Annotated in this window: 74 protein-coding genes and 1 pseudogene (1 of these 75 running past the window's edge); 29 read left to right on the top strand and 46 right to left on the bottom strand. The window is 45.8% G+C overall.

Annotated elements, in window-relative coordinates; genetic code table 11:
• Window positions 1-119, bottom strand: a pseudogene (locus BW42_RS16120) (IS3 family transposase); it reaches 1,044 nt to the left of the window's first position.
• Window positions 120-726: 607 nt separating this feature from the next.
• Between BW42_RS16120 and BW42_RS04085 the strand changes: the two are divergent.
• The 4 genes from BW42_RS04085 to BW42_RS04070 are packed head-to-tail and all read left to right on the top strand — an operon-like array spanning window position 727 to window position 5,423.
• Window positions 727-1,422 (top strand): ABC transporter ATP-binding protein, encoded by a 696-nt coding sequence (locus tag BW42_RS04085; RefSeq protein ID WP_035407805.1) that lies wholly within the window; start codon window positions 727-729, stop codon window positions 1,420-1,422.
• A 26-nt stretch (window positions 1,423-1,448) separates the two neighbouring features.
• Window positions 1,449-2,222, top strand: a complete 774-nt coding sequence (locus BW42_RS04080) for a hypothetical protein (protein WP_035407802.1) — start codon at window positions 1,449-1,451, stop codon at window positions 2,220-2,222.
• A gap of 19 nt (window positions 2,223-2,241) precedes the next feature.
• The gene (locus BW42_RS04075) at window positions 2,242-4,878 is read left to right on the top strand and encodes an ABC transporter permease (protein WP_035407799.1); all 2,637 of its coding nucleotides are present in this window, start codon (window positions 2,242-2,244) and stop codon (window positions 4,876-4,878) included.
• A gap of 17 nt (window positions 4,879-4,895) precedes the next feature.
• Window positions 4,896-5,423: an HAD-IIIA family hydrolase gene (locus BW42_RS04070; RefSeq protein WP_035407795.1), complete on the top strand. Its 528-nt coding sequence runs from the start codon at window positions 4,896-4,898 to the stop codon at window positions 5,421-5,423.
• A gap of 203 nt (window positions 5,424-5,626) precedes the next feature.
• Here the strand turns inward: BW42_RS04070 and BW42_RS16630 are convergent, their stop codons facing one another.
• On the bottom strand, window positions 5,627-5,749 hold the full coding sequence (locus BW42_RS16630) for a hypothetical protein (RefSeq protein ID WP_255344362.1): 123 nt from the start codon (window positions 5,747-5,749) through the stop codon (window positions 5,627-5,629).
• Between the two features lie 159 nt (window positions 5,750-5,908).
• On the opposite strand from BW42_RS16630, the gene BW42_RS04065 reads away from it, so the two are divergent.
• Together BW42_RS04065 and BW42_RS04060 are read left to right on the top strand one after the other, a co-directional pair.
• Window positions 5,909-7,165, top strand: coding sequence for a hypothetical protein (locus BW42_RS04065; RefSeq protein WP_197026212.1), 1,257 nt, complete (start codon window positions 5,909-5,911; stop codon window positions 7,163-7,165).
• 31 nt (window positions 7,166-7,196) lie between these two features.
• Window positions 7,197-8,450 carry a hypothetical protein gene (locus BW42_RS04060; protein WP_035407788.1) on the top strand — a complete coding sequence of 418 codons (1,254 nt, stop codon included), beginning with the start codon at window positions 7,197-7,199 and terminating at the stop codon, window positions 8,448-8,450.
• A 1-nt stretch (window position 8,451) separates the two neighbouring features.
• Here BW42_RS04060 and BW42_RS04055 read toward each other — a convergent pair whose 3' ends face one another.
• Window positions 8,452-8,982 (bottom strand): hypothetical protein, encoded by a 531-nt coding sequence (locus BW42_RS04055; RefSeq protein WP_052019009.1) that lies wholly within the window; start codon window positions 8,980-8,982, stop codon window positions 8,452-8,454.
• A complete protein-coding gene (locus BW42_RS04050) occupies window positions 8,979-9,566 on the bottom strand; it encodes a TetR/AcrR family transcriptional regulator (protein ID WP_035407786.1) in 588 nt (195 codons plus the stop codon). The genes BW42_RS04055 and BW42_RS04050 overlap by 4 nt, the downstream gene beginning before the upstream one ends.
• A gap of 155 nt (window positions 9,567-9,721) precedes the next feature.
• Between BW42_RS04050 and BW42_RS04045 the strand changes: the two genes are divergently transcribed.
• On the top strand, window positions 9,722-10,438 hold the full coding sequence (locus BW42_RS04045; protein WP_035407782.1) for an ABC transporter ATP-binding protein: 717 nt from the start codon (window positions 9,722-9,724) through the stop codon (window positions 10,436-10,438).
• Window positions 10,438-11,466 carry an ABC transporter permease gene (locus BW42_RS04040; protein WP_035407779.1) on the top strand — a complete coding sequence of 343 codons (1,029 nt, stop codon included), beginning with the start codon at window positions 10,438-10,440 and terminating at the stop codon, window positions 11,464-11,466. Before BW42_RS04045 ends, BW42_RS04040 begins: the two co-directional genes overlap by 1 nt.
• On the opposite strand, the gene BW42_RS04035 is transcribed toward BW42_RS04040, so the two are convergent.
• Window positions 11,467-12,171: a hypothetical protein gene (locus BW42_RS04035; protein ID WP_035407774.1), complete on the bottom strand. Its 705-nt coding sequence runs from the start codon at window positions 12,169-12,171 to the stop codon at window positions 11,467-11,469.
• An 82-nt stretch (window positions 12,172-12,253) separates the two neighbouring features.
• Between BW42_RS04035 and BW42_RS04030 the strand changes: the two genes are divergently transcribed.
• The 3 genes from BW42_RS04030 to BW42_RS04025 all read left to right on the top strand — a co-directional run bounded on the left by BW42_RS04030 (window position 12,254) and on the right by BW42_RS04025 (window position 13,066).
• Entirely contained in the window at window positions 12,254-12,598 is a 345-nt protein-coding gene (locus BW42_RS04030) for a DUF2200 domain-containing protein (RefSeq protein WP_035407771.1), read from the top strand.
• 12 nt (window positions 12,599-12,610) lie between these two features.
• Window positions 12,611-12,781: a hypothetical protein gene (locus BW42_RS16260; RefSeq protein WP_023468416.1), complete on the top strand. Its 171-nt coding sequence runs from the start codon at window positions 12,611-12,613 to the stop codon at window positions 12,779-12,781.
• A 75-nt stretch (window positions 12,782-12,856) separates the two neighbouring features.
• Window positions 12,857-13,066 carry a hypothetical protein gene (locus BW42_RS04025; RefSeq protein ID WP_035407768.1) on the top strand — a complete coding sequence of 70 codons (210 nt, stop codon included), beginning with the start codon at window positions 12,857-12,859 and terminating at the stop codon, window positions 13,064-13,066.
• Window positions 13,067-13,126: 60 nt separating this feature from the next.
• On the opposite strand, the gene BW42_RS04020 is transcribed toward BW42_RS04025, so the two are convergent.
• From BW42_RS04020 to BW42_RS04000, 5 genes are all read right to left on the bottom strand, one after another.
• A complete protein-coding gene (locus tag BW42_RS04020) occupies window positions 13,127-13,669 on the bottom strand; it encodes an NADPH-dependent FMN reductase (protein ID WP_035407765.1) in 543 nt (180 codons plus the stop codon).
• A gap of 54 nt (window positions 13,670-13,723) precedes the next feature.
• Entirely contained in the window at window positions 13,724-14,707 is a 984-nt protein-coding gene (locus BW42_RS04015) for a ring-cleaving dioxygenase (protein ID WP_035407762.1), read from the bottom strand.
• Window positions 14,708-14,765: 58 nt separating this feature from the next.
• Window positions 14,766-15,200, bottom strand: a complete 435-nt coding sequence (locus tag BW42_RS04010) for a MarR family winged helix-turn-helix transcriptional regulator (RefSeq protein WP_035407758.1) — start codon at window positions 15,198-15,200, stop codon at window positions 14,766-14,768.
• Between the two features lie 139 nt (window positions 15,201-15,339).
• Window positions 15,340-15,636, bottom strand: coding sequence for a hypothetical protein (locus BW42_RS04005; protein WP_035407754.1), 297 nt, complete (start codon window positions 15,634-15,636; stop codon window positions 15,340-15,342).
• Between the two features lie 79 nt (window positions 15,637-15,715).
• Window positions 15,716-16,141 carry an Lrp/AsnC family transcriptional regulator gene (locus tag BW42_RS04000; RefSeq protein WP_035407751.1) on the bottom strand — a complete coding sequence of 142 codons (426 nt, stop codon included), beginning with the start codon at window positions 16,139-16,141 and terminating at the stop codon, window positions 15,716-15,718.
• 136 nt (window positions 16,142-16,277) lie between these two features.
• Between BW42_RS04000 and BW42_RS16115 the strand changes: the two genes are divergently transcribed.
• Complete coding sequence (locus BW42_RS16115; RefSeq protein ID WP_081780359.1) at window positions 16,278-16,436, top strand: DUF1272 domain-containing protein; 159 nt, start codon at window positions 16,278-16,280, stop codon at window positions 16,434-16,436.
• 35 nt (window positions 16,437-16,471) lie between these two features.
• Here BW42_RS16115 and BW42_RS03995 read toward each other — a convergent pair whose 3' ends face one another.
• The 3 genes from BW42_RS03995 to BW42_RS16515 are packed head-to-tail and all read right to left on the bottom strand — an operon-like array spanning window position 16,472 to window position 17,474.
• A complete protein-coding gene (locus tag BW42_RS03995) occupies window positions 16,472-16,936 on the bottom strand; it encodes a DUF4188 domain-containing protein (protein WP_035407748.1) in 465 nt (154 codons plus the stop codon).
• Window position 16,937: 1 nt separating this feature from the next.
• A complete protein-coding gene (locus BW42_RS16520; protein WP_255344365.1) occupies window positions 16,938-17,129 on the bottom strand; it encodes a hypothetical protein in 192 nt (63 codons plus the stop codon).
• A gap of 3 nt (window positions 17,130-17,132) precedes the next feature.
• Complete coding sequence (locus BW42_RS16515; protein WP_231496848.1) at window positions 17,133-17,474, bottom strand: PadR family transcriptional regulator; 342 nt, start codon at window positions 17,472-17,474, stop codon at window positions 17,133-17,135.
• Between the two features lie 148 nt (window positions 17,475-17,622).
• On the opposite strand from BW42_RS16515, the gene BW42_RS03985 reads away from it, so the two are divergent.
• Complete coding sequence (locus BW42_RS03985) at window positions 17,623-17,895, top strand: hypothetical protein (protein ID WP_035407745.1); 273 nt, start codon at window positions 17,623-17,625, stop codon at window positions 17,893-17,895.
• An 8-nt stretch (window positions 17,896-17,903) separates the two neighbouring features.
• Here BW42_RS03985 and BW42_RS03980 read toward each other — a convergent pair whose 3' ends face one another.
• Window positions 17,904-18,458 carry a histidine phosphatase family protein gene (locus BW42_RS03980; RefSeq protein WP_035407743.1) on the bottom strand — a complete coding sequence of 185 codons (555 nt, stop codon included), beginning with the start codon at window positions 18,456-18,458 and terminating at the stop codon, window positions 17,904-17,906.
• Window positions 18,455-19,117 carry a Type 1 glutamine amidotransferase-like domain-containing protein gene (locus tag BW42_RS03975; RefSeq protein ID WP_035407741.1) on the bottom strand — a complete coding sequence of 221 codons (663 nt, stop codon included), beginning with the start codon at window positions 19,115-19,117 and terminating at the stop codon, window positions 18,455-18,457. Before BW42_RS03975 ends, BW42_RS03980 begins: the two co-directional genes overlap by 4 nt.
• Window positions 19,118-19,269: 152 nt before the next feature.
• Between BW42_RS03975 and BW42_RS03970 the strand changes: the two genes are divergently transcribed.
• The 4 genes from BW42_RS03970 to BW42_RS03955 all read left to right on the top strand — a co-directional run bounded on the left by BW42_RS03970 (window position 19,270) and on the right by BW42_RS03955 (window position 21,317).
• Window positions 19,270-19,977: a hypothetical protein gene (locus BW42_RS03970; RefSeq protein ID WP_035407738.1), complete on the top strand. Its 708-nt coding sequence runs from the start codon at window positions 19,270-19,272 to the stop codon at window positions 19,975-19,977.
• A gap of 10 nt (window positions 19,978-19,987) precedes the next feature.
• Window positions 19,988-20,692 (top strand): ABC transporter ATP-binding protein, encoded by a 705-nt coding sequence (locus BW42_RS03965; protein WP_023468433.1) that lies wholly within the window; start codon window positions 19,988-19,990, stop codon window positions 20,690-20,692.
• Between the two features lie 105 nt (window positions 20,693-20,797).
• Window positions 20,798-21,145, top strand: a complete 348-nt coding sequence (locus tag BW42_RS03960) for a hypothetical protein (RefSeq protein ID WP_035407735.1) — start codon at window positions 20,798-20,800, stop codon at window positions 21,143-21,145.
• The gene (locus tag BW42_RS03955) at window positions 21,126-21,317 is read left to right on the top strand and encodes a helix-turn-helix domain-containing protein (RefSeq protein ID WP_035407732.1); all 192 of its coding nucleotides are present in this window, start codon (window positions 21,126-21,128) and stop codon (window positions 21,315-21,317) included. Before BW42_RS03960 ends, BW42_RS03955 begins: the two co-directional genes overlap by 20 nt.
• A 1-nt stretch (window position 21,318) precedes the next feature.
• Here BW42_RS03955 and BW42_RS03950 read toward each other — a convergent pair whose 3' ends face one another.
• The 3 genes from BW42_RS03950 to BW42_RS03940 form a co-directional block, all read right to left on the bottom strand.
• A complete protein-coding gene (locus tag BW42_RS03950; protein WP_035407730.1) occupies window positions 21,319-21,729 on the bottom strand; it encodes an SRPBCC family protein in 411 nt (136 codons plus the stop codon).
• 86 nt (window positions 21,730-21,815) lie between these two features.
• Window positions 21,816-22,034: a hypothetical protein gene (locus tag BW42_RS03945; RefSeq protein WP_035407727.1), complete on the bottom strand. Its 219-nt coding sequence runs from the start codon at window positions 22,032-22,034 to the stop codon at window positions 21,816-21,818.
• Window positions 22,031-23,317, bottom strand: coding sequence for a nitrous oxide reductase family maturation protein NosD (locus BW42_RS03940; RefSeq protein ID WP_035407725.1), 1,287 nt, complete (start codon window positions 23,315-23,317; stop codon window positions 22,031-22,033). Before BW42_RS03940 ends, BW42_RS03945 begins: the two co-directional genes overlap by 4 nt.
• 116 nt (window positions 23,318-23,433) lie before the next feature.
• Between BW42_RS03940 and BW42_RS16255 the strand changes: the two genes are divergently transcribed.
• Window positions 23,434-23,580 (top strand): hypothetical protein, encoded by a 147-nt coding sequence (locus BW42_RS16255; protein ID WP_155960146.1) that lies wholly within the window; start codon window positions 23,434-23,436, stop codon window positions 23,578-23,580.
• Window positions 23,581-23,661: 81 nt separating this feature from the next.
• The gene (locus BW42_RS03935; RefSeq protein WP_035407722.1) at window positions 23,662-24,012 is read left to right on the top strand and encodes a hypothetical protein; all 351 of its coding nucleotides are present in this window, start codon (window positions 23,662-23,664) and stop codon (window positions 24,010-24,012) included.
• A 36-nt stretch (window positions 24,013-24,048) separates the two neighbouring features.
• Here BW42_RS03935 and BW42_RS03930 read toward each other — a convergent pair whose 3' ends face one another.
• Window positions 24,049-24,663, bottom strand: a complete 615-nt coding sequence (locus BW42_RS03930) for a histidine phosphatase family protein (RefSeq protein ID WP_023468438.1) — start codon at window positions 24,661-24,663, stop codon at window positions 24,049-24,051.
• Window positions 24,664-24,807: 144 nt separating this feature from the next.
• Here BW42_RS03930 and BW42_RS03925 point away from each other — a divergent pair, with 144 nt between their 5' ends.
• Complete coding sequence (locus BW42_RS03925) at window positions 24,808-25,695, top strand: alpha/beta hydrolase (RefSeq protein ID WP_035407719.1); 888 nt, start codon at window positions 24,808-24,810, stop codon at window positions 25,693-25,695.
• 70 nt (window positions 25,696-25,765) lie between these two features.
• Here BW42_RS03925 and BW42_RS03920 read toward each other — a convergent pair whose 3' ends face one another.
• From BW42_RS03920 to BW42_RS03860, 13 genes are all read right to left on the bottom strand, one after another.
• Window positions 25,766-27,166: an MFS transporter gene (locus tag BW42_RS03920; protein WP_035407717.1), complete on the bottom strand. Its 1,401-nt coding sequence runs from the start codon at window positions 27,164-27,166 to the stop codon at window positions 25,766-25,768.
• Window positions 27,167-27,370: 204 nt separating this feature from the next.
• Window positions 27,371-28,060 (bottom strand): hypothetical protein, encoded by a 690-nt coding sequence (locus BW42_RS03915; RefSeq protein WP_035407714.1) that lies wholly within the window; start codon window positions 28,058-28,060, stop codon window positions 27,371-27,373.
• Between the two features lie 20 nt (window positions 28,061-28,080).
• Complete coding sequence (locus BW42_RS03910; protein WP_035407711.1) at window positions 28,081-28,611, bottom strand: nucleotidyltransferase family protein; 531 nt, start codon at window positions 28,609-28,611, stop codon at window positions 28,081-28,083.
• 155 nt (window positions 28,612-28,766) lie between these two features.
• Window positions 28,767-29,690, bottom strand: a complete 924-nt coding sequence (locus BW42_RS03905) for a DMT family transporter (protein ID WP_035407709.1) — start codon at window positions 29,688-29,690, stop codon at window positions 28,767-28,769.
• A 105-nt stretch (window positions 29,691-29,795) separates the two neighbouring features.
• On the bottom strand, window positions 29,796-30,266 hold the full coding sequence (locus BW42_RS03900; protein WP_035407707.1) for a hypothetical protein: 471 nt from the start codon (window positions 30,264-30,266) through the stop codon (window positions 29,796-29,798).
• Window positions 30,267-30,297: 31 nt separating this feature from the next.
• Window positions 30,298-30,615, bottom strand: coding sequence for a hypothetical protein (locus BW42_RS03895; protein ID WP_035407705.1), 318 nt, complete (start codon window positions 30,613-30,615; stop codon window positions 30,298-30,300).
• 29 nt (window positions 30,616-30,644) lie between these two features.
• Complete coding sequence (locus BW42_RS03890) at window positions 30,645-33,089, bottom strand: ABC transporter permease (protein WP_035407703.1); 2,445 nt, start codon at window positions 33,087-33,089, stop codon at window positions 30,645-30,647.
• Entirely contained in the window at window positions 33,086-33,835 is a 750-nt protein-coding gene (locus BW42_RS03885; RefSeq protein ID WP_035407699.1) for an ABC transporter ATP-binding protein, read from the bottom strand. The genes BW42_RS03890 and BW42_RS03885 overlap by 4 nt, the downstream gene beginning before the upstream one ends.
• A gap of 97 nt (window positions 33,836-33,932) precedes the next feature.
• The gene (locus tag BW42_RS03880; RefSeq protein ID WP_035407695.1) at window positions 33,933-34,355 is read right to left on the bottom strand and encodes a cytidine deaminase; all 423 of its coding nucleotides are present in this window, start codon (window positions 34,353-34,355) and stop codon (window positions 33,933-33,935) included.
• 10 nt (window positions 34,356-34,365) lie between these two features.
• Window positions 34,366-35,136: an iron export ABC transporter permease subunit FetB gene (gene fetB / locus BW42_RS03875; protein ID WP_035407693.1), complete on the bottom strand. Its 771-nt coding sequence runs from the start codon at window positions 35,134-35,136 to the stop codon at window positions 34,366-34,368.
• Entirely contained in the window at window positions 35,133-35,834 is a 702-nt protein-coding gene (locus tag BW42_RS03870) for an ATP-binding cassette domain-containing protein (RefSeq protein WP_035407690.1), read from the bottom strand. Before BW42_RS03870 ends, fetB begins: the two co-directional genes overlap by 4 nt.
• A gap of 96 nt (window positions 35,835-35,930) precedes the next feature.
• Window positions 35,931-36,371 (bottom strand): NUDIX domain-containing protein, encoded by a 441-nt coding sequence (locus BW42_RS03865; protein WP_081780358.1) that lies wholly within the window; start codon window positions 36,369-36,371, stop codon window positions 35,931-35,933.
• Window positions 36,372-36,410: 39 nt separating this feature from the next.
• A complete protein-coding gene (locus tag BW42_RS03860; RefSeq protein WP_035407687.1) occupies window positions 36,411-38,036 on the bottom strand; it encodes a M3 family metallopeptidase in 1,626 nt (541 codons plus the stop codon).
• A gap of 159 nt (window positions 38,037-38,195) precedes the next feature.
• Here BW42_RS03860 and BW42_RS03855 point away from each other — a divergent pair, with 159 nt between their 5' ends.
• Complete coding sequence (locus tag BW42_RS03855) at window positions 38,196-38,402, top strand: helix-turn-helix transcriptional regulator (RefSeq protein ID WP_035407684.1); 207 nt, start codon at window positions 38,196-38,198, stop codon at window positions 38,400-38,402.
• On the top strand, window positions 38,399-39,097 hold the full coding sequence (locus BW42_RS03850; RefSeq protein WP_035407681.1) for a DUF3169 family protein: 699 nt from the start codon (window positions 38,399-38,401) through the stop codon (window positions 39,095-39,097). Before BW42_RS03855 ends, BW42_RS03850 begins: the two co-directional genes overlap by 4 nt.
• Before the next feature lie 44 nt (window positions 39,098-39,141).
• On the opposite strand, the gene BW42_RS16250 is transcribed toward BW42_RS03850, so the two are convergent.
• The gene (locus tag BW42_RS16250) at window positions 39,142-39,291 is read right to left on the bottom strand and encodes a hypothetical protein (protein ID WP_197026211.1); all 150 of its coding nucleotides are present in this window, start codon (window positions 39,289-39,291) and stop codon (window positions 39,142-39,144) included.
• Window positions 39,292-39,389: 98 nt separating this feature from the next.
• Here BW42_RS16250 and BW42_RS03845 point away from each other — a divergent pair, with 98 nt between their 5' ends.
• Both BW42_RS03845 and BW42_RS03840 read left to right on the top strand, forming a co-directional pair.
• Window positions 39,390-39,572: a hypothetical protein gene (locus tag BW42_RS03845; RefSeq protein WP_035407678.1), complete on the top strand. Its 183-nt coding sequence runs from the start codon at window positions 39,390-39,392 to the stop codon at window positions 39,570-39,572.
• Window positions 39,573-39,577: 5 nt separating this feature from the next.
• Complete coding sequence (locus BW42_RS03840) at window positions 39,578-40,441, top strand: NAD(P)-dependent oxidoreductase (RefSeq protein ID WP_035407675.1); 864 nt, start codon at window positions 39,578-39,580, stop codon at window positions 40,439-40,441.
• 48 nt (window positions 40,442-40,489) lie between these two features.
• Here the strand turns inward: BW42_RS03840 and BW42_RS03835 are convergent, their stop codons facing one another.
• Complete coding sequence (locus BW42_RS03835; RefSeq protein ID WP_052019008.1) at window positions 40,490-41,488, bottom strand: phosphotransferase; 999 nt, start codon at window positions 41,486-41,488, stop codon at window positions 40,490-40,492.
• Between the two features lie 77 nt (window positions 41,489-41,565).
• On the opposite strand from BW42_RS03835, the gene BW42_RS03830 reads away from it, so the two are divergent.
• On the top strand, window positions 41,566-41,967 hold the full coding sequence (locus tag BW42_RS03830; RefSeq protein ID WP_035407672.1) for a VOC family protein: 402 nt from the start codon (window positions 41,566-41,568) through the stop codon (window positions 41,965-41,967).
• A 202-nt stretch (window positions 41,968-42,169) separates the two neighbouring features.
• On the opposite strand, the gene BW42_RS03825 is transcribed toward BW42_RS03830, so the two are convergent.
• The 8 genes from BW42_RS03825 to BW42_RS03790 form a co-directional block, all read right to left on the bottom strand.
• Window positions 42,170-43,621 carry a 6-phospho-beta-glucosidase gene (locus BW42_RS03825; RefSeq protein ID WP_035407670.1) on the bottom strand — a complete coding sequence of 484 codons (1,452 nt, stop codon included), beginning with the start codon at window positions 43,619-43,621 and terminating at the stop codon, window positions 42,170-42,172.
• A gap of 14 nt (window positions 43,622-43,635) precedes the next feature.
• Window positions 43,636-45,474 (bottom strand): beta-glucoside-specific PTS transporter subunit IIABC, encoded by a 1,839-nt coding sequence (locus BW42_RS03820; RefSeq protein WP_035407667.1) that lies wholly within the window; start codon window positions 45,472-45,474, stop codon window positions 43,636-43,638.
• A 168-nt stretch (window positions 45,475-45,642) separates the two neighbouring features.
• The gene (gene licT, locus BW42_RS03815) at window positions 45,643-46,485 is read right to left on the bottom strand and encodes a BglG family transcription antiterminator LicT (RefSeq protein WP_035407664.1); all 843 of its coding nucleotides are present in this window, start codon (window positions 46,483-46,485) and stop codon (window positions 45,643-45,645) included.
• Window positions 46,486-46,661: 176 nt separating this feature from the next.
• The gene (locus tag BW42_RS03810) at window positions 46,662-47,015 is read right to left on the bottom strand and encodes a hypothetical protein (RefSeq protein ID WP_052019007.1); all 354 of its coding nucleotides are present in this window, start codon (window positions 47,013-47,015) and stop codon (window positions 46,662-46,664) included.
• Window positions 47,012-47,227: a helix-turn-helix transcriptional regulator gene (locus tag BW42_RS03805; protein ID WP_035407661.1), complete on the bottom strand. Its 216-nt coding sequence runs from the start codon at window positions 47,225-47,227 to the stop codon at window positions 47,012-47,014. The genes BW42_RS03810 and BW42_RS03805 overlap by 4 nt, the downstream gene beginning before the upstream one ends.
• A 63-nt stretch (window positions 47,228-47,290) precedes the next feature.
• A complete protein-coding gene (locus BW42_RS03800) occupies window positions 47,291-47,740 on the bottom strand; it encodes a GNAT family N-acetyltransferase (protein ID WP_231496846.1) in 450 nt (149 codons plus the stop codon).
• 16 nt (window positions 47,741-47,756) lie between these two features.
• Entirely contained in the window at window positions 47,757-48,101 is a 345-nt protein-coding gene (locus tag BW42_RS03795) for a DUF3147 family protein (RefSeq protein WP_035407658.1), read from the bottom strand.
• Window positions 48,082-48,486 (bottom strand): MarR family winged helix-turn-helix transcriptional regulator, encoded by a 405-nt coding sequence (locus tag BW42_RS03790; protein ID WP_035407655.1) that lies wholly within the window; start codon window positions 48,484-48,486, stop codon window positions 48,082-48,084. The genes BW42_RS03795 and BW42_RS03790 overlap by 20 nt, the downstream gene beginning before the upstream one ends.
• Window positions 48,487-48,560: 74 nt before the next feature.
• Between BW42_RS03790 and BW42_RS03785 the strand changes: the two genes are divergently transcribed.
• Entirely contained in the window at window positions 48,561-48,917 is a 357-nt protein-coding gene (locus BW42_RS03785) for a hypothetical protein (protein ID WP_035407652.1), read from the top strand.
• Window positions 48,918-48,932: 15 nt separating this feature from the next.
• Window positions 48,933-49,700, top strand: coding sequence for a nucleotidyltransferase domain-containing protein (locus tag BW42_RS03780; RefSeq protein ID WP_035407649.1), 768 nt, complete (start codon window positions 48,933-48,935; stop codon window positions 49,698-49,700).
• Here BW42_RS03780 and BW42_RS03775 read toward each other — a convergent pair.
• Entirely contained in the window at window positions 49,689-50,399 is a 711-nt protein-coding gene (locus BW42_RS03775; RefSeq protein ID WP_035407646.1) for a cyclopropane-fatty-acyl-phospholipid synthase family protein, read from the bottom strand. The genes BW42_RS03780 and BW42_RS03775 overlap by 12 nt on opposite strands.
• 183 nt (window positions 50,400-50,582) lie before the next feature.
• Here BW42_RS03775 and BW42_RS03770 point away from each other — a divergent pair, with 183 nt between their 5' ends.
• A complete protein-coding gene (locus tag BW42_RS03770) occupies window positions 50,583-51,218 on the top strand; it encodes a homing endonuclease associated repeat-containing protein (RefSeq protein WP_023468471.1) in 636 nt (211 codons plus the stop codon).
• A 48-nt stretch (window positions 51,219-51,266) separates the two neighbouring features.
• Here BW42_RS03770 and BW42_RS03765 read toward each other — a convergent pair whose 3' ends face one another.
• Genes BW42_RS03765 through BW42_RS03755 form a run of 3 tightly spaced genes read right to left on the bottom strand, consistent with a single transcriptional unit; the run spans window position 51,267 to window position 52,529 of the window.
• Window positions 51,267-51,668, bottom strand: coding sequence for a DUF4362 domain-containing protein (locus tag BW42_RS03765; protein ID WP_035407642.1), 402 nt, complete (start codon window positions 51,666-51,668; stop codon window positions 51,267-51,269).
• A gap of 17 nt (window positions 51,669-51,685) precedes the next feature.
• Entirely contained in the window at window positions 51,686-52,192 is a 507-nt protein-coding gene (locus BW42_RS03760) for an SRPBCC domain-containing protein (RefSeq protein ID WP_035407639.1), read from the bottom strand.
• Window positions 52,164-52,529, bottom strand: a complete 366-nt coding sequence (locus tag BW42_RS03755; RefSeq protein ID WP_052019006.1) for a metalloregulator ArsR/SmtB family transcription factor — start codon at window positions 52,527-52,529, stop codon at window positions 52,164-52,166. Before BW42_RS03755 ends, BW42_RS03760 begins: the two co-directional genes overlap by 29 nt.
• 136 nt (window positions 52,530-52,665) lie before the next feature.
• Here BW42_RS03755 and BW42_RS03750 point away from each other — a divergent pair, with 136 nt between their 5' ends.
• A complete protein-coding gene (locus tag BW42_RS03750; protein ID WP_035407637.1) occupies window positions 52,666-53,520 on the top strand; it encodes a LysR family transcriptional regulator in 855 nt (284 codons plus the stop codon).
• Window positions 53,521-53,731 lie beyond the last annotated feature (211 nt).

Genomic DNA, 53,731 nt, shown 5'->3' with positions numbered 1-53,731 from the left:
ACTTGTGATTTGTTTTTGATTCCGTACTTCTCCATGATCTCTTTCGTCGTTAACTCACCACTCAGTTTTTCTTTGACCACTGCCCATTTCACTTCGCTTGAATATACGTTTTTGCCCATGCAAAAACACCTCCGATATTAGTACTTTTTAAAAGTGTACCACTCCGAAGGTGTTTTATATTGTCTCAAAATTTTAGGTTAGCCCAGACCTCGTGTGAGTTCGCGCTCCTTTTTTATGTCATCATGCTCGAATCTCGTGCATCATCAACATAATTGGCATGATAGTTCCTTGATCCGGATGATTTTCAATCGTTACCTCATCGTCATGTGAAGCGATAATTCGTTTGACGATCGACGGACACGCCAAGTAAATCAAGGACAAGTCGAAGTAATTTCTTCGTCCACTGTCGTTCCTGAGAAGTAGAAGAATATTTTTAATGTCTTCGACTCCACTACTCTTTTCGTTCCTTATGCCTCTCATCGTCCTAAAAAGATGGTGGTATCGATTCACAGGAGCTTCAGCATGATTCTTCTACTAATGCATAGCCATTTCTTACGTCTTCGTTTCATTTTAAATATCTCCCTAGATTGGGTTTAATCCAATCTTAGAGAGAAGTTATAAGAAAAACATAAATGAGTAAGGATTTCGAAAATAAAAACACAATAGACAAAATTTTCTAAAAATAATACACTATATTTAACCAAATTATGTAAAAGGAGTGGTCACATGAATATTACCTTTCAAGATGTTTCGCACTCGTTCGAGCGAAGCGGTGTCCGGACCGATGTCTTGCATCAACTAAACGGACAATTTTTGCAATCGGAAGTAACGGCACTCGTCGGTCCGTCCGGGTCCGGAAAATCGACGTTCCTTAGTCTCCTTGGTTCGCTCGATCGTCCGTCGTCCGGTCAGATTCTCTATGACAGACAGGACATTACGTCTTGGAAGAACAAACGGTTATCACAATTTCGCTCGCAAGAGATTGGCTTCATCTTCCAGCAGTTTCATCTCCTACCGTCACTGACGGTGTCTGAAAACCTAAAGGTCGCCTTGTTAAAACAAAAGACATCGTTTAATCAAGACGAGCGAATCCTCGAGCTGCTCGATCGGGTCGGACTCGACGACAAACGAAATGCTTTACCTGCTCAACTATCCGGCGGGCAGCAACAACGGGTGGCAATCGCCCGCGCCTTGTTGCATCATCCGCAATGGATTCTTGCAGATGAGCCGACTGGTAATCTTGATTCCATGACCGGTGACGCGATTTTTGAACTGTTGCTAGAACTGCATCGTGAAGCCAAATGTGGCGTTTTATTTGTCACACACGACTTAGCACTCGCCGAACGCGCTGACCGAATTCTCTTCATGCAGGATGGTCGGATCGTCGAAGACCGCCGAAAACGCACGGTGCAAAGTGTCTAAGTACTGTTTATGAGGAGGTGTCTGCGATGCAAACGTTTCGAAGCAAACTGATTGCGAGTTTCATTGGCTCTATTGTCGTTTTTCTATTGTTGTCCGTATCGACGCAGTCTGCGTATGAAGCGTTTCGGAATGCGGACTTCTCGGAACAAGAGACGACGATTGTGCGAGATTGTAATCATGATGACTTATCAAAACTTATTTTCAAAAAAAATAGTTGTACACTCGATAACACAATCGACGAAAATTCTGAAGGTGAAATTTTAGGTATAAGTACAGGTAAAACGGAAAAAGTGGATGGAACAGCACGTGGAAAAGCCAATGCTACCAAGTCGCCAGGCTTTTTGGAATCAGCCGAAGAAAAGGCAGGCTCTAGTTTTTCGATCATCCTTCTCTTGTTGCTTCTTGTCGGAAGTTTCATCATTTATTTTGTAATCAAAAAACGAAAGCGACTCACAGGAAAACATACTTTAGACATTACGGAGACTATGGAAGATCAATCAAATCTTTCTTTCAAGAATAAAACTTCGTCTACAACAACTCAGTCTATGCCTACTCCTCCTATAGAATCATTACGCCTGATGCTATTTGATTTTAACCAACGATTACCACGTGCCCTCAAGCGGCAAAGTCATGAGTCGTTGACAGACTGGACGGAGCGCATTCATCTGGTGACGCCACTCTCTCCTTACTTCGTCACCCGCTACGCAGCGCAAGCAGAAGTAGAAGCACTCGATGCACAAGCGATTCACCATTTCGAACAAGATCTTGCACATTATTTAAAGACGCAAATCTCCCAATAACAAGCAAAGGAGACTACATATGCTTCGTTTCGTCATCAATCAATGGCGCCGGCAGCGCGGGAAATTCATCCTTACGCTCGTCGGTGCGCTCATCATCAGCGCCGGACTCAGTCTGATGTTCAACTTGACCGACTCCAGTCAGGGAACGGTCGAACAAACATTACAAAAGAAATGGTCGTCTGCGTATGACATCGTCGTACGACCGAAAGGCAGTCAGCTTGCAAGTGAGTCGAATGATTTACTCGAACCGAACTATTTAAATGGTATCAATGGTGGAATTTCCTTTGAACAATACCAACAAATCAAACAAATGAATGCGATTGATATTGCAGCTCCGGTTGCTGTTATGGGATATGTAAACTCTGTTACTTCGTTTAAAAATGTATTGAAGTTTCCAAGCGAACCCGGTATGTATCGTCTAACAGAAACGAATTTTATCGAAAATGGTTTTACGAGAGAACGTCAATCGCATAGCGTCATCCATATCTCTCAAGGTACGAAAGTAAATGTTCCGAAAAATGCTTCTTTTTTCAATGAACCCATTGAAACGTTTAAAAATGCAATTGCAAGAAACCCAGTATTGATTGTTGGAATCGACCCTGTCGAGGAAGCTCGACTTGTCGGATTAGATAAAAGTGTTCGCTTAAATAAAAAGTCTCGATATTTCAACAGCACAGATCAACATCAATCCGGTAATTATTCGGACGAACACATCATACCTGTCTTAATAAATCCAAACTCCTTTAATAGAGGAAGCTATGAATATACAATCGAAAAATTAGATGCCCCCTTTAAAACAGAGCAGGATCAACAGAAGCTGATTGATAGTCTAGTAAAAAAACAACCGAAGCGTTCAGTTCTTCGTTCAGCGTTAACTACGTATCCTGCAAAAAAAATACAGCATCTCGAAATTCCAGCATCTAAAGTGGAAGAAAACTACCTTCAAACACTTATAGAAAAGACAAATTCTACGTATGTTGATATGACAAGCGCTGAAGGAGCCCAACTACTATATAAATCTGGACCACTCTCGTTTAAGCCAGCCAATAGTCCATATCCAAGTCGCTGGAAGACTGCCTATGAAGTATCGGCTTCGCCAACTGAGATCAAAAATTGGACATATGGAAAACAGTTTTTCCCTAAAAAAGGTTTCCGTTCCCTTGAATCCGTCGGACGTAAGATCAAAAAACCAAAACCAGGTGAGTTGGATACCGTCTTCCCATACCTTGCATTCAATGTCGTCGGACTATACGATCCAAATAACATTAAGGTCTCAAAAGATCCACTGAATGAGTTACCCATGGAAACATATCGTCCCTCGTCTGCTGATCTTGTTTTAGATGCGAAGAGCGAACCTGTCAATCCTGCAAAATCAATTGATACATCTGGTAATCCCGTCGGATTGTTGACAAGTTCTCCAAACATCCTAACGACGATTGATAGTGCACGAGCAATCAATGGCGAACAATCGATTTCCTCAATTCGTCTGAAAGTGAAAGGTGCAACGACCGTCAGCGAAGAATCAGAACAACTGCTCCAAGATGTGAAACAACAAATCGAGCGAGAAACCGGTCTCATCGCTACAATCACAAAAGGTTCATCTCCTCAACCGGTTGTCACAAAAGTCGTCGATGAAGGTAAGACGCTCGGTTGGATCGAACAACCATGGATTCACATCGGTGCTGCGATGACAATCTTCCGCGAGACGAGCGTCGGTTTCTCAGGCGTCATCTTCGCGATGCTCGCTGTCGCGATTGTCTATGTCCTCGCGACAAGCTATGTCTCGATGCTCGCCCGCCGAAAAGAGTTTGCTGTCTTACTGGCACTCGGCTGGCGGACGAAGGATCTCTATAAAATCGTCTTGATTGAGGCGGCGATCCTCGCTGGATTCGTCTCGACGGTTGCCTTAATTGTCGAAGGGATCTTCTCATATGTTCGTAATGAAGCGATGAACGGCTGGAGTCTTCTTTGGATCGCGCTGTTCAGTCTCGTCATTTACCTGGCTGGTGCGACCTGGTCGGCGTGGACGATCCGTCGCATCTCACCTTATGAAGCGATTAAGACCGGTGAATACGCGAAAGCAGCTCGCGTCGGACTGAAACTTCGTTCGACCGTGACACTCGCACTGAAGGAACTGATCGGGAAATGGAAGCGCAATAGCCTGTCCGTCCTCTCGATTGCTTTACCGACTGCTCTCTTAACCTTCTTCCTGTTCGTGACATTCCATTTACAGGGTGTCCTTTACACGTCGTGGCTCGGACAATTCGTCGCCCTGCAAGTCGGTCCGATGCATTACGTGACGATGGGTGTTGCGATCACAATCGCCATTTTAACGACGGGAGAGATCATGTGGCAAAACGTCACCGATCGTCGCGCTTCACTCGCCGTCTTAAAAGCGCTCGGCTGGACGAACGGTGCAATCCGTCAATTGATCGTCCTCGAAGGCTTCCTGGTCGGTCTCATTTCCGGAGTCATTGGACTGATTGTCGCCTACACGACGATTTACGTTCTATACGATCTTGTTCCATGGAATGAACCGTTGTTGATTGGCGTATCGCTCGCCTTACCGATTCTGTTCGGTGTCATCGCGGCGTTCATCCCAGCACAACTGGCCGCTCGTGTTCAACCGTACCAAGAACTGAAAGATGCTTCGTAAACTAAGGAGTTGTACACATGAATTCTATTCAAGCAATATTTTTTGACCGAGACGGAACGATTGGTGGAGATAACACCGTCCACTATCCCGGAACGTTTACGTTATTCCCTCACGTCGCTTCACTAATGGAACGCTTACGTAACCAAGGTATGTTATTGATTGCGTTTACGAATCAGCCTGGTATTTCAAAAGGACTCGCGCGTGAAGAGGAGTTCCGGACAGAATTACAGGACTTCGGCTTTGATGACATACTGATTTGTCCGCATGCAGCGGAAGATCATTGTTCCTGTCGCAAACCATCACCAGATTTATTATGGCAAGCTCAAGTAAAACACGATCTCCGACTCGATCAATGTGTCGTCATTGGGGACCGATGGAGTGATATGATGGCAGCTGCTCGTGCCGGATGTATCAAAATCTTAGTCCGGACAGGTGCCGGAGAGAGCTCAATCCGCGATTACGCCGACCGATTAGAGCAAGCAAACGTCGACTATATCGCCGACGACTTGGCAGAGGCAATCGCTTGGCTCGACAAGCAAAACTGAATAAACGAAAAGGCGCAATTCCGTAAACGGAAGTCGCGCCTTTTGTTATTTCTTGGAACGTTTCGATTGAGAAGCTACGAAGATACTGTTCGCTAACACAAATAAGATTGCAAACCATGTCCAAAATGACATGCTACCGCCTCCTTTTGATGATGCGAGGGTACTTAAACTGTCTTCTTGTTCTTACCAAAAAGTTCCTGCAATCATTTGTTAGCGATTTTTCGTAATAGATAGAGTGCATAGATGATCGATGGGATCGCCATCGCCATAAGAATGAGATGGACACTCCCAAATAAAAGATTCATTGCTAGACTAAAATCTGACACTTTTGTTTCCTCCTACGTTTCAATGGTCCTTATATTTATTTTACTATAATAATACATTAATCTATATTATAAGCCTTACAATTATGTAATAATTTTCAATTCCGCTTCATCACAAGGAGATTCACGTTACACTGAACGTACGAAATAGAGGTGAATACGTTGCATGCTTTAACGAAACAGCTGACTGATTATATGCTCGAGAAATATCATTTAACTGATTATGTGCTCTATGAATCGTCCTACACGCAAAACAAAATGAACGACCAAACCGGTTACTCTTTCGAAACGTTCTGGATTCCGCGTGGTACATCGGTCATCGAGGAAGAGGATGGCACGATGCTTCCTGAAGGAACGGTGCAGATTGCGATAAATCCTGTCACGAAACGAACGACAACGTTATCCTTACACGGTCAGATCCTGGTTCATTCCGTACCGAACGACTTACGTGATATCAGCACTCGTATCGCTTGGCTCGAGTCAGAAACCAGCATGATCCATGGTACACATTTCATACTCGAAAAAGACGACGAAACTTTTTTCAGTTATGTGAGTTGTTACGACGGAGTCCGGCTGTCTCCCGGTTGCTTCATCCATCTGACGTTAACGGAAAATGGTCAACTCGACGAGTTGTTCATATACGGTCCTCATCCGCTTGATCACCGAGTGGAATCAAAATCTTTCACCTTAACACTTGAGGAAATTGAATCGCTAACCAAACAACAAATAAAATGGTTTTCCTACCCTAAAACAGGAAATCAATACGCGCATACCGTCGCTGAGGCGTTCGTGACACAAGAAGCGTCTATCCTTGTTCCAAGTAAACTAGATTTCACATCATCCATCGAAGTGAATGATGTGTTATCTTGGACAGGTTTATCGTCTAAGACGCATGAACGGTATCCGTTTCAATCTGGAGAAACCGTGACCGCGAATGACGTGATCACGCAGACCGAACATCCGGATTTTCGTCCGATTCCGCAGGAGACTGCGGACGCTTGTCGCGCAGTGATCAAAGACATCATACAAAACGAGTATTCTGCCGATTCCGGACAATGGATGCTTCGGCACATTTACCGACAAGATCCCTACCTTGCTGTCACGTTGTCACACGCGCATCCGACGTCCTATGTCGATCAGCATCGACGCATCACGATTCTCCTTGACGCAAAAACACTTCACTGGATTGACTTGGTCGACAATCAGGAACTCCAAACCGTGTTTGCTTCCGTTACCGCACCGGAGCTCGAAGATCATCAGCAAGACATCATTTTCAACGCACTACATCCGTACTTGTCTCTCACACCGCGTTATGTATTTGACGCTTCAAAAGGTCACTACGTTCTTTGTGGCTTGCTCAACTCGAATCATGTTTTCTTACCCGCAACAAATAAGGTCATTTTATTACGAGATCTTTAAAGTGAATTCATATAATAAAGGAGTGAACACATTGCATCCATTAACGAAAGATTTAATCTCCCATATCCAAGATAAATATCAACTGAACGATTATTTCCTACATGAATCCTTCTATCACCGCGAAAAAATTCATGGTGAAACTCAGTATTCGTTTGAGACATGTTGGTTCCCAATTCTGCACGGTCCATGGTCTGAAGACGAGAGTTATCCAGACGGTACGATTGAGATCCAAGTCGATACAGCTACACGACGAACGACATCAATCAACAAACATGGTGATGTCACGATTCATTCGGTTCCAGATGATTTACGTGATTCAGACATCCGGATTGATTGGCTTGAGCAAGAATTAGGAATGACATTCGACCAGCAATTCATGTTACTTACGCATCAAGATTCGCTGTATCAGTATGTCAGCTGTCATAACGGGATTCGCCTCTTCCCTGGTCTTATCATTTCGCTTGAGTTGACCGACGACGGAGCGCTTGATTTTTTCAGTGTGTATGGAACCCCCGAGCTGAGCAAGGATTATCCGACTGAATCGTTTTCACTGTCACCTGTACAAATCACACCAATCATTTCGCAACAGTTACAGTTCTTTTCAGCTCCTGGTGAGCAACAACGAATACAGGCGCATACAATCGAAGAAATCTTTGTTTCTCAAGATGGCTCGCATACGTATCCCTTTAGTGATCCAGACACTTCGTCCGTTGCCCTGAACGAGATCGTGACATGGGACAAGCCATCTATGTTCTCCTACACGCGCAAATTGATTAAGCGGAGAGACGCCGCCACGGCACTCGATGCCGAAGCTCAAACATCACATCCGGATTACCGACCATTGACCGATGAGACACTGACGACTTGTCAATCAATTGCTAAAGACGTCATCGCCGCGGAGTATCCTGAAGAGTCAGGAGCGTGGACGATTCAGGAAATCTATCGGGATTTTCCATTCATTAATGTGAAAGTACGCCGGACACACGACGACCCAACGCTTACTTACAAGCGTCGTTTAACGATTCTCCTGATTGAAGAAACTTACGAAGTCAGCTTACTTGTTGATAACGAGTCGATTATCGCGCTCTACTATGACTCGGCGCAACCGTTGCCTAATAGCGTGCCGGAAGAAGTCATACGTCACGCACTCACACCTTATGTGACATTAAAGCCCTATTATGTTTTCGACCAGACGCTCGATCAGTACGTTCTCTGTGGTTTGCTTGACTCGAATCATGCCTACTTACCGGCAACGAACGAAGTCGTTTTAATGCGCGACTTATGAGTTAGTTCAGCCATTGATCTATCCGATTGTTTACGTCTTGCGGGAGATTAAGTCGTCTCAGTTGTTCGAGTCGTTCTCGGTCCACTTCCTGATCAGCAAGACAGTGCTCAATCATCACGACTTTTTGTTCTCGTCCTGGGATTAATTGATAGATGACATACCAATCGACGAGTGACATAAATGGAGGTCCGGTCTCATTAATCGTTTGTTCAGCAAATGGATAGACGAAGATTCCCTCATCATGGCGAATCCGCAGTCCGCTCATCAGATCGAGATCAATATCATGAATGATGAATTCCTGAAACACTTGTGTCGCGTACAATGACGTCTCATCGTGTTCGACGACAGTTCCCATCTCCGATAACAATTGAATGGCTCGTTCAACGTCTTCTAGTGCGACGACGAGATCGATGTCGCGCGGAGTGACAGGCAGTCCATGATGTGCTAACAGCAATGAACCACCGATGCCGAAGCGAATTTGCGCTTGTTGTAATGCCTTGACGATATAGGCTAATACTTCCTGTAAGTTCATCGCCGGAACCCTGCCGCTCGAAACGGTCCTTCCATCGAAATCGTAAAGATGATCCGGGCAATCTCTTCCGGGGTCGTCTCATTCGGATGACTCAACCACGATTCAATGACACCGAGATGGGCAGCAGAAAGATAGGCGATGAGATAGTCTTCTGGAACGAGTCGTTCCCCCTGTTCGTGTAACCCTGAAAAAAGAATCTGTTGCATGTAATCACGGACGCGCTTCCGAAACATCCCGTCACTCGTCGGACTGAGCAAGATTCGCATCAGCGTCCGATTCTCATAGAGGAAGATCAAAAACGGAATGATTCGCCGGTACGGAGAGTCCTCCGTTTTGTTGATTAGGACAAAGGGAATCTCCCGTTCAAATGTCGCTTCGATCTTTTCAAAGATTTCATTCGTCATCCGTTCGAGCAATTCGTATTTATCGGCGTAATGGTGATAGAATGTCCCGCGATTGACTTCAGCGCGGTCCGTCAGTAACTTGATTGTCACGGCGTCAAAGCCGACTTCGTCGATCAGCTGAAGGAACGTCTCGCGTATTCTGCGGTCGGTTCGAATGATGCGTAAATCCTGTTTTTTCATCGAAATCGCCTCTTTCTTCAACAGTTTGTCAGGATATGTCGCTTAAGCAACAGATGGACTTCAATTGGTCATTGCTCCCAGTTTCTCTCCCTTTTATAATGAAATTAATCAACACGTTGTTCAATAATTATTTTATAAAAAGGAGGGAGAATACGATGGATTTACAACTACACGGTGTATCGAAATCGTTTCATCAACAGGACGTCCTCCAAAAAATTGATCTTTTGATTCCGTCTGGTGAGATTTGTGGCTTGCTTGGTCCGTCAGGTTCCGGTAAGACGACGTTGATTCGCTTGATGATCGGCGCGATTCAAGCAGATGCTGGGACGATTCAAGTCGGTAACACCTTGATGCCGAACTTTAAGATGTTATCAGAGATCGGTTTCATGCCACAAAACGATGCTTTGTACGAGGATTTATCTGGTCTTGCGAACCTACAGTTTTTCGGTTCCTTATACAACATGTCTCGTCAGAACTTAGCAAAACGAATCGAAGAAGTGTTGACGCTCGTCGATTTGACGAATGATCAAAAAAAGCTCGTCCGTCATTATTCCGGTGGGATGAAGAAACGATTGTCCCTTGCCATCTCAATCCTACATCGTCCAAGTATTCTATTTCTGGATGAGCCGACCGTCGGGATTGATCCCGTGTTACGCCGACAGATTTGGAATCAATTCCAAGCGATTCGTGCGAAAGGTACGACGATTGTCGTCTCGACCCACGTCATGGATGAAATCAATGAATGTGACCGGGCGGCATTGATCTATAACGGTCGAATCATCGCTTATGATCCGCTCGACCGTTTGCTTGCCCAGACGGAAAACGGAAAAGTTGAAGAACTATTCCTGCTCGCCGGAAAGGACGTGACGTGATGTGGCAACTCGCACGGCGGGTCATCCGTCAAACGTTGAACGATAAACGAAGCGTCGGACTGATTTTGCTTGCTCCATTGTTAATCTTCACCTTAATCTATTTCCTACTTGGAAACGATGACTACACACCTGTCGTCGCCATCAGTCAAGATGTACCGACTCCAGTCTCACAAGCGATCGAAAAACAGGATCTGTCGCTTAAAACGTATAACGGCAGTGATGCGGACGCCTATCTCAAAGATCATGAAACGGTCGACGTCGTCTTAGACATGGAAGACAGTCAGCTAGCGTTGAACCTCCGCGAACCTTCGACGAAAAGTTCCAAAGCACTACGCGAGATTCAAGCTGGACTTGCGTCACTGCAACCGACGATGCAACTCGAGACGAACTATCTGTACGGAGATGTTGATCAATCGACCTTTGATGCGCTTGGCTTCGTCTTTTTATCGCTGTTCTCATTCTTCTTCGTCTTTATCTTGTCAGCAATGGCACTCGTCAAGGAACGCAGTGGCGGCACGCTCGAGCGGTTGATGATGACACCGATTCGCCAAACCGACGTCATCTTCGGCTATACGCTCGGTTATAGCGTCTTCGCCTCGATCCAGGCGATTCTTGTCGTCCTGTACGCGACGACCGTTCTTGACTTACCGTCTGAAGGTTCGATCATCTGGGTCTTCCTGACGATGCTTGGACTTGCCGTCGTCGCGGTCTTGTTCGGGGCAACGATTTCGATCTTTGCCCAGTCTGAATTACAAGTCGTCCAGTTGATTCCTTTTACGATCATTCCGCAGATCTTCTTCTCCGGTTTGATTCCGCTCGATTTAATCCCGTACGGACTCGGTAACATCGGATATATCACACCGATTTTCTACGGAGCGAGTGCGATTAAAGAGGTACTCGTCTACGGTAACGGTTGGTCGAGCATCTGGCCGTACTGGCTCGGATTATTTCTCTACGGAGCCGCCTTATTCCTGTTGAACATGCTCGCTCTTAACAAGTATCGCGGACATCAAAAAAGACACGGCTGATTACACAAGCCGTGTCTGATTTTGCTTAAGCTGTTCAAGGAAAACAGTCCGTCGAGAAGGATCAAGTGTCTGTTCTGCCACGTCGGCATACCGAACGAGCTGATAGATCTCATACGGAACCGTGACCTCTAAACGTGTTAACCACTCCATCAGCGTCTCATGTGTCCGTCGCTGTTGCGCTGGAGCAAGTGACCGATTGAACGTGCGCACTGCTTCACGAATTTTTGAATCAAGAATACTGTCTTCTGATGAGGACTGGACTTCAGGCGTTAGCGTTAGCGATAGAGCGGTTCGTTTTGGTTGATGCCTTGGTGGAAATGACCACTGCATGCGGTTGAATCGTTGTCGACGATACAGATAGAAGATGATCACTAAAGCGACAATCCAAGGAGTCACACGAGCGATTTGATTGATCGCATCCGTCAAGAAACCTCGTCCAAGCTCAATCGGTTTTTTCTTTTTAGGTTCCTTCCGATATCCTTCGTGCCCGCTTTTTAAAGAATCCAGTTGTTTGATGATTTGCTCTTTTTTCGCATAGATGACCTTTTTAGTCGGTAAAATCGTACTCGGAACACGTACCCAGTTTCCTGTCGATTGATCAATCGGTGGATAGATCAATGCCTGATACGATAGTTTTACACCTACGACGCCTAAAAATAGTACTAGGCACGTCATGAAAGTCATTCCAATGATTCGACGTCTCATTTCATCCTGCACCTCCAAACCGACTTAAAATCCTTGACACAAGACCTTTTCCCATATGTTACCATGAAAGGAGGCGATTCAGATGAGTTACGAAAAAGTATTTCAAATGCCGATGCAGCAGCTGTATCAGGTATACCGTCAAAAAGTCGAGCGCAAGCAACGGACGCAAGACGAGCTTGATGACGTGCTGTTCTGGTTGACCGGACACACGCAATCAACTCTTGAACAAGCCATACAAACCCAAACTGTCGCAGCCTTTTTCGAGCACGCACCCGACCTGAACGAACGCCGATTTTTAGTCACTGGCGTCATCTGCGGGATTCGTGTGGAAAATCTAACGGATCCGCACATTCGTAACATCCGGATTCTCGACAAACTTGTCGATGAGTTGGCGAAAGGAAAATCGTTAGCTAAAATCTTACGATAAGGAGGAATGCTGATGTCTACTTTACTCAGTACACTGGCGATCCTCGTCATGGTGACCAGTGTGACCTATTTCATCGTCTATCAAGTCAAACGAAATAAAGGAACCCATCGTTCACCCGTCTATCGACTTGCTTTTAGTGGTCTGTTGGTCGGCTTGATGGTCAGTTATTTTTTGTTGACGTGAGTCGTGATTTTTAGTTTTTGATTTAAACAATAAAATCATTAATACAGTATTTGAAATAATGAAGGAGGTATACGATTGAAGATTCGAAAATGGATCCTTCCGCTTTTGCTACTCATCTGTCTTGCTTCACCGAATGCCGCAACAACATATGTGAAATGGACGGTCGCTCCGACGGGTCACTATCTCGAACGTCTTCAAGCGGCTGATATTCCTTATAAAGTCCAACAACAGACGCTTTACATTCAAGAAAAGAATTTGCGCCGCGTCACGTCGTGTTGTACATGACAACGATAAAAATCCCCCTCATTTCGCTGAAATGAGGGGGTTTTCTGGATCAATCACGATTTAGCGGATTGTTTTTAACGCCGTTGCCCACGGGATGACTTGATCGAGCATTTGGTTGACCGACGTTTCTTGAACGTCTGCCGCTTTTAAGTTCGATCCGTTCTCGAAATCAGTGAACAACGATAACGCCGGGTGCACCCGAACGTCGGCAATCAATAACTCTCCTAAGATGCCGCGCAAATGTTCAGCTGCCCGCGCTCCACCGACGGAACCATAAGAGACAATCCCTGCCGCTTTATTGTTCCATTCGACGCGTAGATAATCGAGCGCGTTCTTGAGTGACGCTGCGATGGAATGGTTGTATTCCTGGACGATGAAGACGAAGCCGTCTTGCGCTGCGACATCCTTCGACCAAGCAACAGCACCTGACGCATCCCCATCTTTTTCACCAAGGAGTGGTAATTTGTAATCGGCGATATCAAGAATCGTATAGTTTGCGTCCCCTCGTTGATCGGCGAGTTGTTTGACCCAGTTCCCGACTTGTGGGCTGAGGCGTCCTTCACGTGTTGATCCTAAGATGATCCCAATGTTTAATTTCTCCATCTCCATTTCCTCCTCTTGTTTAGATGCGGTTAATTACGTTATCGTAACGTTCTCTTAAAGGTATTCTTTTTCGATGTTGCGTGTGCTCCGGACCGTATCGATCGGACGAACCATTTGTTCGATCTGTGCGCGTTGTGGCTCGAGGAATGGTGGTAATGACAATTTCTCCCCGACCGTTTCGTATGGCTCATCACCCATGAAACCAGGACCATCCGTTGCCCACTCGAACAAGACACCGCGCGCGACGCGAGCATAAAGGGACTCGAAGAAGAACCGATCGACGTAGCCCGATGTGTTGAAGCGTAGCTGTTGCATCCGTTCAATCCATTCCTGTAAGGCAGCCGTATCTTCAACCCGGAAGGCGACGTGGTGGACTGTTCCGAATCCTTGACGTCCACTCGGCAGGACGACGTTATGCTCAACGATGACTTGGGCACCGTTTCCGCCCTCACCCATCTCGAACAAATGCAGTGAACCAGCTTGATCGACTTCGCGCATCAACATTGCTTGTTCGAGCACGGCTTTTAAGTTGTTAAATTCCGCGATCCGGATGTGAATTGGACCGAGTCCCGTGATCGCGAACTCGAGTGGCACCGGACCGTTTTGCCACGGTGTGCCGGACGCGACACCTTGATTGTGCTCGTCAGAAATCAACATATATTGTTGCTCATCGAAATCGACAAACGAGAGCGTCTTCTTGCCGAACTGTTCTTTGATGCCGCGGTGCTTGACGTCATATTTGTCAAACCGTTTAATCCAGTACTCGAGTGCGGCATCCGTTGGGACACGGAACGCCGTCTTGAAGATTTCATTCGTCCCGTGTGATCCTTTTTGGATACCAGGGAAATCAAAAAACGTCATATCCGTTCCGGCAGATCCTTTATCATCGGCGAAGAATAAGTGATACGTCTGAATGTCATCCTGATTGACGGTCTTTTTGACCAATCGCATCCCTAAGACATTGGTAAAGAAGTCATAGTTTTTCTCGGCACTGCTCGTAATCGCTGTAACGTGGTGGATACCTTTTAGTTCATTCATGAATAATCGCTCCTCTAATCGTTATTATCTCGAATTCGAGATATCAGTTCAAAAAAATTTATTTACCTTTTGCTTGATAACCGATTGTTTTGGCTGTCTCGATGAAAGCTTCAAGATCAGACGGGTCTATCCCTTGAAATACTTGATTAATCGCTTGCTCGTGCTCCGGAAAAATCGTTTCCATCAGTTGTTGCCCTTCAGAGGTCAGTTCCGCAAATGTCACGCGCCGATCTTCTGGACATGCTTTACGGAAGACATAATTCTTTTTTTCGAGCTTATCAATGACATAGGTGATGCTACTGCTCGTAATCAAGACTTTTTTCCCAATCAATTGAATCGGTTGCCTGCCCCTGTGAAACAGCAACTCAAGAACCGAAAAATCCGTCGGGTTCAGCCCCCACTGCGCAACGTCCTTCTTGATGACTTCATGTAACGCGTCGACTGCGCGCACCATGACCGTTAATGCTTTCAAGTTCGGGTTCGGTCGTGTCATTTCGTTCACCTCTTTTGTGTCTTTAATTCATATATCTTTAATTCGAGATAAATATACCATCTCAATTTTTGTTCGTCAACTGTTTTGATTCACTTTTAATCACGATGATGAACACAACGGATGTTCGAAGCGTTCATCATCATTTAAAACAAAGCACGTACCCTTCGCCTAATCGATAGTGATCGGTCTCAGATTGAATATACGCCGTATTGTCAGGTAATCCGATCGCATAATTCATTTGAGGCAGGTATTCCTGAAAACGAGCTGCTCGTTTTTCCTGATTCAAATGAGGACAGAGACAACCGCTCAGCCAGCCTTGCCCCGAATCCAGGCAATAGCCCGTTCCGCCCTCACTCGTTCGGATCCCGTATGTCATCGCATAGATTGCTCTAGCGCTGACACCGACGTACCATGCTGTGATTCGGTATACGGTCAAAGTTCCCCCTTGCTCATCGAGCTTTTCACGTCCTCGATCTCCCCCGTCATTTGCTCGATGCTTAGACGGGTCTCCTCCGTCATATCGTATACCCCGTGAACGAAACCGGTGTCGACAATCGAATCCAAGTCGATGGTTTACCAAAGACAGACGCGTCATCGAGAAAACGTTCTAAAGTTGCAACAGACTCCGTTTGCAACTTGACCATGAAGTTATAGCTACCCGTCAGTCGGTGACACTCGACGACTTCCGGATGCCCTTTGCAAAATTCAATCAAACCCGCACACCGCGTCTCTTCAAACATGACGATCGCGAGTAACCCTTGTGCGAGTGCTTCTGGATTAATGACAGCGCGAAATCCTTCGATGATTCCCGCGTCCTCCATTTTTCGGACCCGTTCGATGACGGCTGGAGCTGATAACCCGATTTGTCGCCCGAGTTCCGACCATGGGATTCGGGCATCGTTCTGCAATATCCGAACGATTTGTTGATCAATCTGGTCCATATTCCATCCTCCTTCTGATTCAAAACCACTTTCTTCAAATTAACATGGAATCAAAGGAAAATATAGCCTTTTACTTTGTTTTGCTGCTGTGTTCATCGAGTAGTATTTCTTATACTACTAATAGGAGGTGATACGCATGGAACCAACCTGTGTCCGGTGCCAAGAAACAATTGAAACGACGGTCTATCAATGTTCACATGCTTGTACGTTTTGCGAACCGTGTACAAAAACGCTCGATCATATTTGCCAAAACTGTGGGGAGCTGCTCGAACCCGCCACGCCAGTCACTACATAAAAAGACGGATGCCTCGGCACCCGTCTTTTGTCTATTCAGATCGTCTCTTGTGATTGCCGCTCGGCTAAGCGCCCTTTCGCTTGTTCTTGATGCGATCTGATCGCCGACTCGCCAAGTGCTTTTGCAAGCCCCCGGGTCGGAAGATTGACATACATCGACTCATAATTGCTGACTTCGAACGTCTCGTGAAAGATCCCGACCGCTTCTGATGTCCGTGCCTTCTGATTGAATCGTTTCCACGCCGTCAAATGGCGCGAACCATGGGCATATGCCATCAACTCTTCCGTTGAACGCCAATACTGGATCAACGTCAAGGAACGCCAACCGACAAGCGATTCATGCGAAATCAGTCCGACATCGTTCGCATAACACTCTTGCAGCATCGGTCCCATCGCTTGGACCGTCGGTAACCATTGTCGGACGGAGCGCAGGCGATTGATCCGTAACCCGATGATGAACACGACGACGTCTTTGTTCGGAGTCGCAATGATCCGTTTCATGTCAATTTCCTCCTTCAAGGGCCTCAAGGGAAGCGTCACACCAGTCGAGTAACGCACGTGTCTTCCGAATGCCATAATCAAGCGTCAGCAACCAATAAACGGCGTCGTTTGAGTCAGGATAAGAACGAATCATTGCATCAATTGCTTGATACGTCTCGAGCCGCTCTTCGAGCAAGCGTGCATGCTCCTGAATCTTCTACATCGTGACGTCTTTTGAAACATGGCGGGCAAAATAAAGCTTCAACAATAAGTCGTTTCGTTGCACTGGCAAATCAACGGATGGTTCAGCGACCCAACGCTCGAGCTCCACATGTCCGTTTTCCGTCAGGGCGAATTGTTTTCGTTCCCCATCCGTGACCTCTTCCACGATTAATCCTTCCGCTTCTAACCGTTTCAGCGTCGGATATACTTGTCCGAAGCTGATTTTCCAAAAGTGGTTCAAGCTCGTATCGATCGTATGCTTCATCTCATAACCAGACGTACATCCGCTCGCGAGAAGTCCGAGAATCGCATAACGGGTCATGTTTTCTTTTGGCATCGGTCCCTCCTATATCTAAAAGATACTATCTTTTAGATATAGTTCTCGTTCATTCAAAAGAAAAACTGGAAATTTACTGGTGAGAGCAGGATTTTGTGTCTGTGATTCGAATTCCTTGTTTACAGACTTAACTAAAAGGAGTTCTCACATGACATATGCTAAAGCCTCTATCTTCTTCAGTTTACTCGGCTTGTTCTTTGCTTATATGATTTTCCCACCGATTAACTGGCCATTCGGTCCAAACTCGATGATTACGATTCCGATCGGACTTGCCATTTATCTGTTCGGAATCGGTCTCGGGATCGTCGCCTTCAGACGACGGGAGCCCGGGATTCTTAAATATGTCAGTCTCGCCTGTGCCATTCCGCTCGGCGTGCTGCTACTACTCTTTCTCGGTTACATCTTCAGCGGTCAAATTTAATCGTCTTTCTATAGTTGTTCATGAGACGCTTTCTTGAGGGCATCGAATGTCAACCGGTGAATCGCTGGACTCGACGTCGCATCTAACCATTCGTTCGCCGCTCGCCCAGTATATTTTTCAAGAACTAACGCCAATACAAGTCCATGTGTCGCGACAACCACTTGTTGATTCGGATGCATGTCATGGAGCTTTTCGATGGCTGCTACAGCACGGTCAAGTGCCATGCGATTCGACTCTCCACCAACTTCTGCGTAATCGGCGTCTAAAAATGACTGTCTCAATACTTCCTCGAGTCTCTCAGTCGTTAATCGTTCATCGATTAGTTGAAAAAGTCGCTCTTGAAATGGAACCGTTATGACCTGCATGTTCCTCTGATTCGCAAGCGGACGAACGGAATCCATCGCCCGTCGCATCGGACTCGAACAAATAGCGTCAATCGGCATCGTTCTAAAAAACACCACTAGTTTCTGTGCTTGCTGTTGACCTGCATCGGTTAAACCTCGTTCACGATCACTCCCCGTTTTGAGCGATTCACAATGTCGGACGAAATAAATCGTTGTCATTGCAATTTGACCCAATTTCCTTCGGATATCACTTCGACGTTTGAACCGATGACACGGATCGCTGTCGCGTCGTCGATCGCGTACGCTGGATTCGTCAGCCTCTTTGACCACTCTTTTGCTGTTTGCATGTGATTGTCTGGTAACTGCGGGTGATCGAGATGCGGGAAGATCGAAAAATCAACGAGACCGAGTGTTGCGTCCGATTGCTCCGGGGTCTTCTGCCATTCGACGAACTCCGTTCCGATACGGGGAGTGAGCACCATGCTACCGGCACTCATCCCGACATAAACACCGGTCAGTTGCAGTAATAGTCGATCAAAGCCCGATTCGACGAACCAGTGATGGAGAAATAGCGGATCCCCACCATTGACGAGGATGACATCCGCTTGTTCGACCGCTGGTTGCCAAATTGCTGGATCAACCACTGAAACCGCTGATAATTCCAACAGACCGACTGACTTCCATCCTACATCGACCATTGGTGCCTCATCTTTTCCTTGAATGAAGTTGACAGCGAGGTCCATCCCCCTTTTTAGTGCGTAAGACGCTGTCGTGATTGCAATGGCATGACATTCTTCAATCGGTTTTCCGAGCATCTCCAGTAACGCTTGATGAATCGATGCATTTTGTACCCCACCTGAAGTTAAGAGATACTTCATCATGACACCTCCTGTTCTTTGCTTCAGTTTACAATATTTAAGCGTTTTTGATATGCTTACTTTTATTAACAAATCACTTTTTAAGGAACTTTTATCCAATTTTATTCGTATAAAAATAGACAGCATCATATTTTTATGAACGGGAGGCACATATGTACTCGATTCCTAGCTACTTCATACTTTACTTAAAAATCATGCTGACGGATAAGATTCCGGTCTTTTGGTCGTTGATCTTCCCGTTGATTCTCGCGTTCGTCTTCGGGTCACGACTCGATTTCACAGAGAGCAGTTTCCTCTCATTCCTCGCGCTCTTTTGGGGTTATATCTTACTTTCGATTTATGTCAACGGCATCGGTCTCCAACTTGCTCGGATGCGGGAACATGGTTTGATGAAGACGTATATCATGATTTCCGGTAATAAGATTGGTTGTATTCTCGCACTCGTTCTCGTTCGGCTCGTATTTGCAGCCGTTAGTTTAACGGTCTTTACGACGATTCTGATGCTTGTGTTCGGCTTCTTCTCACCTTTAACGTTGTTACTCGCTTATCTCGTCTTGGTGCTCAGCATCCCGCTTGCTTTTGCAAGCATCGCCTTGACGATGCTTCCGGCTAAGATTTCGAGTATGTCGACATTAATCAACATCGTCATGTATCCTCTGTTCTTGTTCGCGAATAGCCAACCGGATCGCTGGTACAGTTACTTGAATCCTTTTTATGTCATGAAAACACTTGGTCTTGCCGTCTCTGAGCACGTTACGGGAGCATCGTTCCTTATCTTGACCGTCGTACTCGTCGTTTATCTGTTACTTGGTCTATTCTCTGTCAAACGTTTTAATCTCATGTCATTACTGACCCGATAGGAGGATTCAGATGCACGTTCAACACGTACGCTTCAACTATCCGAAATCACCTGATCTGTTACACGATGTCTCCTTTTCGCTTGTTCCCGGGAAACTGAACGTCTTGATCGGGATGAACGGTGCCGGGAAAACGACACTGTTTGATTGCATGACCGGCGCCTTACCGATCACGTCCGGAGAACTGGACTTACCCGATATCTCGGACATTCTCTATTTGACGCAATTCATCTATTACTCGGATGAATTAAAGGGCAAGGATGTCGCCGTCTTCGTCGGTCGGCTCGCTCGTTTGAAAGCATATCGCAAGCAAGAGACGTATACGCGTCATCTGAAACAGCCACGAGAGCTCGATCTATTCGCTCATCTATGGGAGATGAAAATCGGTAAGATGTCCGCTGGTGAAAAGAAATGGTTGTTCGTCACCCTGTTGACGACAGTACCGCGTTCGCTCTACATTTTTGACGAGCCGACAAGTGGCGTTGATCCGGCAACACGACTTCATATCATGCGACGCTTCGAGCAGATGACAGCAAACGGTCAAACGTGCCTCTTCTCGACACATCAATTACATGATCTATTGCATACCGATGCCCATGTCATCTTCCTTCATCAAGGTCGTATTTTGTACGAAGGCGACTTCAAGGATTGGTTGAACCGATTTGAGACGACAGATCCGGACGTCGCGTTCGTCCAAATGCTTGAACTAGCAGGGTAACGTTAACCACCTCTCTTTTGGAGGTGGTTTTTTTGTAATATTTGAAATGTAGGTTTTCGAAAAACATGTACAGGATATACACATTATAAGAAAGGAGGACGTCCGATGAACTTCATTTCCGGTCAAGCATTTATCACGATGATGGATTCACTTTTCAACGAAGAGGAATGGAATCGACACGTCTTATACATCACTGCGAATTCAGCAGCTATCCACTTACAAAAACGATCTACCACCATTCTCTCGCAGCCTTTGGAATGTCAGATTTCGTTTCTCGTGCATTTACCAACGCTAGAAAAACGACTGATCGTCAAAACGAATCAACAGGAGACGCATCAATTTTTCTTTGATCCAATGGCTTCCATCGATTGTATGTGCTCTAGTTTAATGCCGTGGACGAATCCAGGGCGATTCAATGAGGAGGAAAACGTTCATGTCCACCAACACTCTTGAACAACGCATCAATGCCGTCCTCGATTGTTTGGCGGCCGCAAAGGACTACCAACGTATCGCCGGAAGGCATGATGTGTCGTATCAACAATTGTATAACTGGGTCCGGCGCTATGAGAGCGGTGGTATTCCTGCCCTGACGGATCGCCGTGGTCGGAAGTTACGAAGCGAATGATTTACTTCGACTCAGCATACGCCTTGAACCGATCAAGGATCGCCTGCCAGCCCGCTTGTTGCATTTCAGGCGGGTTGATTGTTTCGGCATCAAACGATTCGACGACTTCGGTCTGTTCCCCGTTCCGAGAGAAGTCGATCGTCACCTGACGACCATCCTCGAGGACATACGCAATGCGTTCGTAGGGAACAATTGTCTCGTATGTACCCGTGAAATCAAATCCCATGCTACCGTCTTTTGCTTCCATTCGATTCGTGAATTGACCACCGACCGTCAAATCATTTGTTGACGCCGTCGTATGCCAATCGTCAGACGCTGCGTTCCAGCATTTGATGTCTTCTGGTGCGTTCCAGATCTCCCACACGGTCTCGACCGGACGGTCAATCACAGCTTGAATCGTCAGTTTCGTCATCTTTCTTCCTCCTTACTAATTGAAGTTCCCTCCCTATTTCGAGGACGATTAAATGAATTCCTTGTTATTTTCGATTAATTCAGGTGTTAATTTGAACGCTTTGTTTTCCATACCATGAACAATAGAATCGCCGGAATGAGACAGATGATTGCATCGGTAACGGTCGGCAGTCGTAACGCCGGACTGGTTAAAAACCGAACGCCTTCCACTGTCCAAATCGTTAACATACAGGCGGTCAATGCTGCAAGCCGCCAGCGTCTCGGAATCCGAATCCAGTAAGCGAGGAGGCGCTCCGATAACTTCATCTTCCTTCCACCTTTCGGACCGCTTTCAGAAAGCTTTGTTCCGTTTTATAGGAGGCGTCGCGCCACATGAAACGTTTTGTATGCTTGAACGTATTTTTTTCAAACTGATTTCCCGAACTCGTCTTGAAGTAATGGGCGACACTTAACGAACCATCGAATGTGTTCCCGATGATCGTGTTGTCATGGACATCATGCTGGACGAGCAATTGACCACCCTCGAGCCCTTTCGTATCATTCCCGATCAGCTGATTTTGCTCGATCCGGACACGTTTTGTACCGCCTCGCTTCGTGTCATACCCACCGATCGCAATTCCGGTGTAGACATTTTGCCGTACATCATTCTGGCGGACGATGACATCTTCTGCGTATCGTCCGGCATGTTCACTCGTCACTTCAATCCCGATATCACTCGCTTCGACAAGATTTTTCTCAATCGTCAAATTCTTCCCACCATCGACATAGATACCGGCTGCGCTGTATTCCTTCCCGTAAGCAGGATTGCCGTAGCTCGACGTCCGGTAGACACGATTTTCCGACACGACGCCCTCACGGACGTAGTCGTCTTTTTTCGACTGAGCAATCCCTTCGTGTCCGATCAAATCAATACCGATGTTGTCGTTATCCCGTACGACGTTCTTCGTCACCCGGAAATGTTTGACGTTCCCGTTTAAGACGAGGGCTTCACTGAAACCGAGACGATTCTGCTCGACTCGGTTGCCGGTGATCGTCAGGTGACGAATCGCTCTCGTTCCGTAGACAGCGATGCCGTGTGCATTTCCGTCTTTCGCGAGCGTCTTGATCTGGCGAACCGTATTGTTCTTCAACGTGATGTGTGATCCTGATCCCGTGACCAAAATGCCGATCGGTGTCGCGTCCGACCGTTTCGACTGAACGGCTTCGATCGTCAGTCCTTGGATTGTCACATATGTTCGATTTTTCACCTGAACGATCGGTAAGGTTGCGTCCCGATCTTTGATATTTTTCCCGCTTAACGTGACCTGCTCGTCTTGATAGTTTCGGAAGGTGATCGGGCGTTCTTTCGTTCCGTTCTGTCTAACGTTCAGCTTCTCGTGATACGTTCCTTTTCGCAAATAGACCGTCGTACCGGCAGTCGCTTTTTGTGTCGCCTGTCGAATCGTTTTAAACGGATGCTTCAACGTGCCAGTATTTTTATCACTGCCGTTCGGTGCGACGTATAACGATTTTGCCGTCGATTCGGCCTCTTCACTTGTCGAGGCACAACCGACGAGCAGGACGGTTGCTAATAACCATTTGCCTTTCATGATTTCCTCCTTTATTTAGCAAGAACATTTTTGGTATAATCTAGGTATCATTTCTAATTTTTTGAATATTTTATTTTTTCTCGATTCACTATGACTTTGGAAAAGAGGAACACGTCATGAAATACGCGCTCTTATTCACTCTACCCTTCTTGCTTGCTGGTTGCACAACGGAAGCAACCGTCCTTCCTAAAGAGACCGTCAAGATCAAGAAGTCGTACTTTTCGATCACATCTTCTACCGCGAAAGACGAGTCGCAGCAATAGCGGACATTTTTCTTAACTGGTACACTCGATCGCCCGCTCGAGCTCAAAGCGGTCCAATTTGACGATACAGAACCACCAGAGGTGCTGATCGACAAATCGATTCCTGCCGGTACATATGATCGCACACCGTTCCAGTTGACGTATGATTTGAACCTGCTCAACGATTCGCATGCCTTCACCTATTCGCTTGATACGAAGAATGGTATTCCTGAGACGAAAACGGTCTATACCTTACCTCAAAATGTCCAGACTGACAGCGGTCAATTCAATGATCAGAAACAGACGAATGCTTTGTTCTACCCCTTACTCCTCAAACGCTATACGACAGGAGAATCGATCATCGGTCGCTCGATTGACACGTTATCCTCTCCTCACCTAAAGGTCAGAAAACAAGAAGGCGCAATTTTGATCTATTTGATGAAATCACGATAAGGAGAACGGCGGACCGAGAAAAAGTCCGCCGTTTTTTTAGTCCGCTATGACATGCGACATGTCAGCTTCTAATCGAATCACGGCTTCCCCATCCCTGTATTCGACGATCGTCAAACTCGTTCCATGAATGAACGGCGGATCCCATAATGTCGCGAACGGCTTACGTTGAAGATATGTCAGCAAGATGTTAAGGAAGATGCCGTGGGTGACGATTAAGATGTTTTCGTCTTCTTCATGGTCTGCCAGTCGTTCCAAAAACGATAGGATGCGCTCGCGGACCGCGTCAAAGGATTCTCCACTCTCCGGTATGTAGGTATGCGGCGTTTGCCAAAATGCAGCATGAGCAAGCGGATGCGCGACTTCAATTTCCGCCGCCGTCCGTCCTTCCCAGGTTCCCATGTGCATTTCACGTAATCGATCGTCGATAGTGACCGGAATCGCTGGATCGAGATCCATCATTCGAACTGTTTCTCGGACGCGACCAATCGGACTGATATAGAGATGATCCAGATGAATTTCACGTAAGCGGTGACCAAGGTCCCGCGCATTTTGCCTGCCCTTTGCTGTCAGAGGAGAGTCTTCCCAGCCTTGCATTCGTTTTTCTAAGTTCCATTCCGTCTCGCCATGACGCGTAATGTAAAGTGTTGGCATCTGTTCCATCCTTTCGATTTCTAGTTTCTTTCAAAAGTGTATCAAACTATGGCTGTTTTTTCCTGTACCTAAAGAAAACAAATCCAAAAGAGAAATCCACCAATCCGTTCGGTATGATGAAGATGGACCTAAAGGAGGAATTCGATGAATCGTCAACAAATGATTGACCTTGCCGAACAGATTCGCTCGGGAGAGGAACGTCCTAAAGTCACACCCCCTCAACCACCGCAAGCTATAACGAGTACGTTACAGGTGCCGACATCGATCGGCGATGTCCGAGTATTGCTGCACTCGCCGATCGATGCAGCAGACATATTACCTGGATTCATCAGTTTCCATGGTGGCGGTTTCATCACCGGAACGCCAGAGATGGACAAACCATGGAATCTGTTTCTTGCTGAGACCGTCAACTGTCATGTTTTTAATATCGAGTACCCATTAGCACCGGAGCATCCGTTTCCTGTTCCGGTCCACGTCACCTTCGAAGTCGTTCAATGGATTTTCCAACATGCTGAGACGCTACACCTCGATGCTGCGCGCATCGCGATCGGGGGACATAGTGCTGGTGGGAACCTCGCTACTGCCATATCGTTATGGAACGCCGAGCAGACACATCCGGTTCCGCTCATTGCTCAAATCCTTGACTACCCTCTACTCGATCTCGCAACGGACCCAGCGGACAAACCGTTTTTTAAAGAAGCCATACCTACTGAGCAGGCACGTCAGTTCAATGCGATGTACATCGCTCGCGCGGAAGATGCGTATCATCACCTTGCTTCGCCACTCTATGCGGCTCAACTTGAAGCACTACCGCGAACACTCATTTTGACGGCTGAGCACGACTCACTGGCGCAGGAAGCTCAGCAGTATGCTAAACGACTTCAAGCAGCAGGTGTTCACGTCGAACACCAGGAATTTGCCGGACAACCCCATGCCTTTACGCATCACGGTGACGCAAACGTAGCGCTTCAGGCTTGGCAACGGATTGCTGATTTTCTTAGACATGTCTTTCAGTCTGCTAAACGTTCGTAACGTTGCATCACAAATTCATGAAAAACAACAGTCCCTCACTCCATCGAGTAAGGGACTGTTCGTATTATCGTCATTCTTTTTTGTCGTCTTCTTTCCACCACAGCGCATCTTCCGGATTTTTTGCGACTTCATGTACTTCCTGTTCCGAAGCAACCGTCGGATGTGATCCTTTGAGCGCCTTACCTGCTGTGTTCTCAAAGAAAAAGAAGAATGTGATGAAGCCAATGACGCTGACGGCTGTCAGGTAATAGGCTGGAGCGAGTGGATCTTCTGTCGTGTGCACAAGCCAGGTCGAGACGAGTGGGGTCGTCCCACCAAAGATCGACACTGCGATATTAAAGGTAACGGAAAGCGTCCGGTACCGCACATCTGAATAAAAAATACTTGGCAACAGACTTGGCATTGTTCCCTCGAAAATTGACAAAAAGAAACCAATAATGAAGATCCCGATGCCGACGAATAACAACCAGTCTTGCCCGATTAGGAAGAATGAGAGGATTGATGTTAAGGCTAACCCCGTCAATCCAAGCAGTACCAATCGTCGATTGCCGCGCCGATCGCTCAAGCGACCGAACGAGAAAGCAAGCGGAATCATAATGATCATGACACCGGTGATTAACATCGTACTCGTTGCACTCGGTAGACCGATGATTTCATCCAGATAAGACGGCATATAGGATAACAACATATAGTTCGTGATGTTATAGAAAGCAACGGCGATAAAGCAGACGATGATGTCTTTCCGGTGTTCTTGGATGATCGTCCGAAACGTCGCTTGTTCCTGTTCACTCTCATCGATCTCATTCTCGAAAATCGGTGACTCATCCAAGTGTCGCCGAAGATAAAGACCAAATAATCCGAGTGGTGCGCCTAAGATGAAGGGAATACGCCATCCCCAAGATGACATTTGATCGTCTGATAGAGAGACGAACAAGATCGTCGCTAACACGGAAGCAAGAATATACCCGGCTAACGTTCCGATTTCAAGACCACTACCGTACGCGCTCCGGTGTTTATCGGGTGAAGACTCGGCGATATAGACCATCGCACCAGCATATTCACCACCAGTCGAAAAGCCTTGCAAGATCCTTGCCAACAGTAAAAGAATCGGTGCCCAGACACCGATTTGATCGTAGGTCGGCAGCAGACCAATTAACAAAGTCGAAAATGCCATCATGACGATCGTCGTCGTCAAGACGACTTTTCGTCCTAGACGGTCGCCCATTCGTCCAAAGATCAATCCGCCGAGTGGTCGCATCAAAAAGGCGATCGCAAACGTCGCAAACGTAAAGACCAGCTTCAGTTCATCATTTTCTACACCACTAAAGAAATTTTGACTGATAATGACGGCGAGGTAGGAGTACAACCCAAAATCAAACCACTCCATCGCATTGCCGATTCCGGTCGCATAGACACTCTTTTTCGTTTGCGCCGGATCAACGACATTGACATGTTCCCTTCTGAATCGCATGAAGTTCTCACTTCCTTTTCAATGAATGCGTTACGATTAACATCTCACCTCACCTGTACGACCATCGATCGCTTTCATTATTTTCAACATATGATTGCATGAATAAGATTCCCGCTATGCTTCACAGATAAACGCTCCTCGACCTCAACCATGTACAATTTCCAACTGGGTCATAAAAATAAAAAAAGATCCCCCATGGCGGATCTAAAAGTCATCGGATAGCTTCGAAATCGGACTGTCTGGAGATGCCGTGATGAGTCGAAGCAGAACTTTTTCTGGTCGATCACTGATGAGCCAGATGACGGAGGTCCCGTTTCGATAGGCAAGATTAAGTTGTTTCCCTTGCTTTTGAATATGTACTTTCAACCCATTGATAGTGCGTGTTCGTTCTCCGAATCGAGCTGGAATACGCTCATTTTCCAGTCGAGTCTCAATCACTGTATAATGACGATTCGTTACAAGTTTCGTCGCCATTTTTTTCTTATTCCCTTCCCACGATAGACTCCCTGCGATCGTCTCACCTTTCGTGGATTGATCTCGAATGAGTTCCATCGAACTGCTTAATATCCAGTTCGACTTCTTTTCATAAATCATCAGCGTATCGTATCGTCCTTCGATGATGCTTGCTAGCAGTAGACTATAGTCGCCGAATCGCGCGTTCACTCGGAAATCGTCTTGCTTTAACGTATAGGTGGACTTGTCACTCAAGTCATACTTAAATTGATGCTCGGCCGTCTCTGCAGCAGTCGGATAGGATCCACCATCGAACAAACTCGTGCCATCCACTTGAACTTTTTCTTTCACCTCGACATTTTTTTCCGGTGCGCATCCGCTGATAAAAAGAAGTCCTAACACGAAAAGAGTGATTTGCTTTTTAGGTTTGAGTCGTTTCATGGCATAAGCTCCTTCCTGTTTCATATACAAATATGTAGGCCTGTATTGTCTTGCCATCTTTTTTCGATCATCCGTCGCTGAAAAATCAAATGACGCGCGGTACCGATTTGAAAATGGGGTGTCGGGCGAATGATTCGATCCGTAAAGTCATCTGCCCCGTATGGAAGATAGAGTTCAAAGTCTGGTCGTCTCGTCACGCCGATTGGCGTGACGGTTTCAGGAAACTGTGCGATTGCATCTTGCGCTGATGCGTAAGGTGGCAAATCATTCACGAGATGCATCCGTGCTTGATTCTTGACGGACCACGGTAAATCTATCCATTCACATAATTGCCGCTCATGTCTTTTTTCCGTCGCTTCAGAAATATCCGATGGGTCAAAATAGACGATATCGATGTCCGACTGTGCGTTTTGATCAATGCCCCAAATCTTCGAACGAAGGACACCGGCACAAATCCACCAATCCGGTAAATCGAGTCGTTCTAAGATCTCTAGCATTTGTTGTAATTCATCGTCTTCTCGTAATCGTCGTTCGATATCCACTAGATTCATGCATTTAACCTCCGAATCCACTTCCTAAATGATGATTCTTTCTTCAGTTTACCTCAATTCATCGATTAGGAAATCATTTCCTGCTTTTTATTGAGAACGATTAAACAAACAGCTCGTTCTCAACGTATCTATCCATACGTTCGAACGAGCTGTTCTTAAATGCGGATCAACACGATACCTCCAAGCATGACAAGCAGACTGACGATCTGCACACCCGTGACCGGTTGTTTTTTTGCACCGAACCAACCGAAGCGGTCAATTAATAAGCTTCCGGTCAGTAACCCGATCGTGACGATGACGACGGCGAGTCCCGTACCAACGAGCGGAACGATGAACGCATTGCCGGCAACGAACAATGCACCAATCAATCCCCCAATCCAAATCCACGCGGGAAGTGGTTGGGTGCGATCCATTTGCCACTTTGTTCGTAGGATCAGATTTAGCAGCAGTAAGGTAACCGTTCCGATGACGAATGAGATTAATGCCCCTTTCACAGCTGACCCGAGAACACTTCCGAGATGGCCATTGATGGCCGTTTGAGCTGCGCTCATCATTCCCGTAACAATTCCGAGAATACGCCAAACGAGTAACGAGTTCTCTCGTGACTCCACATGTTGCTTCCGTCGTCGTGCCAAATAGTCACCGAGCGCGACCGTCCCAACGACGCCGAACAAAACAAGAATTGCTCCGATGATACGTGTCAGCGAGAGTGTAGTAACGTTCGCTTCAAACAATCCGAAATGATCGATCAACAGTCCCATGATGACTTGACCGAAAATCGGCATGATGACCGTTTGGACGCCTCCGAGTCGCGGAAACAACAAGATGTTCCCGGTCAAATAGATGACACCGAGTACCCCTCCAGCCCAGATCCAGTACGGTTCATCGGCAACAGCCGTGAGACCTGTGAGATTGCCATCGACAAGCAGCACGAGAAGTAGTAAGAATAGTGAGCCAATCGAAAAGGAAATCAGCGAAGCGAGGAATGGCGAACCGACGACGCCCCGCAATCGCGTATTGACACTCGTTTGAACCGGTACGAGCAAACCGATGATAAATCCAATGATGATTGCAAGCATACGAGGACCTCCTTATTCATGTGCCCTTTCATCATACGGCAGTCTCGCACGCTGAAGCGACCGGAATGCTCAAAAAGGAGCCGGTTCAACGACCGGCTCCACGAATTAAATCTTTTTCCACGACTTCGGATGCGTCCGCAATTCCTTCTTCGTCGGATGCTCGACATCGAGACGTTTTCCGTTTCGTTCAAGTAGCATATCTGATACGAGCAAAGCGATAGCAAACACGACGTAGACGGCAAAACTTAGGAAAAATGGTAAATCGAATACGATTAGTATTGGAAAGAATAATCCCATTAAAATGACAAACAGAAAATCCGTTACATACTGCCATTGAATGATTTTCTTCATCTGTGGTTCTATCGTTAAAGCCATATCACGTTCGACTTCTTGCGAGTGGATCCGCGCAATCCAGACTAGTGCTACAAATAATAAAAATAGTGGCCAGTACATGTCCCGATTGGCGACGACCAACAGGATGCTAAAGCCGTACAGTAACGAGCTGTACAAACGTGGTTTAGCGAGTTGACGTTTTTCTTCTTGAATGAACGCGATACGTTCGGCTTTCGTTTTCATTTAAATCCCCCAACTGATTCAACGTACCTGTTTAATCTGATCGAACGGTTCGTGATCGACCAATGTATTCGACCTTATTCTGAAATACGCGGTACATCCGGTATTCTCCAGTCGGTGCCGATTTCAATTGAACGGCAATCTGGTGACGTCGTGATTTTGATGATTCGGACGCTACGAAATAAGGTTTGACTGACGCGATATTGTCGCGCCCGAACTGCTTCGTCACGTGCCGAACGACTTGCACTTCAACAATCTGCTCATAGGTTGCATCCCGTTCATCTGCGATCATCCACCAACCAACACCGCCAATCACTACAAGTAATAAAATCGCCCCGATCGTTTTTCGCATTTCGATCCCCCCGGTTCACTTGCCCATACTTACTGTTTCAATTCGTGAACGAGGTTTTCCTGCTTCCGTCGGGTGACGAACCAAGCGATGGCTAGGACAAGCACCACCAAACCGGCAATCGTTCCAGCAATCGTCGGGACGTTGAGATAGAATGATCCTGTATCATCAATCCGTGTCACGAAGATTGTCGCACCAAGACCACTAATCAGTCCAAAGATGATGCCGCTCCCAATGAACAAGAGCATTTGAATGAGTGTCAATTGACGCAGCCTGTTTCGAGTCAGCGCAATCGTTCGTAGCAAGGCATACTCGCCTCGTTTTCCACTCACGAAACTGAGTAAGGCGTTTGCAAGTCCGAACCAGACGGATCCACTCATGACGACAAGCGCAATGATGAAGACGAACCAACGTTCCGTCGTTTGTTGCTCCGCATCATGAAGCGCGTCAGATAGTCGATTCATTTGCAATGTCGGATAACTTTGCGTGATCTCTGATAATTTTTTTGTCACTTGCGCCTTCTTTAACTCGGATGGAACGTCGATAAAGACATTCAAGATGTGATCGCTTGGTTGCCGTAGCTCCTCATTCCGCCAATCCACGAGGATGTCTGGTGCTATCTTCTTTTCGATTCCAACGATTCGGAATTGACCGAGCGAAACGCTTCGCTCTTGTTCCCCATCCCATCGGCCGAGCGGCAACGTATCGCCTTTTTGGAGACTGTGTTTTTTAGCGAAGGTACGTGAGATGATGATTCCGTCTGTGTCACTCGTCTGTTCTCCCTCTAAGACGTCAAGACGACGATAGTCCGTCACTTCGTACTCGATTGAGACATCTTCCTGAAGCAACTGGTATTCAAAGGAGCTTCGAGACGATAGGAAGGTCGCTTTTGCGCCAGGTAACTCGGTTTCAATCCGTCGAATCAATTGTAGCGGGTCTCCTTGCGATCCTTCATCTAAACGACTCTTTAAGACGACCTCCGTCGGATATTGGCTGATGATGTACTTCCGCTCGTTTTGTTGCACCGTCTCAAGGAACGTCGAGCCGATGACGACGATGATCATCAAGACTTGAACGATCAGCATCAACCAGGCATTTTTCCGAAGTTGCGGCAACACGCCCCGGAAGGCGACGAAACTCGTCGGTCCCGCTAACCGACGAACAATCGGTTCCGCTCGATGGAGCACTCCCTTCAAGAGCAGTGGCGTCGCAAGATACATCGTCAGTAAAAAGGCGATGGTTGCACAGATCCAGGTCATCGCCCGCGCCCCTTCTGTGCTTGCGATCACTTCTGCGAATAAGATCAAGCTAGCAGTCAACCCACTACTAGCAAGGACGAGACGTTTTCGTCGTGTTGGTCGTGACGCTGTTTTTAGATTTTCTCGTAAGACGTGGAGCGGTAAGACATCCCGTTTTCGGTAAGCAGTGCTCGCGAGCAACAGCAGAATTAACAAGGCACTACCGAACGTTACGAGCATCAAGAACGCTCCCTGTTCAATCATGAGGGAGACAATCATCTTACCCTCTGTCGGCCATACGAGTTGACCAAGTAACGGTAAGCAAATACTCCCTAGAATCGTAAGCATCATTCCGGCTAAGACAATCAACCCAGATTGAACGAAGAACAGCTGGAACAGTTGTCGTGTTGTCGCTCCAAGCGTCCGCATGATCGCAAATTGGACAGCATGTTTACGTAAATACAAGTCGAAGTTCGCCATCAAGATGAAGCCGGAGACGACAAGGATTAGCAATGATAAGATTCCAATATAGCCATTCATCGCTGGAGAGAGTGCTTGTCCTTCTGAAAGCTCAACGCGGAGCTTCGGATTCGATTGGACGAGCGTATCGGCATAGCGTACGACATCCTTCCCTTCTTTCATATCGAGCAAAATTGCTTTGGTTTCGCTTATGTGATGTTTTTGCAAATCAGCATATGAAAGCAGGACTTGATCTTGCGCGTTCTTTGATGTTTTGGTGTCCGGTAGAATCTCGCGAATCTGATACGTTTCTTCTCCGACGCGAAGCGTTTGCCCGACACTACGATCAAGCGAAGTCGCGAGTCGAGCTGACATGATCGCTTCTCCCTGTTTCAACTCGTTCGTGAAATGATACCGACTTTTCGTCAGGGCATCCGAATGAACTCCTATCGTCTCCACGTCGGCCATTGTTTGACCAGCGACGCGCGCTGTCGTCTGTAAGATCGACTCTGCTCTCAAGACATCGTGATCCTTTTTAAGTTGCTCAAACACGGACTGATCCTTCCGCTCGTCTTCAGGTGTATATTTGACCGTCAGATCGACTTGACCATATCTTTGTACACGATCTGTCTCGATTGCGGCTTGATTATGTAGTAAAAAAATGACCATCGTTAAGACGAGACCGATCGAAATCATGACGCTTCCGATTGAGGTCACTAAAATCATCGGACTTTTACGGTACAGTCGGTGGGAAAGACGGAAGAGATGTTGTCGTTTCATACAGCCCCCACGAACTGCTCGTATGTCTCTAAGATCGGTGCCACATCACCGGTCGACAGCTGATCGGCAACGATCTGTCCATCATGGAAATACAGCACACGTTTCGCATGAGCAGCTACGGTCGCATCATGGGTCACGAGCAAGATACTCGTTTGTTGTTCGCGATTGAGTTCTTGAAGCAATTGCATGATTTCAGCAGATGTCTTGAAATCGAGGTTCCCCGTCGGCTCATCCGCTAAGATGATCGGTGGTCGACTGATCAAGGCACGTGCAATCGCGACACGTTGTTGTTGTCCACCCGACAGCTCTTGCGGTCGATGATTGTTCCACTTCGTCAGTCCGACTCGTTTGAGCCAAGTCTCTACCTCTTGGTTGATCGTTTTGTCATCCATCCCCTTCAACATCAATGGTAAGGCGATGTTCTCCTGGACCGTCAAGTCATCGAGTAAATGAAACGATTGAAAGATGAACCCGATGTGTTGCTGACGGTATAACGTCGCAGCAGGTTCAGTGAAGATGTCGCGTTGCCGTTTTTCTTTTAAGGTCAACGTTCCACCGGTTGGCGCGTCAAGCGCTCCCAGGATATTCAACAGTGTACTTTTCCCGGAGCCACTCGTGCCCATGATGGCGATGAACCCTCCTTCCTCTAACGTAAAGCTGACTTGCTTCAATGCATGAATCGTCTCCGTACCACGTATGTAGGTTTTTGATAACCGTTCGACTTCTAATAAAGCTGACACGCAAATCCCTCCTTAATTATTCCGTCTTTATCATAACCATAATAAGGATTTTTTAGAAGTAAATGCAAAAAAAATCCTCATCTAAACGATGAGGATTTACTGGTTATTGTCGGACATATTTCAATGGAATCAAATCCGCAATCCGGACTTTCGTCAATTGATCGTCGATCGTTAAGAGGACAAATGCGTCCGGTGCATAGTCGGAAATCAATTCGCGACACATACCGCACGGACTGACGACATGAATCGTTCGGTCCGTCTCATCCGAATAGGGATGTCGAACTGCGACGATCGTTTCAAAATCTGTCAATCCATCCGTGATGGCGGAACCGATTGTGATGGCTTCCGCGCACACCGTCACTCGTCCGATATAGGCTTCGACGTGAACGCCCACTTTCGTCGCGCCATCTTTTGTCCGCAACGCAGCTGCGACGTGATGTTTATCGTCAGCGTAACGGCTTTGAATCGTTTCGGTTGCTAGTTCGACCAGTTGCAGGTCGGCTTCAGTAATCGGATAAGTCTGCATAACGTGCTCCTTACGTGTCTTTTTTCTTATAGGTCAAACCGATGAATTGTGCTTTTTCATTGAATAGTCGACGGTAGGATAGAAAACCAACGAGGACCGATGCCATCGCCGCCGTCGTCAAGATCAGGAATAGAATCAATAGTTGATAAAGGACCGCTTCCATTGGATCCGCGCCACCGATGATCAACCCACTCATCATCCCTGGCAATTGGACGAGGCCCATCGTTTTTTGCGCTTCAATCGTTGGAATCATACTTGTCCGGATCGCGCCTTTTAAGCTCGTATCAATCGCTGTCTTCGCATCTCCACCAAGCGAAAGAATCAGTTCGATGACCTCGTCGCTTCGTTCGACCTCGTCCTTGAACTTATTAAGAAACAACAAGGACAAGATCATACAGTTCCCAATGACCATCCCGCTGATCGGAATGACTTGCTGAGCTTCAAACGGAATGATTTGTAATCCAAGCAAAATGCCCATCGTCAATGCTTCGACCGCAATCAATGTCAACAAGATGATCCACTGGATCCCGGGAATCCCGTCCCCTTTACGGATGACGTTCAGTGTCGCTGCACCGATCATCAACAGAATCATGAGTAACATGAAAATTGGACTGCCGCTTTCAAAGACGAACGTCAAAATATAACCGATGATCAAGAGTTGGACGATTGATCGAACGGTTGCGATGAGGATGTCCTTCTCTAGACCAAGCCGTAACGTCCGCGCTAAGACGAGGGGGATCAAAATGAAGATCAGCGAAGTCGCCAGTTGGAGGTAACTCATACCGATACCCCCTTCAAGAACGCTTGTGTCTCTGCTTGACCACTTGAAACGAGTTCTTTAAAAGCACCAGACTCGATCAATCGACCGTCTTTTAAAAACCAGACGTCGTCGCTGACCCGCTTGGCTTGCTCTAAGTCATGCGTAATCCAAATGATCGTCGTCTGCAACTCCTGCTGTAAATCAAGAATCAGCTTCTCAATTTCTTGTACCATCCGGTAATCGAGACTTGCCGTGATTTCGTCAAGCAACAGGACGTCCGGTCGATTAACGAGTGTTCGTGCGATTCCGAGTCGGCTCCGTTCGCCACCGGACAAATCTTTGACCGGTCGTTCAAGTTCGACGGATAGTTCGACTTGTTGTAGCAAGCGTTCCGCTTCTTCGCGTGACAACGATTCACCGAAGATTGATTTCGGTAAATTGATATTATCGTAGACGGTACCGGGAATCATCGGCGCACTTTGAAACGCCATTCCGATTCGTTTGCGGACATCGAGCAGATTCATCTGCTCGAGTAGTTCGCCTCGAAAACAAATCTCGCCGCGATCGGGAGAAATAAGTCCGTTGATGTGTTTCAATGTCGTGGATTTTCCGGCACCACTCGGTCCGACAAGTGTCGTGATGACACCTTCGCGGAACTCACCGGTTAATCCATGTAAGATGTGTTGATAGCTGACTTCGTCAAACGTAAGAATCGACATACTATGTGTTCACCTGACTTTCTGCAAATTTCGGGTAAGGCTCCTGTAGTGTTGTACCCGAAAATCCGTCACCTTAGTACGTCAAGTAACACTTCCTTACGTATGAACGATTTCTCCGGCAAAATCATATGGTACCGTTCGACCAGCAAAAAGCGACTCTTTTGACGCTTCCGGTAAATTAAGATGTTTGAACGCTTCTTCACGGTCCATCCAGACGAGTCCGGAAATTTCTTCTGGAACATTCGTCTTCAATTGACCGGAAGTGATTTCTCCCGCGAAGAAGAAAAACAGACAATGTTCCCCCGCTTGCGGGAAGAATGCTTCCGCCACATGAACGATGTCCCCTGGAATGATGGTGAAGCCTGTCTCCTCCAGTACTTCACGCGTGATTGCCGTATGTAACGTTTCGTCACGCTCGACGGTTCCTCTCGGCAGTGTATAGTAGTCACCGTGTTCGCCACGGTTCTCGACCATCAATATCTGACTGCCTGTAGTATTGAATAACGTCGCATAGACAATGTTTTTACGTATATTCATGTTCGTCCTCCTATCGTTTTGTACATCTGTCGCTCCGGATTAAGACTTTCTCTTTTTAACATCTTCATCGTCTAATTGATCTAACTCATTTATCCAAGCTTCGATTTGACCTTCTAGAAATGTCAGCAACTCTCTCATTTTCGCATCACTCGGTAAGAATGACACACCCGCTCTCGCATAAACCTCTTGAAGCGAATGGGTTTGACTGAGCGCTAAAGCTGCAAGGAAGTCCTTCATCGTTTGGTCAGGATCTTTCGTATAACGGTGATACAACTGAAGAGCGGCAAGCTGCGCTATAGCATACTCAATGTAATAGAAAGGCGTCTCAAAGAGATGAATGACACTCATCCATTCGAGTCCTTTCCAATCAGGCGTTTCCGACCAATCGAGGATGTCCGTATCATAGGTCTCCCGGAGACGTGCAAAAGAAGCTTGTCGTTCTTCCGGCAGATGTTCAGGGTGAGCATAGAGCCATGATTGAAAACGATCGACGATGATCGTTTGCGGCAAGAACTCCACTATCGAACGGATCTGTTCGAGTTTCGCTCGGGCAACGTCTCTTCGATCTGGAATCACTTGGTGCCACTCGTTCATCGTCAACAGCTCAAGTGACATGGCGGCGAATTCCCCTACTTCGAGCGGAATCGGTTGAAGTCCATCATACGTCTCTTTCATTGCATCGTGATGGACGGCATGCCCCATCTCGTGCATGAAGATGACGAGATCATCGAATGTCTGCATACGATTCATGAACAAGAATGATTGACGTTCGACGGGTAAATACTCACAAAATCCTCCTCCAGCTTTGTTTGAACGGGCATCGATATCGAGATGAACCGCTTGGCGCATTTCTTGTAATATGTCAGCAAAAGACGGATGAACGCTCTCAAGAATCGCTTGTGCCTTATCTAAAAATGAAGCGTCAGAACCGGTTATGCGATGATCAATCTGCGTATAGGCCGATTGCCGGACGTCCCACGGATGGAGCGCCTGTTTGCCAAGAAACGTTTGTTGCTCGAGCTGAAATTGCTGTTTAACCGGTCGGAAATAAGTTTGAACGATGCTGGCGTAATGATTGACATCCTTGCTTGAATAATCGATACGACCAAGCTCCGAAAAAGCCAATTCTTCGTAACCCGCCTGATGGCTTGCAGAAGCACGCACTTGTCGCAAGTCGACAAGTTGCGAAAATAATCGTCGAATGACGGATTCATTCGTCCGGAACGCTTCTTCAATCGATAAGAATGCTTGTTTCCGTGTCGGCTCATCTGCATCAAATAAGGCGGCATAGAGATCAGAAACCGCTTCTCCTGATTGTGTCAGCATCGTTGCCTCAATCCGAAGATACTCTTGGATGAGACGCGCTTCCTCTTCCGTTACACTCGTCGCTCTGAGTGACTGTTTCCAGAGTGCTCGCGTTCGGAGTGGGACATCGTCGCGAGAGATAAGATTCATTTTTACCGAACGTCTTAACGTATCGAGTTTGTCTGATAGCTGCTGACGTCCTTGTTCGTATGTATTACTTGCGTCCGAGTCTGTCACGTCTTGGAGATAGGTGATTTTTTGTTTGAGTAGTGTCTCTTCGATTTGTAGAACCGAAGCGATTCGGCACGCAACATCCTCATCATGATAAAAAACATCGTTTACAGATGACTGAGATTTCATCGATGTGTTTCACATCTCCTTTCGACTTATTCTAGTATACAATTTATCCCATCGATATGATTGATTTACATATTAATGACCATCATATTATCTTTTTTGACTATTATCGTTGTCAAAAAGACTATGATAAGTTACATTATATAGGAGGTGAATCCCTATATGAAATCCCGCTTAAAAGAATTACGTGCTCGTCACGGATGGAATCAGTCTGAACTGGCGCGGCGTGCAAACATTTCACGCCAGACAATCAGCTTAATCGAGCGTGAAGAATTCATGCCTTCGCTATTGATTGCTGTCAAAATTTCTCGTGTGTTTGATACGCCGTTAGAAGAAATTTTTTATTTCGATGAGGAGGAATTAATATGAAAAAAGAAGCAATCAAAGTCATCATCGCAGCACTGCTCGGTTTCATTAGTAGCTATATCGTTATGTCTGTCTTCAAACATACCAGCTTGTCAAAGTTTGAACTATCGCTCTATCTTAATTACATATTCACTGGTCTTTTCGTTATCTTGACGGTTCTTACCCTCAGTTATATCGTGCGCTATTTGCAAATTCGTCAATTGACTCGACGTCCTGTTTCTTCAGACGACGAGGATGCGATTGACGGTCAAGTGAATCGATACTATGCGGATGGCATGATGATGGTTCAGGTTTCTACTCTTCTCAGCATCGGTCTCGCATCTTTTAGCATCATCGAAAATCATTTCGGACTTCATTTATTACTAAGTGGTCTCTTTTTCATCATCAGTAGTTTTGCATCCTATTATTATCTTAATCTTATGCGTCACATCTACCCAAACCGTGATTTCCCAAAGTACTCGGAAACAAACTATGTCAAAAAGCTATTTGCCGCCTCAGATGACGGAGAACGACACGTTATGTTAGAAGGTCTCATTCGTTCACAATCTTCGTTGCAACTCCTATTGATGGGTGTCATCGTCGTATTGGTCATTTATTCGTATGAAACCGGACAGTCTCAGATCTTCGCAATCAGTTTATTGATTATCGCCTTGATTTGGAGCAACGCGAAATATTTCCTTTATGTACGCAATCGCTAAAAAGGAGCATACAGTCAATCGACCGGATGCTCCTTGACATGCCTTCAAAAATCACGATGATTTTGCTGCTGATGGACGTCGTGCTGGTTCAGCGTATACTCCTGACCATCGAGCGAACGATGCTTCGACTGACTGCGCGCTGAAATGAACCAGACGACTCCACCGACGGCGAGAAAAATAGCAATGAAGATCATAGACACCTTTCTTTAGATTCTTTTTTTACTTTATTCTTCCAACATCCTTAATTTTCCTTTACGATAAGGTAGAAGATAAAAATATAGGGAGCGATAGGATGTTTGGTAAAGAACCGACATGCATTCATTGTGGCAAAACGATCGAAGGAAACGAAAAGGTTTATATCCAGATGCGTTATCCAAAACATCGCGGGATGACGGAAGTAAAAGCTTACTTAAAAAGCGAAGGTCGTTTCATTTGTGAGAAATGTTTCGCTGAAAAGACGGAGTCAAAGGAGTAAGCATCATGAACTTAAACGAGAGTACGATTTTGATTACAGGGATGACCGGGACGCTTGGCTCACGTGTCGCGCAACGTTTTCTTAAAGAAGCGTGTGAAGTTCGAGGACTCTATCGTTCTCAGGAACAGGCGGATCACTATTCAACAAATGACGTTATTCCAATCATCGGTGAGCTCGGTAATCCGGCTTCGCTTCTTGCAGCACTTCAAGGCGTCGATCTCTTGATCCACTGTGCTGCCTACCTTGGGGATGACCCCGACTTAGCGGAAGAAGCAAACGTCACAGGTGTGAAACATCTCGCCGATGCTGCAACAAATGCTTGTGTCAAGCGCATCATACATATCTCGACGACTTCCGTTTACGGAGAAGTCGTGAGTGGACATTTTTCGGAAACGTCACCGCTCCTACCGTCAGAGCACGTCTACATTCATACAAAGCAGTTATCGGAACGCCTGTTACAGGAATATACACCCGATTCCGATTTAATCATCCTCCGACCTGGTTCTATTTGTGCCGAGGAACAATCCTACTGGGGGGATCGACAAGTCGAGCGGATGAAAGTGGCAGATCTCATTACTTGGGTACACCCGGAAGACGTCGTTCCGTGGATCCATGCGGATAACCTAGTCGAGATGATTGTCCTTGCTGCAACAAATGCGCAAGATGGGGACATCTTTAATGCGATTGATGTTAATCTGCCAGAAACAGATTTCCGCATGAAATTGATTGAAGCAAGTGGTAAACCATTTAAAGCACCAGATCGTCCAGCGGAACAAGCGACATTTTCGAATGATCGCATCAAGCAATTAGGGTATGTTCCGTTTCGTACTCCTGAATCAACCGTTGAACTTCTAGTCAAGTCGTTTTAATAACGAAAGAGGCATCGAATCGAATGATTCAGTGCCTCTTTCTTATGATCATCTTGCTATTATCCACTTAATCCCGAGATTCCGATCGTGAACCTGTAGTTCTTTTATCGTCAAAAGAACCTGTTCTGTCCCGAGCATCCGTTCCACTTCAGGTATACCATGTTTCCCGAATGAGCGATCCAGATTGAATCGAAGCCAATCTAGCTTCCCTTGGACACTGATGTCAATGATGTATACCCAGTCAACGATAGGCAAAGATTGCTCTGTTTGATAGCCGTCAAGGAAAGCAGAAAATCGATCATGATCAAACGTGTCGTCTTTACGCTTTGACCAATAACAGGCGGTCTCAAATAAATCGACGGCACGATGAATCAACCCTGCAGACTCCCAGTCGATCAAGACCGGATCATTTGTTGTCCAGAGAACATTTTTCGGATCAAGATCACGGTGGCTGACGATCCAGTCTGTAGATAGTTGAAGTTTTGCTTCCTGTGCCAATCGTTCCAGTCGTTGTAGCTGTTCCTGCTCTTCGACTAGCAACTGTAGCCAGTCTGATTGCTGTCGCTTTTTTTCTTCTAGGTAATCGTTCCAATCGATTGGCATACTGGAGGTATCCGGCTGTGAAAAACCAGTCGTCGCCACGGAAAGACCGTGTAACCTTCCTAGTTGAACTCCGATTTGTCGTGCATGTGCCGGTCGAATTTGATCGGCTGATAACGTCTCGCCATCGACCCAATCAAACAAAAGGTAATCAGAACCATTAATCGTCTGTACCACTTGATCGTTGACGCGATGCGCTGGTAATGCTGCTAAGTAAAGAGATGCTTGCATCGCAACGTCTTCTGACATTTTAAAGTTGTTTCGTGCTTCAGAGCGTCGCATGATTTCCGGATTCAATCGTTTTAAGACATAGAATCCTGTTGTTGTCTGTAGTCGCCACGACTCATGCAGAAGACCACCCGTCAATCGGACAGGTTCGCTGATCGTTTGCCCTAACGAAAAACGTTCACACATCAAATTTATGGCATGTTGCATCGTATTCTCCATTTCTATTACTCCAACTGATTCGCGAAATGCTACACTAGTTCTGCATGAGTTCATTGAACACGAAGGAAGGTTTTAGTATGAAACAAATTCATCACATCTGCATTCAGACGACAGATTACGTCGCATCCAAACAATTTTATGAACAGCTCGGGTTCACGCTCGTTCAGGAATCGCCTGGTTTTCATGATCGCGACTTTAACAGCTGGTTACGACTCGGTGATTTCTATATCGAGTTACAGACACCCAAATCCGGTCAACCGTTCACCGATTACACGAAACAAGCAGCGGGTCCTGTTCATTTCGCCCTCTATGTTGACGACTTGCAAGAGGAAGTAACACGACTGGAACAACTCGGGATGCCTTTTTTACCAAAACACGGTGGCAACATCTATTTCGTCGTCGATGGACATCTGAGTAAATTAAAAGCACCGGAAGGAACGATCATTGAATTGCGCGATACGTTTGCGATTGAGAGCTAAATCTTTATTATTCCTGCTTAGATTTTTTTATAACCATTTAAGAAGGGTTATCGCCTTAATTTATTTTATAGTTATAGTACCATGCTGTTCACTCTGTTCTAAGAATACTGCAAAAATCTTAATACAAAATACGAATAACACTAAAAAAAAGCTAACGATTCGTAATCTAAGCATTTCTAGATCCGCATCGTCAGCTATACTTTTATTTAATTTTAATATGTTTTTGATCTTCTATACAGGCACCATTAGATGCAATTACTTTTTTATACCAATCAAAGGACGCCTTTTTCCGTCTACTATTCGTTCCGCTGCCATCATCATGACGATCTACATAAATATAGCCATACCGTTTTGCATATTCACCGGAAGACGCACTGACGAGATCGATACATCCCCAACTCGTATAACCGATGAGTTCTACTCCGTCTTGTATCGATTCGTACATTGCTCGAATATGATCTGTTAAATAAGAAATCCGATAGTCATCTTGAATGTTTCCTTCTCCATCCAATTCATCAAATGCGCCTAAGCCATTTTCGACGATGAATAAGGGAAGTTGATAACGGTCGTATAGCTGATTTGCCGTTAGACGAAGTCCTTTCGGATCAATCGTCCATCCCCATTCTGATTGATTCAAATATGGATTTTTGACAGTCGGGAACACATTCCCCGCCGTCATTTTATCCAGTATTTCTGGATCCGTACTGATACAGCGACTCGAATAATAGCTAAAACCAATAAAGTCCACTGTGTGGTTGCGTAATAGTTCAATATCACCTGGTTCCATCTGAATTTCAATACCAGCCTCTTTCAATTGTCTTAATGCATAACCCGGATAGGCACCGCGAGCTTGTACATCAATGAAGAAGAAATTCTCACGATCACGTTCCATTGCTTTTTCGACGTCATCCGGGTTACAGGTATAAGGATACGTCATGGCTGCTGCCAACATACACCCTACTTGAAGATTCGGATTGATCGTATGTGCAATTTCCACGGCACGCGCACTCGCTACCAATTGATGATGTGCCGCTTGATACTGAATCTGTTGTCGATTCTCTCCTTCTGCGAATACTAATCCAGCTCCCATGTAAGGAAGATGGAACAACATATTTATTTCATTGAAAGTCATCCAATAACGTACTTTCGAATGATAACGAGATACGATCGCCTCAACATATCGTTCGATGAATGTGACCATTTTTCGATTACGCCAACTTCCATAATGCTCTACTAAATGAACGGGTACATCAAAGTGTGCCATTGTAACGACTGGCTCAATTCCGTATTTTAATAATTCATCGAACACCTCATCGTAAAACTTCAATCCTTGTTCATTTGGTTGTTCTTCATCACCCTTTGGGAAGATACGTGCCCATGAAATCGATAAACGAAGCGCTTTAAACCCCATTTCAGCGAATAGAGCGATATCCTCCTTATAACGATGATAAAAATCAATCGCCTCATGGGATGGATAAATTAATTCTGGAAGGGGCTCATAATGCGATAATTCTCCCTTCATAACGGCTCTTCGAGTTGAACCACTAGGAATTAAATCAACGGAAGATAATCCTTTCCCATCGGATAAATAGGCACCTTCTGATTGATTGGCCGCAATAGCGCCACCCCATAAAAAGTTTTTTGGAAATTGCATCGTCTCATCCTTTCTTATGCAAAAGCAGGTTTATTGTATTCACTTACTGAAATTTGATCTTGATCAATCGTAATTTGTCGTTCTTCTGATAGATTCGTGAAAATCACAGGTGTGATGATGTCATAACCTTCTGCTTGAATCGATTCCATATCAAAAGTGATTAATACATCCCCTGGTTCGATTTTCTGGTCTTGTGTGACGTGTAATTCGAAGTGAGTTCCATCTAAGCGTACCGTATCAATCCCAACATGAATGAGGATCTCCATTCCGTCCTCTGACCGAATACCAATCGCATGTTTGCTTGCAAATATAGCAGTTACTTGACCTGACACTGGGGCGATTACTTTTCCTTCAGTCGGAACGACTGCGAAACCTTGTCCCATCGCTCCACTCGCAAACACACTATCAGAAACTTTTTCGAGAGAAACGATTTGACCTGAAACTGGGCTTGGAATCGTCATATCTGTTGATGCACGAACATTTTTTTCTGCTTCTTTTTCAATCGGATCATCTTCAAATCCAAGGATGTATGTTAAGACCATCGATAAAAAGAATGAGACACCGACACCAATTAACAACCCGTAAAATGCTGTCATACTATCGCCAATGAAGACGGGTAACGTCAATAATCCCGGAGGACCAGAAGCTACTGCTACACTTCCAAAATGCCCTACGATCCCTCCACCCACTGCTGCACTAATGACAGCTGCAATGAAAGGACGCTTTAAGCGTAAAGTGACTCCATATACGGCAGGTTCTGTAATACCGAATAACGCGGTAATTCCCGTAGAACCTGCTAATGTTTTTAACTTTTTATTTTTTGAACGAAGCATGACACCGAATGATGCTCCTGCCTGTGCAAAAATTGCTGGAGCAGTTGCCGGTTTGATATAGTCATATCCTTTAGTGGCAATGTTATTAATGAAAATTGGAACGACTCCCCAGTGAATACCGAAAATGACGAGGACTTGCCATACACCAGCAATGAACGCCCCTGCTAAAATTGGGTTAAATGCTAATACCTTTAGAATGAAGGCAGCAATCAAGTCGCCTGACGTAACACCGATTGGTCCAAACACGATTAACGTTAATGGAACGATTGTAATGAGAGCAATCAAAGGTGTAACAAAATTTTTAACACTCTCATGGACATGTCGATTGAAGAATTTTTCAACATAACTCATAACCCAAACGGCAAGAATGATTGGAATGACCGTAGATGTATATGACATCATCGTCACGGGTATACCGAAGAATGTCGTCGTGACTGCATCCGTCTTCAGTTGAATGATTGTCGGATAGATCAAAGCACCCGCTACTGTCATGGCAACAAATTGATTGGCACCAAACTTTCGTGCTGATGTAACCGCTAACAAAATAGGTAAAAAGTAAAAGAGACTATCCGCTGTAGCATTTAAGATGATATACGTTGTTTCAGTAGGAATTAACCAACCTGCATTCGTCGCAATCGCAAGTAAACCCTTTAAGATACCAGCTCCCGCCATGACACCAAGCAATGGCGTAAAGATACTTGAAATAATATCGATTGCTCGACCAAGAATGTTTCCTTTTTCATTTGTCTTACTAGTTTCTGTCGACTCCTCTATCAGCTTTGTTTGTTTTCCAATTGCTTGATATACCTCAGGTACTGTATTTCCGACAACGACCTGAAACTGCCCTCCGCTCTCTTTTACAGCAATGACACCTTCTAGTTTTTCAAGTTTTAATTTATCAGCCTTTGCTTTGTCTTTAAGTACGAAACGTAGTCGAGTCGCGCAATGTACAAGTGAACTAACGTTTTGTTCGCCTCCGACAGATTCAATGATTTCTTTTGCTAATTGATCGTATTTCATAAGACACCTCCATAGTTGATAGACACAAAAAGAAACCTAGATGAGAACAAGTAACGTATTTCATGAAAATACGTCTTGTTTCACCTAGGTTTCGCCTGCTTGACCAGTAACAATCCCAATAAATATATATATTTAATAAACAAATAATAACATTTTTACTTTTATATGTCAACCACTCTTTTTTTCTTTAATTAATCTTGTGATATGAACCGTTAGGTATAATTTTTCTTCATCCGTCAACCGATAATCATATTTTGTCTGAATAAAGGAAGAAATTTTTTCAGTACAAACATAGGACTTGGGATATTGCATTTTCACTAGATCAAAAAGCGCACTCTCATCTCCTTCATATTCGGTTCGCGTCACGAGTCGTTGTGCAAAAAATTTGAGATGAGTAACAAAACGATGATAGGCGAGAGTATTCTCATCCCACTCCAGTGCAAAGTGGTATTTTACGAGATTCAATACTTCTTGAATGACTTTTGTCATTGAAACGATATTCGGCATCTCTTCGTTTAATTCAGCATTCACGATATGAAGTGCAATATAGGCTGCTTCGTCTTCAGGTAATTTAATATTGAATTTTTCTTCAACCAATTTAAGTGCTTGCAAACCTACATTAAACTCATCTTGGTATAAACGCTTAATCTCCCAAAGCAATACATTTTTGATTTCTAAACCTTTTTCATGACGTTCTAATGCAAAATGCAAATGGTCGGCAAGAGCGATGTAGACAAGTTCATTGAGTTTTTTTCCAAGCGTCAATTTAGCAATCGTTACGATATCATCAGTCAAAACGATGATTTCTTCAGGAATTTCTTGAAGTAATAATTTAAATCGTTCATGATTACCTGCATCATCGAGATAAAAGACTTTTTCTACATCTGAGGCTAATATCGTCTGTCCTGAATTCCGCTTAAATCCGATTCCCTTCCCCATGACGACTCGCTCACGCCCTACTTCGTCAAATACACTAATAACATTGTTGTTGAAAATTTGGTGAATGATCATCGGTGACCTCCTTTCAAATCAGGAAAAATAGAAAAACCCAAATCAAACGTCACTCACGGTTCCAGTGATCGCTGATTTGGGTTTCGCCTGCTTGACCAGTAACAATCCCTATTCCATTACATTCTATACCATTGTTGATAACGGTTACAAGTATCATTTTATAAACATTCATTTCTTCACATCTTTCGATTCACGTACAGCAGTATAAGTGGAAAGAACAAGACTTGTCCTCCTAATGCTAGCAACAGAGCAAATTGAATGTCTTGAAGGATTGATAAATTGACGAGAACTAAAATCAAAAAAAGATATCCGATACTTACGAGATAAGCGATATGTCCACTACGGATTTTAATCGTTCCTTGACGCTCATCATACGGTTCCGTTGGCGAGAATACCGTTCCTGTGATACGTGACGTGACACCTGCTAAAACGAGGATGATTCCGAGTGTTTTAGCCGCAGGATCCGTCATTGTTAAGTACAGACCTACTCCTATTAAAAAAATATCTAGTAACACATTGACTCGCATCATTCCGCTCCCTCCTCGTTCGTTCGACTCGGTGTAAAAATATCTTCGATTCGCCGCTCAAACAAATCAGCCAGTGCAAAAGCGAGGTCAAGTGACGGATTATACCGCTCTTTTTCGATGGAAATGACCGTCTGACGCGATACGTTCAATCGTTTTGCCAGTTCGCCTTGCGACCAACCTCGTTCCTCGCGCATCTTCTTGACCTGATTTTTCATGGTTCCACCTCGCTTATTCCACTATATGTAAATAACGCACCACCTGTCAAGTTTCCTTTACACCTAATTCAAACGCTCCCACATGATATACCGATCGTCGCTCCCAATCTGAATCAATTCCGCTTTTTCAAGCACCCTGATCGATGCTTGATTCGTCAAATCCGTCTTTGCGAGTACAGCCTTCACTTCGGTTTGGTCGAACACCCAATCAATCAAGGCTCGGACGGCTTCCGTCGCAAAACCTCGATTGAGAAACGCTGGTAACAAACCATAACCGATTTCGACTGCTTGTCGCGAGTCTGGTTTCCCTTTGAATCCAATATCTCCGACTACCTGCCCGTCTTTTGTCATGACGAGCCAACTTCCCCAGTACAGCATCGATGGATCTGACGCGAGTAACGTCAAGTGATGCTGTACTTCAGGTCCGTTCTCGTATTGCTGTTGTTGTAAACGCGTTACGTCTGTCGCTGTACATGGATGAATCGTCAATCGCTTTGTTTGAAGGGTTATCATTACTTTGTCTCCTTTTTTAGGTTTGCCACCACTGTTGTAGGTAACGTTGGATATACCAACAAGCAATAAAAAAGCTCGTTGCACCGAGTATACTGTAAAAAATAGGAATGCCTAAGCGGATCAATCCATATAAGACGGCAAGCAATAAGAACGTCGCTGGTAATCCGAGTAACACACTCTTTAAGAATGTACTCAGTTCTGCCCGTTCACTTCCCTGTTTAACGAGCCAGGCAAAGCTAATTAGACTGACGACGGGCAATGCAGACAACACACCACCCAGTGACGGTGAACGCCGGGCGACTTCCGTGACGAGACCGATGACCAGTGCACTCGACAGCACCTTAACGAGAAAAGCAGTCATCTGCCGCCTCCCGCAACAATCGAAACGCCTGTTCAATCGCCTGTTGGTCTGTTTTTGACATCGTAGCAAGGACTTGATTTAACCGTTCAGGATCAAGTTCCGTATGACGACGAACGATTGTATCTCCTAAGTCTGTCAAACCAATCGTCACTTGGCGTTGGTCTTCTGGATTCCGTTTTTTTTCGATATAGCCTAATCTATCCAACTTTTTGACGTGCTCGGACGTCGTATTATGTGAGAGGCGAAATGCCTCGGCAATCTGCTTGATCGTCGGATTCACCGCAAATTGAATATATTGCAAAATACGCACACTTTGGTGAGACAGGTTTTCCTCGAACCGTGGATGTAGTTGATAATAAATTTTTGCAAAATCAGCTGAAATCATAATGCTCCCCCTTATATCGTATAATCCGAATATATCGTAAATTACGATATATAACCAGAGAAAGAGGTATTTTCATGAAAAAAGTGTTAGCTACTATCTTATTGATCATTCTTTTTCTCAGTGGATGCTTAGCGGAGACGACGATGACAACGACGGACTTCATCGCGGCAGAAGCCATTGAACAAGATCAAGACGTCATCCGCTTGAACGATCGCGTGTATCGACTAGATCAGGTCGTAACCGTCTCCGATCTTTTCTTGACTCCTGGTCCACGTGTTCAAAAAATAGCACCCGAAAAGACGCTCGAGGACGGCATGGCAACTCATCTTATGAGCGGTACAGTCATCTATCAAGAAAAAGATGATACGATGTTTCTATATGTGCAGCGAAACAAGAAATGGTATCGCTATCAATCCATTCCTGAAGGATGAGGAGGAGGAAGACAGATGCAGTATCCAACGACATTGGGCACGAAAAATGGCTACATCCACAATCCAACTTCCGCTGAAACGATTCCTGTCCGTTATCGTGCCGTGATTCAGGACGTCGTCGCCTATGTACAAACCTTATCCGCGTTTCATGGCGTGTACTTGTATGGCAGCGTCGCCAAAGGAACGGCGCGTCCTTTTGAATCCGACCTCGATTTTACACTGATTTTGACAGAACCGTTGACGGAAGAAGAACACATGCAGTTAGATAAACAGACGGAACACTGGTTGACGGACTATCCCTTCGTCACCAAAATCGATTATGACATCGGTCTGCTTGGCGACGTCATACGGGATGACGAAGCACTTCGCTGGGGCGTCTGGTTGAAATCCGTCAACTTGTTTTTGGCAGGCGAAAATCTCCAAAGTCGATTTCCATCCCTTCGTCCGACACGCGCTCTTGGCTTCGCATTAAACAGTGGGGTATGCGAGCAGTTGAAAACGGATTTATTTCTCTTAGAAACCGGTCAGGTCGCTCTGCTTCATTCCGATTCGATCGTGAAACGGATTATTCGGAGCACCTATCACCTTATTCTAGAAGACGATCAAAGCTTCGTGCATGACCTAGAGACACTCCGTCCGATCCTGCTTCATTATTTCCCTGACGAACCGCGCTTTTTGTCACTGTTCACCGCATACGATACACACCAAATCGTTTCGCTAGAGGATGTCCACTACTTTGTGGATTGGTTCATGTCTCGAATGCCGGACGAATCAATCCTTTAATCGAAACAGACCAGTCCACAGTCCAGCATGACCAAATAATGCCTCTGGATTGTCGACGGGTTTCATTTCCGTTAGTTCGATGACGTCGAATGCATCAAATATGGCGAGTAATCGCTCTTTCGTATAGCCGAGTCCGCCTTGGAGACTGTTTTCTTGATAGACCTCCCAGTCCGTCAACGTCGCGCCGCCAAGCGGACCGCCCGCAACAAAACACGTCAATCCGAAATATCCTCCTGGGCGCAACATCTCCTTCAGTCGCGTCACATAAGTCACACGTCGATGTGGCGCCATATGATGAAAACAGCCGGAATCGTAAATGAAATCATATGTATTCTGTTCGGTCGTCTCTAGAAAATCTTGCTTTCGAAACGCAACGTGCGCTCCAGTCTGTTGCGATTGTTCTGTTGCCCAGTCTAACGCGTTTGCTGAAAGATCCAGTCCCGTCACCGAGAAACCGTGTGCTGCGAGATAAATCGCATTTCGACCCGGTCCTGTTCCGAGATCTAATGCGTCACCAGGCGAGAGCCAGCCCTCTTCGATGTAGCGAACTAAGTTCTCGTCCGGAATGTTCTTAAAAAACGGGACCGGTTTCGTCCGATCTTCATAGAACTTGTCCCAAAACGGTTCTGGTTCACGCAATCGTGCGTCGAGCATCTTTAAAATATCCTCCATCGTATCAATCGTCTGTGTTTCTGTCATTGATCAGTTCCCCCTCTTTTCTTCTATAATATTGTATTCGTGTTTCAGCTCTGATTTTCCTGTATTTCCTGGATAAAAATACGCTATTTTTCTTACCTTACGATATTGTTAGTATGTTCTCGCAATCGCTCATGCTACACTAGCCTGTAATTGAAACAACCATTCAAAAGGGAGATATCTTGCATGCGTCAACATCCGACTTCCACTTCCACCTTAGCAACGGATGAGAAGATCATCCGCTTGATTCAAGGTCTTCATCAAATGCACCATTCACCTATGAAAGCTACCCATTATCAAAAGTTAGCAGCTCAACTTCCTTACCCTTCGCTTGAAGAAATCAATGCCCGATTTGGTTCGTGGGCACACTTGTTAGAACGAGCTGGAATCGTCAAGACTTCCCATTTATCGACGAAAGAACGCATGACGTTGAACCGTCCCGCCGCGGTCAAGCGAACGAAGCGGTGGTCGATCGAAGAAAGCGTCGCTTTTTATGTCGCACAAAAAGGAACGAACATGACGATTCGCTCCTATACGGAATTGCGGGATCTACACCCAGAAATGCTGAGTGCGAATACGATCATTCGTCGTTTCGGCACCTGGAAAAATGCCTTGGCACACTTCGACCTCACCTCGAACGGCTTCTTCACCGATCAAGACTGCTTAGACGCTCTTCAACAAGCTGCTGCCACACATGGACCGCTTCTGACGAGTCAGCAATATGCCAAGTGGGCGCGTGCGCACCAAGCACCTTCACTGACATTGTTGATTGAACGCTTCTCCAGTTGGCGCGAAGCCTTACGACGGCTTGACAGCGAATAAAAAGGATCGTGCCCGCTGATTGATTCGACGGGACACGATCCTTTTTGATTATTGTTTTGGCAATCGTAAAAGCTCATGATCCGCTCCTTCAGCGCATTGACGTAACGTATAGACCGACTGTTCCTTCACCTCGAGCTGTCGACAGACTTCGTTTTTACGATCATCGTCTGTCGTGCCGAACTGATCACGCGATGAATCGGACGTATAGTGATAAGACTTACCATCATACTTGACGTCATACAACACCGGGTCGCCTTCAGTCGTAAACGCCGTGATGCGAATCTGATCTGATTTGCCTTGCGTTGAGTTCTTCAAAAAGGACTCGAATCGGTCGCTGTTCGTAACATCCTTCTGGACGATGATGTCGCCATTCTCCTTCGCCTCTTCCATCGTATATTTTCCGCAACCGGCTAAACAAAGCAGACATACTATAAGACCGAGCTTCCGCATCCCTCACCGACTCCTTCTCAACGTTTCGTTAATAAGCGATCAAGGCGATACAGTTGCGACGTAAAGCCTTCCTTCATCCCCATACCGAGTACTTCTTGCACGGCTTCTTCTGTCTCATAGGTCGACTCGAAGACGATCAACGTCGTCTCCCCGTGATCGAGGAATGTCGTGACATTCTCGCTTCCCGGTAAATGTTCAGAGATCGCCCCTGACGCGTCCGAGAAATAATCGGCATGACTATATGTGTTCGGAGCATCGATGTGTCTGAAAATCGCTTTCCCCCACGACTCCATGCCGTAAAAGTCACCTTGCGCCGGATCAACACAGCGCATGCAATAATGCCACACACCACCAGGTTGAAACTCAAACGTCTTGATCGTCGTCTCCCAGCCTTCCGGTGCCCACCACGCTTCGAGTTGCTCTTTTTCCGTGAATGCGGCAAAGACGCTATCTCGTGGCGCCTCGCACGTCCATTCCATTCGTAGCGTCTTCCCATCAATCGAAGTCTTCAATTCCTTTTTCATTCGTCCCGTCTCCCTTCACGTTCGACTGAATCTGCTTCAAATGTGCGTCTAGACGATGCATGCGGGCTTCCATTTGTGCAAGCGAGTTGCTCCACATGACGAGCTCTCGAAACGCTTCCGGGCGAAGGCTATACAAGCGACGATTCGCCTGCCGTTCGACAGTGATTAGTTCCGCGTCAAGCAACAGCTTCAAATGCTTCGAGGTTTGCGGTTGGCGTATCTGTAGTTGTTTAGCTAACTCATTGACGGAGCGAGGACCATCTCGTAACGCTTCGATGAGTTGGATCCGTGTCGCATCTCCGAGAGCTGAGAATCGTATTGGTATCCGATCGTTCATATCCGTTCACCTCTTTATTTTATATATTCCCACTTTAGAATATTCCAAACTAAGAATATAAAAAATGCAAAATGATTGTCAGATGCGTTCAAATGGCGTACGTTCTAGAGAACCTGTATGAAAAGAGCGTGAACCAATGAAGACCGAATGGATGGAAGCATTCCTCGTCACCGCGGAGACCGGTAGCCTGACGAAAGCAAGCGAAGTACTGCATATGACGCAACCGGCGTTAAGTAAACAAATCAAAAGTCTTGAGAGTGCACTTGACGTCTCGTTGTTACACCGTTCAGCACATGGTGTTACGTTGACGACAGCTGGCGAAATCGTCTTTGAAGAGAGTCGTGAACTGCTTGACCGGATCGATCAGATGAAACGACGGATCGGTACGATCGACGAACGGACGACGTTGACACTCGGATCATGGCCAAGCGTCGCGATGACGTATCTCCCTCGTTACGTCTCGCGTCAAGCGACGGCCCCGGATCTCAAATTGAAGACGGCGCATACGACGATCGATTTGATGCAAGGTCTTGAAGAACGGCGATACGATGCTGTCTTACTCGACGATCGTCACCATGTCCATCCGTATCATACGACGCATTTGTATACGGAGAACTTTTTGCTTTATGTGCATCAAGACGATGAACGATTTATAGGCTGTACGTCTGTGGCGTTTGAGCAAATTCGTGACGCCTCTTTCTTATCGCTTCCGATCGATTGCGATTCGACGAACATCCTAAAGGACGCGTTCATCGATCGAGGTGCTGTCTATCAAACAGAAAACGAGATGGAATTCGGATCGAGCGTCCTCGGTTTCATCCGTGCAGGACTGGGTATCGCTCTATTGCCGGAGATTTTTCAAGATGGACTGTCCCCTGAAATCAAGACGTTACCGGTCGACGGATTTGATGTCGTCCGCGAATTGTCACTCGTCTCACGAGACGCCTCCCATCATGCGATCCTGCTTGATTTGCTCGGTCAGTCGCGCTGAAGATGAAGCTTCAGGTCACTTTTTAGACCATAACTATTTATTAAAAACACTCCATTACGAACTTTAATATGCTTCCATAAAAGTTGACGATTAAAATAATAAAACTGTCTACTTTTAAGGAAGCTTATTCCATCTTCAAAAATAAGTACTTTGACAGTAAAAAGTTAAAATTCATTAAGTAGTACGAAGACGTATCTATATTCATCGAGTC

This window comes from Exiguobacterium sp. RIT341, from assembly GCF_000632205.1.
Taxonomy (GTDB): Bacteria; Bacillota; Bacilli; order Exiguobacteriales; family Exiguobacteriaceae; genus Exiguobacterium_A.
The sequence above is the reverse complement of the archived record's forward strand: the minus strand, read 5'-3'. Positions and strand labels throughout refer to the sequence as shown.

Coding starts and splice junctions, on each gene's coding strand:
- BW42_RS03825 (WP_035407670.1), bottom strand. CDS start 43,621: ATGCAATTTCCAAAAAACTTTTTATGGGGTGGCGCTATTGCGGCCAAT.
- BW42_RS03755 (WP_052019006.1), bottom strand. CDS start 52,529: ATGAACGATCGGATACCAATACGATTCTCAGCTCTCGGAGATGCGACA.
- BW42_RS03775 (WP_035407646.1), bottom strand. CDS start 50,399: ATGACAGAAACACAGACGATTGATACGATGGAGGATATTTTAAAGATG.
- BW42_RS03765 (WP_035407642.1), bottom strand. CDS start 51,668: ATGCGGAAGCTCGGTCTTATAGTATGTCTGCTTTGTTTAGCCGGTTGC.
- BW42_RS03960 (WP_035407735.1), top strand. CDS start 20,798: ATGAACTTCATTTCCGGTCAAGCATTTATCACGATGATGGATTCACTT.
- BW42_RS03965 (WP_023468433.1), top strand. CDS start 19,988: ATGCACGTTCAACACGTACGCTTCAACTATCCGAAATCACCTGATCTG.
- BW42_RS03980 (WP_035407743.1), bottom strand. CDS start 18,458: ATGACAACGATTTATTTCGTCCGACATTGTGAATCGCTCAAAACGGGG.
- BW42_RS03830 (WP_035407672.1), top strand. CDS start 41,566: ATGAAACAAATTCATCACATCTGCATTCAGACGACAGATTACGTCGCA.
- BW42_RS03855 (WP_035407684.1), top strand. CDS start 38,196: ATGAAATCCCGCTTAAAAGAATTACGTGCTCGTCACGGATGGAATCAG.
- BW42_RS03810 (WP_052019007.1), bottom strand. CDS start 47,015: ATGATGCGAGTCAATGTGTTACTAGATATTTTTTTAATAGGAGTAGGT.
- BW42_RS03880 (WP_035407695.1), bottom strand. CDS start 34,355: ATGCAGACTTATCCGATTACTGAAGCCGACCTGCAACTGGTCGAACTA.
- BW42_RS03955 (WP_035407732.1), top strand. CDS start 21,126: ATGTCCACCAACACTCTTGAACAACGCATCAATGCCGTCCTCGATTGT.
- licT (WP_035407664.1), bottom strand. CDS start 46,485: ATGATCATTCACCAAATTTTCAACAACAATGTTATTAGTGTATTTGAC.
- BW42_RS03770 (WP_023468471.1), top strand. CDS start 50,583: ATGCGTCAACATCCGACTTCCACTTCCACCTTAGCAACGGATGAGAAG.
- BW42_RS03870 (WP_035407690.1), bottom strand. CDS start 35,834: ATGTCGATTCTTACGTTTGACGAAGTCAGCTATCAACACATCTTACAT.
- BW42_RS03780 (WP_035407649.1), top strand. CDS start 48,933: ATGCAGTATCCAACGACATTGGGCACGAAAAATGGCTACATCCACAAT.
- BW42_RS16255 (WP_155960146.1), top strand. CDS start 23,434: ATGAAATACGCGCTCTTATTCACTCTACCCTTCTTGCTTGCTGGTTGC.
- BW42_RS03930 (WP_023468438.1), bottom strand. CDS start 24,663: ATGCCAACACTTTACATTACGCGTCATGGCGAGACGGAATGGAACTTA.
- BW42_RS03785 (WP_035407652.1), top strand. CDS start 48,561: ATGAAAAAAGTGTTAGCTACTATCTTATTGATCATTCTTTTTCTCAGT.
- BW42_RS03975 (WP_035407741.1), bottom strand. CDS start 19,117: ATGAAGTATCTCTTAACTTCAGGTGGGGTACAAAATGCATCGATTCAT.
- BW42_RS03905 (WP_035407709.1), bottom strand. CDS start 29,690: ATGCTTGCAATCATCATTGGATTTATCATCGGTTTGCTCGTACCGGTT.
- BW42_RS03790 (WP_035407655.1), bottom strand. CDS start 48,486: ATGATTTCAGCTGATTTTGCAAAAATTTATTATCAACTACATCCACGG.
- BW42_RS03850 (WP_035407681.1), top strand. CDS start 38,399: ATGAAAAAAGAAGCAATCAAAGTCATCATCGCAGCACTGCTCGGTTTC.
- BW42_RS04045 (WP_035407782.1), top strand. CDS start 9,722: ATGGATTTACAACTACACGGTGTATCGAAATCGTTTCATCAACAGGAC.
- BW42_RS03970 (WP_035407738.1), top strand. CDS start 19,270: ATGTACTCGATTCCTAGCTACTTCATACTTTACTTAAAAATCATGCTG.
- BW42_RS03800 (WP_231496846.1), bottom strand. CDS start 47,740: ATGATAACCCTTCAAACAAAGCGATTGACGATTCATCCATGTACAGCG.
- BW42_RS03915 (WP_035407714.1), bottom strand. CDS start 28,060: ATGAAACGACTCAAACCTAAAAAGCAAATCACTCTTTTCGTGTTAGGA.
- BW42_RS03945 (WP_035407727.1), bottom strand. CDS start 22,034: ATGAAGTTATCGGAGCGCCTCCTCGCTTACTGGATTCGGATTCCGAGA.
- BW42_RS03995 (WP_035407748.1), bottom strand. CDS start 16,936: ATGAAACGGATCATTGCGACTCCGAACAAAGACGTCGTCGTGTTCATC.
- BW42_RS03910 (WP_035407711.1), bottom strand. CDS start 28,611: ATGAATCTAGTGGATATCGAACGACGATTACGAGAAGACGATGAATTA.
- BW42_RS16115 (WP_081780359.1), top strand. CDS start 16,278: ATGGAACCAACCTGTGTCCGGTGCCAAGAAACAATTGAAACGACGGTC.
- BW42_RS03925 (WP_035407719.1), top strand. CDS start 24,808: ATGAATCGTCAACAAATGATTGACCTTGCCGAACAGATTCGCTCGGGA.
- BW42_RS04035 (WP_035407774.1), bottom strand. CDS start 12,171: ATGAGACGTCGAATCATTGGAATGACTTTCATGACGTGCCTAGTACTA.
- BW42_RS03900 (WP_035407707.1), bottom strand. CDS start 30,266: ATGAAAACGAAAGCCGAACGTATCGCGTTCATTCAAGAAGAAAAACGT.
- BW42_RS04080 (WP_035407802.1), top strand. CDS start 1,449: ATGCAAACGTTTCGAAGCAAACTGATTGCGAGTTTCATTGGCTCTATT.
- BW42_RS03845 (WP_035407678.1), top strand. CDS start 39,390: ATGTTTGGTAAAGAACCGACATGCATTCATTGTGGCAAAACGATCGAA.
- BW42_RS16260 (WP_023468416.1), top strand. CDS start 12,611: ATGTCTACTTTACTCAGTACACTGGCGATCCTCGTCATGGTGACCAGT.
- BW42_RS03795 (WP_035407658.1), bottom strand. CDS start 48,101: ATGACTGCTTTTCTCGTTAAGGTGCTGTCGAGTGCACTGGTCATCGGT.
- BW42_RS04000 (WP_035407751.1), bottom strand. CDS start 16,141: ATGGACCAGATTGATCAACAAATCGTTCGGATATTGCAGAACGATGCC.
- fetB (WP_035407693.1), bottom strand. CDS start 35,136: ATGAGTTACCTCCAACTGGCGACTTCGCTGATCTTCATTTTGATCCCC.
- BW42_RS16250 (WP_197026211.1), bottom strand. CDS start 39,291: ATGATCTTCATTGCTATTTTTCTCGCCGTCGGTGGAGTCGTCTGGTTC.
- BW42_RS03895 (WP_035407705.1), bottom strand. CDS start 30,615: ATGCGAAAAACGATCGGGGCGATTTTATTACTTGTAGTGATTGGCGGT.
- BW42_RS04010 (WP_035407758.1), bottom strand. CDS start 15,200: ATGACACGACCGAACCCGAACTTGAAAGCATTAACGGTCATGGTGCGC.
- BW42_RS04015 (WP_035407762.1), bottom strand. CDS start 14,707: ATGAATGAACTAAAAGGTATCCACCACGTTACAGCGATTACGAGCAGT.
- BW42_RS04055 (WP_052019009.1), bottom strand. CDS start 8,982: ATGAACTTACAGGAAGTATTAGCCTATATCGTCAAGGCATTACAACAA.
- BW42_RS03860 (WP_035407687.1), bottom strand. CDS start 38,036: ATGAAATCTCAGTCATCTGTAAACGATGTTTTTTATCATGATGAGGAT.
- BW42_RS04050 (WP_035407786.1), bottom strand. CDS start 9,566: ATGAAAAAACAGGATTTACGCATCATTCGAACCGACCGCAGAATACGC.
- BW42_RS03760 (WP_035407639.1), bottom strand. CDS start 52,192: ATGAAAAAGGAATTGAAGACTTCGATTGATGGGAAGACGCTACGAATG.
- BW42_RS04020 (WP_035407765.1), bottom strand. CDS start 13,669: ATGGAGAAATTAAACATTGGGATCATCTTAGGATCAACACGTGAAGGA.
- BW42_RS03920 (WP_035407717.1), bottom strand. CDS start 27,166: ATGCGATTCAGAAGGGAACATGTCAATGTCGTTGATCCGGCGCAAACG.
- BW42_RS04070 (WP_035407795.1), top strand. CDS start 4,896: ATGAATTCTATTCAAGCAATATTTTTTGACCGAGACGGAACGATTGGT.
- BW42_RS03950 (WP_035407730.1), bottom strand. CDS start 21,729: ATGACGAAACTGACGATTCAAGCTGTGATTGACCGTCCGGTCGAGACC.
- BW42_RS03985 (WP_035407745.1), top strand. CDS start 17,623: ATGACATATGCTAAAGCCTCTATCTTCTTCAGTTTACTCGGCTTGTTC.
- BW42_RS03805 (WP_035407661.1), bottom strand. CDS start 47,227: ATGAAAAATCAGGTCAAGAAGATGCGCGAGGAACGAGGTTGGTCGCAA.
- BW42_RS03840 (WP_035407675.1), top strand. CDS start 39,578: ATGAACTTAAACGAGAGTACGATTTTGATTACAGGGATGACCGGGACG.
- BW42_RS03750 (WP_035407637.1), top strand. CDS start 52,666: ATGAAGACCGAATGGATGGAAGCATTCCTCGTCACCGCGGAGACCGGT.
- BW42_RS04075 (WP_035407799.1), top strand. CDS start 2,242: ATGCTTCGTTTCGTCATCAATCAATGGCGCCGGCAGCGCGGGAAATTC.
- BW42_RS03820 (WP_035407667.1), bottom strand. CDS start 45,474: ATGAAATACGATCAATTAGCAAAAGAAATCATTGAATCTGTCGGAGGC.
- BW42_RS04085 (WP_035407805.1), top strand. CDS start 727: ATGAATATTACCTTTCAAGATGTTTCGCACTCGTTCGAGCGAAGCGGT.
- BW42_RS16515 (WP_231496848.1), bottom strand. CDS start 17,474: ATGCCAAAAGAAAACATGACCCGTTATGCGATTCTCGGACTTCTCGCG.
- BW42_RS04030 (WP_035407771.1), top strand. CDS start 12,254: ATGAGTTACGAAAAAGTATTTCAAATGCCGATGCAGCAGCTGTATCAG.
- BW42_RS04040 (WP_035407779.1), top strand. CDS start 10,438: ATGTGGCAACTCGCACGGCGGGTCATCCGTCAAACGTTGAACGATAAA.
- BW42_RS03835 (WP_052019008.1), bottom strand. CDS start 41,488: ATGGAGAATACGATGCAACATGCCATAAATTTGATGTGTGAACGTTTT.
- BW42_RS03865 (WP_081780358.1), bottom strand. CDS start 36,371: ATGAATATACGTAAAAACATTGTCTATGCGACGTTATTCAATACTACA.
- BW42_RS03890 (WP_035407703.1), bottom strand. CDS start 33,089: ATGAAACGACAACATCTCTTCCGTCTTTCCCACCGACTGTACCGTAAA.
- BW42_RS03940 (WP_035407725.1), bottom strand. CDS start 23,317: ATGAAAGGCAAATGGTTATTAGCAACCGTCCTGCTCGTCGGTTGTGCC.